At 64.0% G+C, this 41,799-nt stretch carries 38 protein-coding genes and 1 pseudogene; 16 read left to right on the top strand and 23 right to left on the bottom strand.

Annotated features, from left to right (window positions below; all coding sequences use genetic code 11):
* The 8 genes from QCE69_RS06995 to QCE69_RS06960 all read left to right on the top strand — a co-directional run.
* Positions 1–674 (top strand): ABC transporter permease subunit (locus QCE69_RS06995; protein ID WP_309930049.1); only part of this gene is annotated, 674 nt, incomplete at its 5' end.
* A 23-nt stretch (positions 675–697) separates the two neighbouring features.
* Entirely contained in the window at positions 698–1,390 is a 693-nt protein-coding gene (locus QCE69_RS06990) for an isochorismatase family cysteine hydrolase (protein ID WP_309916154.1), read from the top strand.
* A gap of 2 nt (positions 1,391–1,392) precedes the next feature.
* A complete protein-coding gene (locus tag QCE69_RS06985; protein WP_309930048.1) occupies positions 1,393–2,994 on the top strand; it encodes an ABC transporter ATP-binding protein in 1,602 nt (533 codons plus the stop codon).
* Between the two features lie 19 nt (positions 2,995–3,013).
* A complete protein-coding gene (locus QCE69_RS06980) occupies positions 3,014–4,012 on the top strand; it encodes a formamidase (RefSeq protein ID WP_309930047.1) in 999 nt (332 codons plus the stop codon).
* A 3-nt stretch (positions 4,013–4,015) separates the two neighbouring features.
* Positions 4,016–4,675, top strand: a complete 660-nt coding sequence (locus QCE69_RS06975) for a cysteine hydrolase (RefSeq protein WP_309930046.1) — start codon at positions 4,016–4,018, stop codon at positions 4,673–4,675.
* Positions 4,675–5,073: an oxalurate catabolism protein HpxZ gene (hpxZ, locus tag QCE69_RS06970; protein ID WP_309916143.1), complete on the top strand. Its 399-nt coding sequence runs from the start codon at positions 4,675–4,677 to the stop codon at positions 5,071–5,073. Before QCE69_RS06975 ends, hpxZ begins: the two co-directional genes overlap by 1 nt.
* 55 nt (positions 5,074–5,128) lie before the next feature.
* Positions 5,129–5,824, top strand: a complete 696-nt coding sequence (locus tag QCE69_RS06965; protein WP_309916140.1) for a GntR family transcriptional regulator — start codon at positions 5,129–5,131, stop codon at positions 5,822–5,824.
* Between the two features lie 68 nt (positions 5,825–5,892).
* Entirely contained in the window at positions 5,893–6,225 is a 333-nt protein-coding gene (locus QCE69_RS06960) for an FCD domain-containing protein (RefSeq protein ID WP_309930044.1), read from the top strand.
* A 197-nt stretch (positions 6,226–6,422) separates the two neighbouring features.
* Here the strand turns inward: QCE69_RS06960 and QCE69_RS06955 are convergent, their stop codons facing one another.
* The 8 genes and pseudogenes from QCE69_RS06955 to QCE69_RS06920 all read right to left on the bottom strand — a co-directional run bounded on the left by QCE69_RS06955 (position 6,423) and on the right by QCE69_RS06920 (position 13,231).
* Positions 6,423–7,166 carry an ABC transporter ATP-binding protein gene (locus QCE69_RS06955; RefSeq protein WP_309916135.1) on the bottom strand — a complete coding sequence of 248 codons (744 nt, stop codon included), beginning with the start codon at positions 7,164–7,166 and terminating at the stop codon, positions 6,423–6,425.
* A 76-nt stretch (positions 7,167–7,242) separates the two neighbouring features.
* Complete coding sequence (locus QCE69_RS06950) at positions 7,243–8,262, bottom strand: ABC transporter substrate-binding protein (RefSeq protein ID WP_309930042.1); 1,020 nt, start codon at positions 8,260–8,262, stop codon at positions 7,243–7,245.
* A gap of 27 nt (positions 8,263–8,289) precedes the next feature.
* Positions 8,290–9,222 (bottom strand): ABC transporter permease, encoded by a 933-nt coding sequence (locus QCE69_RS06945; RefSeq protein ID WP_309930041.1) that lies wholly within the window; start codon positions 9,220–9,222, stop codon positions 8,290–8,292.
* Between the two features lie 719 nt (positions 9,223–9,941).
* Positions 9,942–10,707: pseudogene (locus tag QCE69_RS06935) on the bottom strand (ISNCY family transposase); the annotation flags it as partial.
* Entirely contained in the window at positions 10,673–10,897 is a 225-nt protein-coding gene (locus QCE69_RS39505; protein WP_404987304.1) for a helix-turn-helix domain-containing protein, read from the bottom strand. The gene QCE69_RS39505 and the pseudogene QCE69_RS06935, both read right to left, overlap by 35 nt.
* A gap of 172 nt (positions 10,898–11,069) precedes the next feature.
* The gene (locus tag QCE69_RS06930; protein WP_309916126.1) at positions 11,070–12,368 is read right to left on the bottom strand and encodes an RNA polymerase sigma factor; all 1,299 of its coding nucleotides are present in this window, start codon (positions 12,366–12,368) and stop codon (positions 11,070–11,072) included.
* Positions 12,365–12,763: a VOC family protein gene (locus QCE69_RS06925; protein WP_309916123.1), complete on the bottom strand. Its 399-nt coding sequence runs from the start codon at positions 12,761–12,763 to the stop codon at positions 12,365–12,367. The genes QCE69_RS06930 and QCE69_RS06925 overlap by 4 nt, the downstream gene beginning before the upstream one ends.
* 114 nt (positions 12,764–12,877) lie before the next feature.
* A complete protein-coding gene (locus tag QCE69_RS06920; protein WP_309916120.1) occupies positions 12,878–13,231 on the bottom strand; it encodes a YciI family protein in 354 nt (117 codons plus the stop codon).
* Positions 13,232–13,720: 489 nt separating this feature from the next.
* On the opposite strand from QCE69_RS06920, the gene QCE69_RS06915 reads away from it, so the two are divergent.
* Together QCE69_RS06915 and QCE69_RS06910 are read left to right on the top strand one after the other, a co-directional pair.
* On the top strand, positions 13,721–15,718 hold the full coding sequence (locus tag QCE69_RS06915) for a hypothetical protein (protein ID WP_309916117.1): 1,998 nt from the start codon (positions 13,721–13,723) through the stop codon (positions 15,716–15,718).
* 311 nt (positions 15,719–16,029) lie between these two features.
* The gene (locus tag QCE69_RS06910) at positions 16,030–16,428 is read left to right on the top strand and encodes a DUF2917 domain-containing protein (protein WP_309916114.1); all 399 of its coding nucleotides are present in this window, start codon (positions 16,030–16,032) and stop codon (positions 16,426–16,428) included.
* 22 nt (positions 16,429–16,450) lie between these two features.
* Here QCE69_RS06910 and QCE69_RS06905 read toward each other — a convergent pair whose 3' ends face one another.
* Positions 16,451–18,043 carry a tannase/feruloyl esterase family alpha/beta hydrolase gene (locus tag QCE69_RS06905; protein WP_409021170.1) on the bottom strand — a complete coding sequence of 531 codons (1,593 nt, stop codon included), beginning with the start codon at positions 18,041–18,043 and terminating at the stop codon, positions 16,451–16,453.
* Between the two features lie 188 nt (positions 18,044–18,231).
* The gene (locus QCE69_RS06900; RefSeq protein ID WP_309808284.1) at positions 18,232–19,092 is read right to left on the bottom strand and encodes a LysR family transcriptional regulator; all 861 of its coding nucleotides are present in this window, start codon (positions 19,090–19,092) and stop codon (positions 18,232–18,234) included.
* A gap of 150 nt (positions 19,093–19,242) precedes the next feature.
* Between QCE69_RS06900 and QCE69_RS06895 the strand changes: the two genes are divergently transcribed.
* Positions 19,243–20,646: a DHA2 family efflux MFS transporter permease subunit gene (locus QCE69_RS06895; protein ID WP_309916108.1), complete on the top strand. Its 1,404-nt coding sequence runs from the start codon at positions 19,243–19,245 to the stop codon at positions 20,644–20,646.
* A 58-nt stretch (positions 20,647–20,704) separates the two neighbouring features.
* The gene (locus QCE69_RS06890) at positions 20,705–21,700 is read left to right on the top strand and encodes an aldo/keto reductase (protein WP_309930036.1); all 996 of its coding nucleotides are present in this window, start codon (positions 20,705–20,707) and stop codon (positions 21,698–21,700) included.
* Positions 21,701–21,718: 18 nt separating this feature from the next.
* Here the strand turns inward: QCE69_RS06890 and rarD are convergent, their stop codons facing one another.
* Entirely contained in the window at positions 21,719–22,594 is an 876-nt protein-coding gene (gene rarD / locus QCE69_RS06885; RefSeq protein WP_309916102.1) for an EamA family transporter RarD, read from the bottom strand.
* A 279-nt stretch (positions 22,595–22,873) separates the two neighbouring features.
* Between rarD and QCE69_RS06880 the strand changes: the two genes are divergently transcribed.
* Positions 22,874–23,926, top strand: coding sequence for an AI-2E family transporter (locus tag QCE69_RS06880; protein WP_309916097.1), 1,053 nt, complete (start codon positions 22,874–22,876; stop codon positions 23,924–23,926).
* Between the two features lie 7 nt (positions 23,927–23,933).
* Here QCE69_RS06880 and QCE69_RS06875 read toward each other — a convergent pair whose 3' ends face one another.
* The 12 genes from QCE69_RS06875 to QCE69_RS06820 all read right to left on the bottom strand — a co-directional run bounded on the left by QCE69_RS06875 (position 23,934) and on the right by QCE69_RS06820 (position 39,351).
* Positions 23,934–24,290: a lysozyme inhibitor LprI family protein gene (locus tag QCE69_RS06875; RefSeq protein ID WP_309916094.1), complete on the bottom strand. Its 357-nt coding sequence runs from the start codon at positions 24,288–24,290 to the stop codon at positions 23,934–23,936.
* Positions 24,291–24,448: 158 nt separating this feature from the next.
* Positions 24,449–25,972, bottom strand: a complete 1,524-nt coding sequence (locus tag QCE69_RS06870) for a SpoVR family protein (RefSeq protein ID WP_309916091.1) — start codon at positions 25,970–25,972, stop codon at positions 24,449–24,451.
* Positions 25,973–26,108: 136 nt separating this feature from the next.
* Positions 26,109–27,374, bottom strand: coding sequence for a YeaH/YhbH family protein (locus QCE69_RS06865; RefSeq protein ID WP_309808276.1), 1,266 nt, complete (start codon positions 27,372–27,374; stop codon positions 26,109–26,111).
* Positions 27,375–27,609: 235 nt separating this feature from the next.
* The gene (locus tag QCE69_RS06860; RefSeq protein WP_309808274.1) at positions 27,610–29,532 is read right to left on the bottom strand and encodes a PrkA family serine protein kinase; all 1,923 of its coding nucleotides are present in this window, start codon (positions 29,530–29,532) and stop codon (positions 27,610–27,612) included.
* A gap of 399 nt (positions 29,533–29,931) precedes the next feature.
* Positions 29,932–30,693, bottom strand: a complete 762-nt coding sequence (locus tag QCE69_RS06855; RefSeq protein WP_309930034.1) for a fumarylacetoacetate hydrolase family protein — start codon at positions 30,691–30,693, stop codon at positions 29,932–29,934.
* A gap of 117 nt (positions 30,694–30,810) precedes the next feature.
* Positions 30,811–32,508, bottom strand: a complete 1,698-nt coding sequence (locus QCE69_RS06850) for a methyl-accepting chemotaxis protein (protein ID WP_309930033.1) — start codon at positions 32,506–32,508, stop codon at positions 30,811–30,813.
* A 219-nt stretch (positions 32,509–32,727) separates the two neighbouring features.
* On the bottom strand, positions 32,728–33,678 hold the full coding sequence (gene rbsK / locus QCE69_RS06845) for a ribokinase (RefSeq protein ID WP_409021198.1): 951 nt from the start codon (positions 33,676–33,678) through the stop codon (positions 32,728–32,730).
* A gap of 35 nt (positions 33,679–33,713) precedes the next feature.
* Positions 33,714–34,736: a LacI family DNA-binding transcriptional regulator gene (locus QCE69_RS06840; RefSeq protein WP_309901097.1), complete on the bottom strand. Its 1,023-nt coding sequence runs from the start codon at positions 34,734–34,736 to the stop codon at positions 33,714–33,716.
* Between the two features lie 274 nt (positions 34,737–35,010).
* Positions 35,011–36,000 carry an ABC transporter permease gene (locus QCE69_RS06835; protein WP_309808271.1) on the bottom strand — a complete coding sequence of 330 codons (990 nt, stop codon included), beginning with the start codon at positions 35,998–36,000 and terminating at the stop codon, positions 35,011–35,013.
* Positions 36,001–37,593 (bottom strand): sugar ABC transporter ATP-binding protein, encoded by a 1,593-nt coding sequence (locus QCE69_RS06830; protein WP_309919696.1) that lies wholly within the window; start codon positions 37,591–37,593, stop codon positions 36,001–36,003.
* A gap of 229 nt (positions 37,594–37,822) precedes the next feature.
* The gene (locus tag QCE69_RS06825) at positions 37,823–38,785 is read right to left on the bottom strand and encodes a sugar ABC transporter substrate-binding protein (RefSeq protein WP_309916082.1); all 963 of its coding nucleotides are present in this window, start codon (positions 38,783–38,785) and stop codon (positions 37,823–37,825) included.
* Between the two features lie 284 nt (positions 38,786–39,069).
* Positions 39,070–39,351: a hypothetical protein gene (locus QCE69_RS06820; protein WP_309930027.1), complete on the bottom strand. Its 282-nt coding sequence runs from the start codon at positions 39,349–39,351 to the stop codon at positions 39,070–39,072.
* Positions 39,352–39,641: 290 nt separating this feature from the next.
* Here QCE69_RS06820 and QCE69_RS06815 point away from each other — a divergent pair, with 290 nt between their 5' ends.
* The 3 genes from QCE69_RS06815 to QCE69_RS06805 all read left to right on the top strand — a co-directional run bounded on the left by QCE69_RS06815 (position 39,642) and on the right by QCE69_RS06805 (position 41,678).
* Positions 39,642–39,947, top strand: coding sequence for a PsiF family protein (locus QCE69_RS06815; protein ID WP_309930025.1), 306 nt, complete (start codon positions 39,642–39,644; stop codon positions 39,945–39,947).
* 234 nt (positions 39,948–40,181) lie between these two features.
* Positions 40,182–40,688: a hypothetical protein gene (locus QCE69_RS06810; RefSeq protein ID WP_309931587.1), complete on the top strand. Its 507-nt coding sequence runs from the start codon at positions 40,182–40,184 to the stop codon at positions 40,686–40,688.
* A 399-nt stretch (positions 40,689–41,087) separates the two neighbouring features.
* Positions 41,088–41,678 (top strand): YSC84-related protein, encoded by a 591-nt coding sequence (locus QCE69_RS06805; protein WP_309811509.1) that lies wholly within the window; start codon positions 41,088–41,090, stop codon positions 41,676–41,678.
* Positions 41,679–41,799 lie beyond the last annotated feature (121 nt).

Genomic DNA, 41,799 nt, shown 5'->3' with positions numbered 1-41,799 from the left:
GACAGCTCGTGTGCTCGCTGCCGCGCGTGTCGGACATTGCCTTCGGCATCGCGCTGATGCTGGTCGGCACCGGCCTCGCGTTCTATCTCGGCAAGCCGTTCATCGAACCGCAGGCGCCGATGCTGCCGTCCATCGACCTCGGCGCGTGGACCGCTTCGCCGCAACTGCACAACGCGCTGCATATCAACCCGCTGTTCATCATCGGCGTGCTGCTAGCGTTCGCACTGCAATGGGGCTTGCGTCACACGCGCTGGGGCATGGCGCTGCGGCTGGTCGGCGAGAACGCGGAAAGCGCGCGCGCAATGGGCTATCCGATCACGCGCGTGCGCATTCTCGCGACGACCGTCGGCGGCTTCTTCGCGGGTGTCGGCGGTGCGTATCTGTCGCTCGTGTACCCGGGAAGCTGGAACGAAGGCCTGTCCAGCGGACAAGGCCTGATGGCGGTCGCGCTCGTCATCTTCGCCCGCTGGCAGCCCTTGCGCTGCCTGTGGGCCGCCTTGCTCTTCGGCGCAGCGGGCGCGCTCGGTCCCGCGTTGCAGGCGATCGGCGTGACGAGCGGCTACTACCTGTTCAACGCGGCGCCGTACGTGCTGACCCTCGCGATCATGATCGTCAACTGCCGGCCCGACCGCACGCTGGCCGGCGCCCCCGGCGAACTCAGTCTTACCCGTTGAATTCTCTGCATGGAGCCAAGCACATGACCCGGTTCATCGAAGCACGCCCCTATCCGTGGCCGTATGACGGCAATCTGCGCCCAGACAATACCGCGCTCGTCATCATCGACATGCAGACGGATTTCTGCGGCATCGGCGGTTACGTCGACAAGATGGGCTATGAGCTCTCTCTGACGCGCGCGCCGATCGGGCCGATCAGGAACGTTCTCGACCTGATGCGCGAGCAGGGCTTCACGATCATCCATACGCGCGAGGGGCATCGGCCCGATCTCTCGGACCTGCCCGCCAACAAGCGCTGGAGAAGCCGGCGCGCGGGGACGGACGGTATCGGCATCGGCGATGACGGACCGTGCGGCAAGATCCTCGTGCGCGGCGAGCCGGGCTGGGAGATCATCGATGAGCTGAAGCCCATGCCCGGTGAGATCATCATAGACAAGCCCGGCAAGGGCTCGTTCTGCGCCACCGATCTCGAACTGATCCTGCGCACGCGCGGCATCGTCAATCTGGTGCTGACCGGCATCACTACCGACGTATGCGTTCACACGACGATGCGCGAGGCCAACGACCGCGGCTTCGAATGCACGATTCTGGCGGACTGCTGCGGCGCCACTGATCAGGGCCATCACGACGCCGCCCTCAACATGGTGCTGATGCAGGGCGGCGTATTCGGCGCGGTCTCGCATTCGCGGGCGCTGCTGGCCGCACTCGGACGCTGATCATGAATCCTGTGACTGCCCAGACCCGGGCCATGGGCGTCGAAGTGCTGGGTGCGACCCGGCGTTTCGGCGCATTTACCGCGCTCGACGACGTGACGCTCCGGGTGCGCGCGAGCACCGTGCATGCCCTGCTCGGCGAGAACGGCGCGGGCAAGAGCACGCTCGTGAAGGGCCTGGTCGGCTACGGGCTGCTCGACGACGGCGAGATCATCGCGGATGCGCGGCAGGTGAAGATCGTATCGCCGCGCGATGCGCAGACGCTCGGCATCGGCATGGTGTACCAGCACTTCACGCTGGCGGCGGGCTTGTCGGTGGAGGAGAACCTGTTGCTCGCACGCGGACGCCTGCCATGGAGAGTCGACTGGCCGAAGGAGCGTGCCGCGCTCGCTGCCTTCATGCGCTCCATGCCGTTCCGCCTGCCGCTCGATGCTCCTGTGTCCGGTCTTGCCGCCGGCGAAAAGCAGAAGCTCGAGATTCTCAAGCAGCTTTATCTGCGGCAACGCTTCCTGATTCTCGACGAACCCACTTCGGTTCTCACGCCGCAAGAAGCCGATGAAGTGCTCGGTCTGATGCGCGATCTCGCCACGCGCGGCGAGCTGACCGTGCTGATGATCACGCACAAGTTTCGCGAGGTGATGGCGTACGCGGACGATGTCACCGTGTTGCGCAAAGGAAAACTCGTCGGCACGAGCGCGGTGGCGGACACGAGCCGCGATCAGCTTGCAGCGTGGATGATGGGCGGCGACGCCGCCGTCGACGATCCGGAGCTGGCCGCGATCCGTCCCACGCGCAAGCCTTGCGAAGACAATGCGCCCGTGCGCCTCGCACTGTCGACACTCAGTGTGGTGGACGACCGTGGGCACACGGCGGTGCGCGAGCTGTCGCTGGCGGTGAGGTCGGGCGAAATACTCGGGGTCGCTGGCGTGTCGGGCAACGGGCAGAAGGAACTGATCGAAGCGCTGGTCGGCCAGCGCCGCGTGCAGGCCGGCGAGATGCGCGTAAAGGGCGAGCCGTATCGCGCGACGCGCGCGGAGATGAGCCGTTTGCGCCTGTTCGCGCTGCCGGAAGAACCGCTGCGCAATGCGTGCGTCGCGAACATGAGCATCGCCGAGAACCTCGCGCTGCGCGACTTCGATCGCGCGCCGATGAAACGCCATGGCTGGGTGCTCGACCGGCGCGCCATGCGCGCGCGCGCCGAGCGCCTCATCGCGGATTTCAACGTGCGGCCGCCGGTCCCGGCGCGTGCCATCGGCACGCTGTCGGGCGGCAATGTCCAGCGCGCCGTGCTGGCGCGCGAACTCGGGCAGGCGGTCGATGTGCTGATCGTCGCGAATCCGGTGTTCGGGCTGGACTTCGCATCGGTCGCGGATATCCATGCGCGCATTCTCGCCGCGCGCGACGCGGGCGCCGCCGTGCTGCTCGTCAGCGAAGACCTGGACGAATTGCTGGAACTGGCGGATCGTATCGTGGTGATCGCGGAAGGGCGGCTCGTGCACGAAACGCCCGCGAGCGGCGCGGATCGCGTCGCACTGGGAAGACATATGGCGGGGCATGTCGAAAGCACGGGGCGCGATGTGTCCGAATCCATCGCCGTGCATGCATGACGGCATCAAGGAGTTTCCAATGAGTTCGAGCGGTCTCGGTGGATTGAACAAGTCGGCGCAGGGCATCGTGGTGGGTCTGGTCCAGTTGCAGAATCCCGATGTTGCGACGCCGGAACAACTGGCTGCGCAAACACGGCGCGTCGAGGCGCTGGTGGGCAAGGCGCGCCGCAACAACCCCGCGATGGATCTGGTCGTGTTCCCCGAATACATGCTGCATGGTCTGTCGATGCGCACCGACGACGCCATCATGTGTTCGCTGGACGGTCCGGAAGTGGCGGCCTTCAAGGCCGCCTGCGTCGAGCATCGCATCTGGGGATGCTTTTCCATCATGGAGCGCAATCCGGGCGGCAACCCGTATAACAGCGGCATCGTCATTGACGACAAGGGCGAGATCCAGCTCTATTACCGCAAGCTGCATCCTTGGGTGCCGGTGGAGCCGTGGGAACCGGGGAACGTCGGCGTGCCGGTGTGTGTCGGTCCGCGGGGCGCGAAGCTCTCGCTGATCATTTGCCATGACGGCATGTTTCCCGAGATGGCGCGCGAGGCGGCCTACAAAGGGGCGGAGATCATCCTGCGCACAGCGGGCTACACCGCGCCCATTCGCCATGCGTGGAAGATCACCAATCAGTCGAACGCATTCCAGAATCTCGCGCAGACGGCGAGCGTGTGTCTGTGCGGCAGCGACGGCACGTTCGATTCGATGGGCGAAGGCATGTTCTGCGATTTCGACGGCACCGTGATGGTGGAAGGCGGCAATCGTCCCGACGAGATCATCACCTGTGAACTGCGTCCCGACCTGGTGCGCGAAGCGCGCACGCAATGGGGCGTCGAGAACAATATCTATCAGCTCGGGCATCGCGGCTATGTGGCCGTGAAAGGCGGCGCGCGGGATTGCCCGTACACGTTCATGCAGGACATGGTGCGCGGCGAATATCGCCTGCCCTGGGAAGAGGAGGTCGTCGTGAAGGACGGTACGTCCTGCGGTTTCCCGGTGCCCGAACGGCATCACGGAGGCTGAACGATGCCCACCCTTGTCCATGCCCGGCCCGGATCCTTCACGTTCGATGCAGCGCATACGGCGCTGGTGGTCATCGACATGCAGCGCGATTTCATCGAGCCGGGCGGATTCGGCGAAGCGCTGGGCAACGATGTCTCCCTGCTTGCCTCGATCGTGCCGACGGTCGCGCGCCTTATCGATCACGCGCGGGACCACGGCTGGCTCGTCGTGCACACGCGCGAATCGCATGCGCCGGACCTGTCGGATTGTCCGCCCGCGAAACGCCTGCGCGGCGCGCCGCATGCGCGCATCGGCGATCTCGGGCCGATGGGCCGCATTCTCGTGCGCGGCGAGCCGGGCAATGCCATCGTCGACGCGGTCGCGCCGCTGGCGGGCGAGATCGTCATCGACAAGCCGGGGAAGGGCGCGTTTTATGCAACGCGGCTCGGCGAGGAACTGGCGCAACGCGGCATCACGCACCTCGTGTTCGCCGGCGTGACGACCGAGGTCTGCGTGCAGACGAGCATGCGCGAAGCGAACGATCGCGGCTACGAATGCGTATTGATCGAAGACGCGACGGCCAGCTACATTCCCGCGTTCAAGACCGCGACGATCGAGATGATCCGGTCGCAGGGCGGGATCGTCGGATGGACGGCGACGCTGGCCGATCTGCTGGAGGGCTGATGGAACTGAATCATCCGGACACCGTGGCGCAGGTCGAACGTGCGTTCGCCGCCTATGAGCGCGCGCTCGTCGACAACGACGTTGGCACGATGAACGCGCTGTTCTGGCATGCGCCGGAAACGGTACGATATGGCATTGCCGAAGTGCAGCATGGCGGCGACGAAATCCGCCGCTGGCGCGAGACGTGTGCACCCGTGCCGCGTTCGCGGCGGCTGCACCGGACCGTCGTGACGACGTTCGGCCCGGACCATGCCACGGTGAGCACCGAATTCACGAGCGATGCCACGCCATTGCTCGGGCGCCAGATGCAGACATGGGCGCGCATCGGCGACAGGGCGGGCACGTTCGCGGGATGGATCATCGTCGCGGCGCATGTGAGCCTGATCGAAGCGCCTTGAGAAGCCTTGCCGGAGACCTCGAATCAATTCGCCCAAACTGACGGACAGTGCTGTCGTGCGCGACATCCAGAGCGCCAATCCGCTCGCCGAACAGGTGTATCAGCAGTTGAAGCAGGACATCTTCAGCTTCCGCCTGTTTCCCGGCGACCGTTTCTCCGAAACGGACATCGCGCACTACTACGGCGTGTCGCGCACGCCGATGCGCGACGCGCTGTTTCGCCTGTTGCGCGAAGGTTATCTCCAGGTAGGCTTCCGGCGCGGCTGGAAAGTCTCGGAGATCAATTTTGCGCAGCTCGACCAGCTTTACGACTTGCGCATCGTGCTCGAGACCGCTTCACTCGACAAGCTGGCTAGCGCCACGCCGCCGCATCCCGGCATCGATACGCTCAAGTCAACCTGGTGCGTGGCCGTCGAGGCGCGCGAGAGCGATCCCGTGGCCATGTTCAGAATGGACGAGGAGTTCCATCGCGGCATCGTGCGCGCATCCGGCAACGACGAGATGGTGCGCGTGCATGGTGAAATCACCGAGCGTATCCGCATCGTGCGGCGGCTCGACTTCCTGAAGCCGCATCGCACCAGCGCGACGTATGACGAGCACGCGAAGATGCTGCGCTTCATCGAGCGGGGCAAGTGCGGAGAAGCGGCGATGCTGCTGCGTGCCCACATCACGCAGAGCAAGCTGGAGGTGCGCAAGATCACGGTGTCGATGCTGACCGAATCGCGCGACCTCAAACTGCCGTTCGTGAATTGAGGAGGCGTGGCGCGGGTTGCAGCGGCGCGCCCCCCGTCGACGGACATCACGCGACATGGCGGCGGAAATTGCCGCGCCTGCGCGTGACGATCGACGAGGGCGAGTTCCCGGCTGGCGCGCGTATTGACGAAAAGGAAGATTCCGCCGCCAATCCAGTGCTCGCGAATGGGTATTCGACGCTGATGGCGAAGGTGCATCGCGCGCGCGGCGCGGCCAACGCCGATAGCTTGCGCTGGGCGGACTTGGCCAGCGAACACGAGGTAATCCTTGCGGCGCTGCAGGACACGGCACATGCCGGCCTCGCGCGCATCTTGCGCGAGCATTCCGAGAACACCGCGCGTGAGGTGCTGGACGTGCTGATGCGCTCGCAGGACGACCCGGCGCCGGGTAAAACCGCGTGACGGGTGGATCGGCATAAGCCGTGACGCGGCAACATTGCTCGAACGAGCTTCGCCCCGCAGCCGGCAAGTCGCTCACCCACTGACGGCGGCGTCTCCCAGTCCAGGCGCATCCTGTCGAAGATGCGCATAGGGAGGGGGCAAACGGCAGTTTTCCGACAACCCGTAATCCATGCTGGATTCGGATTTCGGGCACCCCTTCAATGCGCCAGAATCCCCATCGCCTGCTTCTTCAACTCGAGAAAATGCGGATCGAAGGCACACTGCGGCGTGCGGGGCCGCTCGAGTTCGATCGGCACATCCAGCGCGACCCGCCCGGGTCGTGACGACAGCACGACGAGCCGCGTCCCGAGCAGGATTGCTTCATCGATATCATGCGTGATGAACACGATCGTGCAATGCAACTGGTCCCAAAGCGAAGTCAGAAACGTCTGCATGGCGCTGCGTGTCTGCGCATCCAGCGCGCCGAAGGGCTCGTCCATCAGCAGGACCTTGGGCTTCATGACGAGTGCGCGAGCGATCGCCACACGCTGCTGCATCCCGCCGGATAGTTCATAGGGTTTGTGCCGCGCGAAGTTTTCGAGGCCGATGGTGCGCAAGATGTCGGCGGAGGCCCTCTGCCGCTCGGCCTTGGAAACCGAGTGAAGCGAGAGGCCGAACTCGATATTTTCCTCGACGTTGAGCCACGGGAACAATCCGGCCTGCTGGAACACGACGACACGATCTTCGCCGGGCCGATCCTTGATTTCGCCGTCGATATGGATGCTGCCACGAGAGGGCGATGTCAGACCTGCCAGCAGATGCAGCAAGGTCGTCTTGCCGCAGCCGGAAGCCCCGAGCACGGTGACGAATTCGCCGCTCTGGAACTGCAGATTGATGTTCTCGAGGGCGGAGGTTCCGCCGAAGGTCTTGTAAAGCGAATCGATCAGGATAGTCAAGTCCATCTCCTGTTGGCGAGCAGGTGTTCAGCGCCTCAGCGGCACGATTCAGCGATCCGATGCGGCACGTCGATGCAGCACCTCAGTGAGCCAGCGATTGCGAATACTGCGGAGCGACATTGACCTCGAAGCTGGCCGGCACCGTCTGGATGCGTCCGATCGAGTTCAGCACCTTGGCGGTATTCACGAGCGTTTCATACGTGGCCGAGGTCTTCACGCCGGCGCCGGAGCCCATGACGTTCGGCGTGGTCTGATCGGTGCCGGAAAAAAGCTCGTAACCCGCCAGCTCGCTCTTCGCGACATCCACGGTGACGCCGGTCTGGCGAGCCATCTCGGCGATGGCCTTGTCCGGGTCCTTCTTCGTGATCTGATAGCCCTCGTCGAGCGCGGCGACGAAGCCGCGCACGAGATCCGGGTGCGCCTTCGCCCAGTCCGCGTTGGCAATACAGACGTTGTAGCTGGACGCGCTGCGCGGCAGATCGCCGTCGGTCTTGATCGCCTTGCCGCCGGCCGCGCGCAACGCGCTGAACACGGGATCCCAGACGATGGCGGCGTCGATCGAGCCCGTCACCCACGAGGTGCGCATCTGCGGCGGCGCCATGTTGATCTGGGTCACGGACGTGTAGGGAACGTGTGCCTCGGCGAGGAACGTCGCCAGTTCGAAGGAAGCCTGCGAGCCCGCGACGATCGCAATCTTCTTGCCCTGCAGGCCCGCGACGTCGCGGATGCCGCTGTCGGACTTGACCACGATGCCGGCAGCGTTCGTATACCGTTCCTGGTTGTACACGATCGTCATCGGCAAGCCCTGCGCGATCGCCGTGACGAGCGGCGGTACGCCGAGGCCGCACATGAACGACAGGCTGTTCGAGGCCAGCGCGCTCATGGCCGCCGGTCCCGAGCTGAAGAGCTTGTACTCGACATCCGCATTCATGTGACGTTCGAAGAGGTGCTCCGCCATCGACACCATGTAGGGGTCGGCGCCGTTGTCCTCGTAGCCGATGATGACCTGCGGCTTGCTCTGTGCCCCGGCGGCGCCGGCGTAGAGCACGGTGCCCATCAAGAGGGCGGCGGTCATGGCTTGCTTCGGGCGTCTCGTCTTCATGTCTGGTCTCCTTGGATGGTGTTGATGTCAGTCGTGGCCGCGCCAGGGCACGATCCAGTTTTCGAGTTGGCGAATCACGAGTTCCATGGCGTAGCCGATCACCCCGATCACGATGATGCCCACGATGACGACGGCCACCTGCAGCGCCTGCCCGGCGAACTGCACGAGCCAGCCGAGCCCGCTGCTGGCGGCGATCAGTTCGGCGGCGACGAGGCAGGTCCAGGCCACGCCGATCCCCACACGCATCGAGGTGAAGATCTCGGGCATCGCTGAAGGCAGTACGATCCTGCGGAAGATTTGAGCGTTGGTGGCGCCGAGGGTGCGAGCCACGGCGATACGCAGCGGCGGCGTGCTTTTGACGCCCGACATGGTCCCGATGATGATGACCGGGATGGTGCCGACGAGAATCAGAATGGCCTTCGGCAATTCGCCGATGCCGAACCACACCACCAGAAGCGGGATATAGGCGAGCGGCGGCACGGGACGGATGAACTGCAGCAGCGGGTCGATGATGTCGAAAACGATCTTGCTGCGGGACATCAAAAGACCGACGGGCACGCCGATCGCGATAGCGCCGACAAAGCCGACGATGATGCGAAAGCAACTGATCAGGATGTCGCCGATCAGCGACTGGCCGCCGTAGCCGTTGCGCGAAATGTCGGTGAAGGCCTGCCAGACGGCCACCGGCGAAGGCAGCGCGAACGCGGGGAAGACGCCGGCCATCGATATTGCCTGCCACAGCGCGATCGCAACGATCAGCACGGCGCCGGTCAACCAATAAGACTTCAGGCGTGGGCGCAAGTGACGACGTTGTTTGACCTCCGGCGTGCGCGGTGCCGTCGAAGGCTCGATCGTCTTGCCGTGGTCGGGTAGGGTTCTTACTCTCACTGCCGTCTCCTCAGTTTCAGATTCGAAGGTCCGGGACGCCGCGTGCGCCTCGACATGCCGTCCGTCGCGCACACCGGTAAATCACGCGGGCCGCCGGGGGCTCAGCCATCCCGCAAAAGGAAAACCATTCAAGAACAAAAACAGGGAGCGGGCTTGATTTTCGGAGGTACGCCAGGGCGTTGCCGGCCGAAAATAAACTCAGTGGCGGTTTGCACCTTTTTAAGGCTTTTTCGGGGCACTCGGTTGCAAATTCGCGGCTTTGATCAAGCATCTTCAAACAATAATCGAGCCGGTAGTGCCAGGCTGGAGGTTCTGATAGGTCCAGCCATGGTGGGGTGTCGAAGCCGCCTTTATGTGGCACGTCTGCCTTGTAATCAAGGCTCGAACCTGTTTGCCGCGATGCGTACGCGAAGGTGCATTGCAAGCACGACGACCATCACGTTTGATCTGCACCCGCCGAGACGCTTCGAGCGCCGGCGGAGATCTTTTTCGTCGCGCACCGGTCGATGCGCATCGTGCTCGCTTCTGGGTGGCCAGCCAGAGTGGCGATTGGAATCAGCGATGAAGGAGGGCGCATATGCATTGGCTTACTCTCATGTGCCGATGCCACATAGTCGAAGCGTCTTGAGCAGCCGGTCTTGTAATGTCCAGTCGGCGCGCTTCACGTGCCCCTTGGCCTGGCTCGTGTTGGCACAGAGCACGTCAATGCTTAGCTCGTACGAGGCCCATCTAAGACGCCGGCCTTGTCGCTATACGCTACACGCCTAAAAAGCGCTAACATTCTCCGGGACATCCGCCAGGAGATACAGCACGCGGTTGTACTGTATCGTCAACGCCTTGGCGACTTTGCGCGGCTCGCGCCAAGTCAACGCATGCACCGGATTCTCGTCGTCTCGTACCGGTCGGTGTGCATCAAAGTCGCTCCTGGGCAGCCTGGCAAAGCGCGCGTTGTAATCGGCCATGAAGCAGGGCGCATACGCATTGGCGCGAGCCACCGTGCTGATGCCACGTAGATGCAATTCCTTGACCAAGCCGATCCTGCAAGGTCAGATGCGCGCGCTCCACGCGTCCCTTGGCCGAACTCGAATTGGCGCAGAACGTGTCGATATTGAGCTCGAACATGGCCCGGCCGAATTGCGTCGTGCTGTGGCCAGTGCCGCCCGCCGTGGCATTGTGAAACACCATGAACTTGTCGCTGTAGAAGGCCCCAGGCTTGCCATAGCGCTCAACGTACGTGCGCGTGGCCTCGAAAAAGGCGAAAGTCGATTCTGTGACCGTGAAGTGCAATTGCATCAGACGACTGGTCGCATCGTCCACGTACACCAACAGCGTGCACTGCGGCGCACGGTCCTCGAACCAGCGATGCTCGCAGCCATCGATCTGGATCAACTCGCCCAGACCCGCGCGGCGCGCACACGGCTGATAGATCTTGGGAGACGGTTGGCGGTGCGGCACCCATAGTCCTGCGTCGATCATCAGATGCCGCACGGTCTGCTTGGCCAGCTTGATGCCGTGACACTCATCAAGCTTCTCGCGCGCCAAAGCCCGGCCGACCACGCCTGCCCGAGGCCACGCCAAGCGGCCCGTACTCGCGATACCGCGTCACCAGCCGCTCGATCCGCCGTACCGTCAGACCCAGTCGCTCAGCCGCACGGCCGGGCTTGAGTCCCGTCTGCACGACCGCCTCGATCACCTTCAGCCTGTCCCATTCGCGCATGGTCAAACTCACAGTTGGGTTCGGTGACATCGCTTGCTCCCGCTGGACGACCCAGCCACCAGCTTGCCGCTCGTTTAAAACCCGACATCTGTAAATAGCCAGAACACGACATTTGAACTTGGGACCTACACTCGAAAATGAGATATTTTGTCTTATGTTAAATTAAAAATTCGGCTCCAAGTTTGGCCCGAACCCACATCCATCACTCCATTTCCCGCGCTCGCCCCAACAGGAACGCCCGCTCCCGGGCGTTCTTCGCCAACGCCGCCGCGCGCTCGAACTCCAAACGTGCTTCCTCTCTGCGCCCAAGCCGCGCCAGCAAATCCGCCCGCACGCTGGGCAGCCACTGATAATGCTTCAACGCCGGCGCATCACACAACGCATCCACGAGCGGCAGCGCTTCGGCGGCGCCGTACGCCATGCTCACGGCCACCGCGCGATTCAGTTCGACGACCGGCGTCGGCGCCGTCTGCAACAGCACATCGTATAGCGCGACGATCATCGCCCAGTCCGTGTCCGCGGCTGTCGGTGCCCGCGCATGACATGCCGCCAACGCCGCCTGCAACGCATACACGCCCCGCGCGCCGCCCAGCGTTTCGGCGCGCTTCAAGGCAGCGAGCCCGCGCCGGATCAGCAACGGATCCCAGCGACTGCGGTCCTGTTCAGGCAACAACACGGGACGGCCCTGGCCATCGACGCGCGCCCGGATCCGCGACGCCTGGATCTCCATCAACGCGACCAGGCCGTGAACCTCACTCTCATCCGGCATCAGCCCGGCAAGTATCCGACCGAGCCGCAGCGCATCCTCGCACAGCGCCGGCCGCATCCAGTCGTCGCCAGCGGTCGCCGAGTAGCCTTCATTGAAGATCAGATAAAGCACTTCCAGTACCGAGCCAAGACGCGCCGCACGCGCATCCGCCTGCGGCACCTCGAACGGCACCCGCGCCGCCGACAACGTGCGCTTCGCCCGCACGATGCGCTGCGCGATCGTCGGCTCCGGGACCAGGAACGCCCGCGCGATCTCATCGGTCGTCAGGCCGCCGATCAGCCGCAAGGTCAAGGCCGCCCGGGCATCGACGGACAACACCGGATGACATGCCGTGAAAATGAGCCGCAGCAGGTCGTCGCCGATGTCGTCCTCGCGCGCGGCGCCGAGCGCATCGACGAAATCGGGCGTGACGTAGCCCTCGTGCGCCTCGAGATCGTGTCCATATTCCTCGTGCTTGCGTGCGTGCAACGCATGCTGCCGCAACCGGTCGAGCGCCTTGTTCTTTGCTGTCGTCATGAGCCATGCCCCCGGTTTCTCCGGCACGCCCGTCTCGCTCCAGTGCTCCAGCGCCGCGACGAACGCATCCTGCGCCAGTTCCTCGGCGAGCGCGACGTCGCGCACCACGCGCGCCACGCTCGCAATCACCTTCGCCGACTCGATGCGCCACACCGCGTCGATGGCGCGCCGGGCCGCATCGTCCGCGACCGCGCCGCGCTTGTCCGGCCCGCTCACGCGGCTTCCGGGTTCATGTGCACCAGTTCCCAGATGTGTCCGTCGAGATCCTCGAAGCCGTGGCCATACATGAAGCCGTGATCCTGCGGCTCGCGCGGCGCCCGACCGCCCGCGGCCAGCGCCTTCGCCACCAGTTCGTCCACCTCCGCCCGGCTTTCGCATGACAGGCACACCAGCACTTCGGTGCTCGTGCTCGCATCGACGATGGGCTTCTCCGTGAACGTCTTGAAGAAACTTTCCACGAGCAGCATGGCGTAGATGTTTTCGCCGATCACGAGACACGCGGCATCGTCGTTGGTGAAGGTCGCGTCGAAGCTCAAACCGAGCGCCTTGAAAAACGTCATCGATCGTTTGAGATCGCGGACCGGCAGGTTCACGAAAATCTGCTTGTGCATCGTGTGGGTCTCCAGATTGAAAGCGCGGCCGTTCAATCACCACGACGAACCGTGCGCGTCAGAATCGACATGGGTGCTATCGAAAAAATTGACTGGATGCGGGAAAACACCCGGTCAAAAATAGCAGGGCCCGGTTTTGCGAACTTCGACCGTGCACCACGCAGCAGCGGGACATTCGGCGGCAATGGCAACAGCCTCGTCTTGTGTTTCGCAGTCGAGCAGAAAGAAGCCGCCAATCATTTCCTTCGCTTCCGCGAACGGCCCGTCGACCACCCGCGTATCGCCATGCGCCGTCGACACGCGTGCCGCCTCCTTCTGCGAAGTCAGCGATTCCACTGCCCGCAACACGCCGCGGGCCTTGAGGTCGTCGGCGAACTCGACCATTTGCCGATAGGCTTCCCGCCCCTCCTCCTGGCTGCGCTGGCCACGCTGTTCAACGGGTTCGACGATGAGTAACAGGTATGCCACGACGTCCTCCTGAAAATTTTTTTAGTGGGGTCCAACTTAAACCGTCCGGCGCGCATCGGCAAGACAGACGGGGCCGCGCGTTTCTTGTGATGATTAACTTATTAATCATACGTTACAAGTCATTACTCGCTATTACTCACTGTAACGAGTCTTTCCTAGTAGGATTCGATCCGAAGCATGTCTTACCAATGTTCGCGCGCACTGTGTCCAGTGTGCGTTTCTGCCAGCGAACCTGCTGTACGCCTGGCAGCGCCCGGCGCATTCCCGGTGGTTTCGTCCGCATCATTCTTCGCCTGTCGTTCGACAAGCGAAGCGGACGTTTGCGTCCCGACTCCGGACGTCGGCGTTCGAACCGATTAGCGCGGTGCGCCGCTCCGCTCTGGCCGGATGGCTTCGTGCCTTTCCCTGCCTTTCCGTCAACAACTCCCGATGCCGCTGGCATCGCCGGGAGCGCACTGCTGCGCGTCCGGTTCCTGTGCGTATGACACGATGATCAAGAATCCTTTCCTGCTTTCGACGCTCGCGCTGGCGCTCGCTGCCTGTGGCGGCGGCGGTGACGGCAACTCGCCTGCTTCGACCAGCGCAGCCGGCACGGCCGGCGCGGCAAGCGCCAGTGCATCCGGCAGCGCGGCGGCCGGCGCTTCCGGCACCGCAGCGGCGAACGCCGCGCTCGCGAGCGATGCCGCCGTGACCGCGCAAGCCGTCGCCAACGCGGCCGCCAATCTGCGTCTCACGTGTGCTTCTCCTGCGGTTTCATCGGCATCGGGCGGCAGCGGCCAGATCACTGTCGACACACCGGGCTCCGACGGCTCGCGCATGTTCGCGATCAATACCAGGTTCAAGGTGGCGATCACCACGCGCCCCGGCTCGGCCGATACGCTCAAGTGGACCATCGCCGACGCGCTCGGCAAGACGGTCGCGAGCGGCAGCTTCGCGGCGCCCGCCGCGGCCACGACGACCACCCTCACCTGCAGCTCGAACCTCGCCGGTTACTTCGCCGTGTCGGCGACGCTCGCCAACGGCGGCGGCCAGGTGCAGACCTCGGGCACGCGGCCGAACGGCATCGCGACCTTCGGCGTGATCCCGGACGTCTCCGGCGCGATTCCCGCCGTCACGTATGCGAAGCAGGAGCAGCACCGCTTCGGGATGCAGGGCTTCAACGACAACGGCACGATGCTGTCGGCGCTCGGCATCACCTCGACCATCGACGACCGCCAGATGAACGTGATGGAGCCGAATGGCCGCTACACGTTCAAGCCGACCGCCAACAACCTCGACCCGTTCTACACGTCGGGCAAGGTCATGCGTCTCGTGCGTCTCGACGGCCTGCCGGGCTGGGCCAGCATGCACGGCCTGAATCCGGACTACGGCTATATCCCGAACGATCTCGGCTACTACCGTGACTACATGACACGCGTCGGCCAGGAAACCGAAGCGATCCGCGCGAAGTACTACCCGACGATGTCGGCGAACTACTACCAGGTCACGTGGGAGCCGTACATCCAGTGGAAGGACACGGACAAGAACTTCGTCGCGCTGTATCAGCGCACGTACGAAGGGCTGCATGCCGGCGATCCGCACGCGGTCGTGATGGGTCCGGCCGAGCCGTTCCCGTCGCTGACGACCGACCGCCTGAAACGTCTGGCGCCGCTCGGTCTGGCGCAGTATCTCGACGGCATCGCCACGCACGGTTACTACGACGCGGGCACGTCGCCCTCGCATCCGCCGGAGCGTCATCACACCGACCCGAATCCCGCCGACGCCGCCAACTCGCTGCTCAACGAAATGCGCAACCTGCGCGCGGAAATGGCGAAGGACTACAAGCCGAACATGAAGCTGTTCGTCACGGAAACGGGCATCAGTTATGACGTGGGTTCGAGCTACGGCCCGAACTACCCGACGCCGAACATCCTGTTCGCGCAGGGCGCCGTGGTTGCGCGCACGCATCTGATCCTGCTGGGCGAAGGCGCGGACCAGACCTACGTGTTCTTCGGCCCGGACTTCCCGGGCGAGGCGGGCTATGGCACGTTCTTCGACCTCGATCATCCGCAGGCCGAGTTCGGCACGACCAACATCAGCCCGAAGCCGGCCGCGATGGAAGTCGCCACGATGACCCGCGTGCTCGACGGCACCACGACCCTCGGTCCGGTGAACAGCCTGCCGTCCGGCGTGTATGCGTACTCGTTCCAGCAGCTGAACAACGGCCGCGTGATTACCGCATTGTGGACGCATAACAACTCGGTATGGCCCGCGTCCAACGGCAGCTTCAGCAGCACGTACAGCACGAGCTACAAGCTCAATGTCGATGCCGCCGGCTCCAGCGGCACGGTGCAGTTGATCGACGCGATGGGCAACGTATCGAGCGTGCCGTATTCGAACGGTGCAGTCACGCTGACGCTGACCGAGTCGCCGCAATATGTCGTCTCGACCAATGCGGATGTCGCGAAGCGCAACAGCACGCGACCGCAGGGCTACACCGGCATGTAAGTCAGCGGTGTCTCGAACCCGGAGCAGGCCTGGCCTGCTCCGGGTTCTTTGATGTGGCTGTCATCGCGACGGTTGACAAGTCAGCTTGCGCCACACGATACTGCAACTCATGCACGCCGCCCTCACGCTCCTCACCGCTGCGATTAAAAACCGTATGAACGCCATTCGTGGCGGGTCTACGGAACAGCGTGTGCGCTAGCGAAAGAGCAAGCACAAGGCAGCAATGAGTTCCGAAGGCCCCGCCGCAAGACGGGGCCTTCTTGTTTTTGCGTGCAAGGCTTCCGTCTCCGGCACACTCACTGGAGAGCAGCATGGAAGAGTTGTCGCAGGATTCCGCATGTCAGGGCGTCGGCCACGGTGTCGCGTCGGGCCGCATCGGCGCGGCCGGATCGTACGGGACGCGCATCGTGGTCTTCATCGAGGTTCATCCGCACCGGACGGTGTCATGGCGTCTGTCGCGCGACGCCGAATTGCGCGTCGCCTCTGCATCGGTGTGGCTCACGCGTCATCAGGATCCCTACGATTACTGGCTGAAGGCAGGCGATGTCGTGCGCCTGTCGCGTGGCGAGCGTGTCTGGCTATCAACGGAAAGCGCACACGCGGTCGAGGTATCGCTGACCTCGTATCGCGGCGTCATGCACGGACGCGCCGCGCGCTGGCTCGCGAAAATCTGGCCGCGCATCGCAACAGGCCCGGTGAACGCGTCATAAAGCGCATACTCGCCTGAGCCCTTCAAGGCTCGACGCAACGGAAGCTCGCCGCGCTGTTGATGCTGCCCTTCCCCATGTAACGCGGATAGTTCGGATAACGGCATATCGGGCGCGTCCGGCCATTGGTGGCCGGCGCGATGTCGCTGCCTACGAGCGTCTCCGTCGCTACGACTTTGCTCAACCATTCTTCCAGCGCGACGAGTTCGTACCATTCAGGAATGAACACGCCATTGCCGTGCTGAAAGCCCGGGACCATGTAGAGCCGCATGAAGGATTCGACGGTATCGCGGCCATAATGCTCGATCAGGTCGCGATAGAACGCGATGGTCTGGTTCGGGCTGATGACTTCGTCAGAAAGGCCGTGCATCGCAATCAGCTTGCCGCCGTGCGCGATGAACGCGGAGAAGTCCGGATTCATCGCGCCGACCGTGTAGGCGAGCGTCGTCAGACGCTGCTTGAAGCGGCCCGGATTGTCGAGATCGAACGCAAGCCCGCTGAAGGACAGATCGCGCGTGACGAAGTAACGGATATAGGCATCGCCTTGCGCGAACAGGTAGCCGTTCGCGGCGAAGGTCGGCGGACTGAGCAACGTAGGCGAATCGCCGAGGCCGAGCGCGCTCGTGAAATCGACGCCCTGGAACACGTTGTAGCCGGGATACCGGACCACGTTATAGGCCAGCGCATAGGGCAGCGTGAGTCCGTCGCGCAAGGTTTCGAGCGTGTCGATCTGCGCATCGGACAGACAGCTGTCGCGCAGGGACGGACGCTGCCCGTTCGTGCAGCGCAATGACGCAATGATCTGCGGCTCCAGTTTCCTGCATGCCTCGACATTGCTGACGATGCCATCCGCGGCGCCGTCGAGCTTGTCGCATTCGTGTACGACGGTCTCGAACACGCGCCGCTGCTGCGCCAGTCCGACGAAACCACCAGGCTTCGCATACGACGATTGTCCGACCTTCACGCCCATCAGCCGCACGCCCGAGAAGTTGATCGCGGGCGCGTTGGCGATGACGCCGTCATAGTCGTTCGGGAAGCGCTCGATCACCGTGAAGCCTTCGCGGCCGCCCGTCGAGCCTCCCGCGAAATAGGTTTTTTCCGGTGTGCGGCCATAGCCCATCTGGATCAGTGCGAGCGCCACGTCGCGGGTTTTCTTCAGATGCCCGAAGCCGAAATTGACGATCGCCTCATCGTTGATTGCGAAGTCCGCGCGCCCCGAGTTGCCCACGTGCCCCGAGTCCGAGCCGAAGGTCGCATAGCCGCGCGCCAGAGGCGTGGAATCGGGCGCGAACGGCATCGGCTCGGTGCCGGACACAATGGTCCCGTTGTAGCCGCCGCCGCCCATCTGCAATGCGCGGCCATTCCAGCGGCTCGGCAGGTTCACTTCGAAGCGGATGTCCGGTGTCGTGTCCTGCAGCGCCTTGATGAAACCGGTGATGCGGCAGTATTCGCCGTTGCGGTTGCCCGGCGCCGCCGCCTTCACGACCCACGCCGACACGATGGTCGCGCCGCGCGTCGGCAGACCGATGATGGATGCAGGGACGTGCTTGCCCTCGAGATCATCGCAATGCTTCGTCACATAGGCCGCGGCATGCGCGTGACCGAAGGCCGCGAGCATGATCGTCGCGAGGCAGGCGCGCAGGCGCCACGGAGCGGAACAAAGAGAGCGTATAAGGCGGAACACGTCGTGGAGGGCTACGTCAAACGCCGCACACTATATAAGAACAAATTGTCGCCGGCCATCCGGGACGGCGGGTCGTGACAAGGGCATCACCCACTTGCCGTTGCCTTGTGCTGGTCATCTGCTCATTCGCCATCCCATTTCCCGCGCAGGTCGCTGTCCTGCAGAAGCTGTAGCAAGGTTTCGGCCGGACGGCTCGGATGTTTCGAGCCGAACACGATGAATTCCACTTCCGGCAAAACGGGCAACTCCGTGCGGTTCACCGGCGGCGCCAGACCGCGCGCCGCCAGAAAGTGCGAGCGGACGGTCAGTCCGAGCCCGCCGCGCGCAGCCGCAATGCATCCCGCGTGACTGCTGCTGGTGCAGACCATCTGCCAGCTCGCGCCCGTCATGGCGAGCGTGTCGAGCACAAGTCCGCGCGTGACGCTCGGTTCCGCCACCAGGATCAGCGGCAGCGGCTGGCTCGTGTCCACGACCGTGCCGGTCTTCGCAAGCCATTCCAGGCGCCCGGAAAACAGCCGCGTGCCGCGCGGGTCGCCGAGGCGCCGCTTGCCGACCGCGAGATCCAGTTCTCCGGCATCGACCATTTGATAGAGCCTGCCCGTCATGCCGATGGTGATTTCCAGCTCGACATCAGGATGCGTATCCCGGAATGCGGCGAGCACGCTGGGCAGCGGCCCGAGCGCCAGATCGTCCGATGAACCCAGCCGCACCCGCCCGCGCAGCCGCGGCGAACTGAACTGCGACTGCGCGTGCGCCATCGCCTCGAGGATGACGCGGGCGTGGATCAGCATGGCTTCGCCGTCGGCGGTGAGCGCCAGCGAATGCGTGTCCCGCACGAACAGCCGGCGTCCGACACTTTCCTCCAGACGCCGGATGTGCTCCGAGACGCTCGACTGCCGCAGCCCGAGTTGCCGCCCGGCGTCGGTGAAGCTGTGCGACGCGGCCACTGTCGCGAAAGTTGTCAGCCAGACCGGATTGAGCATGCGCCATTGTGATCGCCAAATCCGATTGCAGTCAATGCGGCCAGCGGGCTTCCCGATGACGCCCCGATTCACTAACATGTCACAGTGCGCGCAGGAAGCGGCCTTTCGCCGCCCTTTCGATGACGCGCCGTTTCAGCCTCATCTCCCCACATGACCAGACAGTCTTCGCACACGGCGCTTTTATGGATCGTCGCCGTGGGCTTCTTCATGCAGACGCTCGACACGACCATCGTGAACACGGCGCTGCCGTCGATCGCCCGCAGTCTTCATGCCGCGCCGCTCGCGATGCAGGCGATCGTCGTCGCCTATACGCTGACGATGGCGCTCCTGACGCCCGCCTCCGGCTGGCTCGCGGACCGCTTTGGCACCCGTCTGGTCTATTCGGTATCGATTGCGCTGTTTGTGATCGGCTCGCTCACCTGCGCGAGCGCGCACACCCTCAATCAACTGGTCCTGGCGCGCGTGCTGCAGGGAATCGGCGGGTCGATGCTGCTGCCCATCGGACGCCTGGCCGTGCTGCGCGCGGTGTCGGGGGAAGCCTACGTCTCCGCGCTCGCGATGATTTCCGTCGCCGGCCAGATCGGCCCGATTCTCGGCCCGACGCTCGGCGGCTGGTTCGTCGAATCCTTCTCGTGGCACTGGATCTTCCTCATCAACGTGCCGATCGGCGCGCTCGGCATTTACGCCGTGCAGCGCTTTCTGCCGAACGACGCAGTTCACGACGTGCCGCCGTTCGACTTCGTCGGCTGCGGATTGCTGTCGCTGTGCATGGTGTCGTTCTCGCTGGCGCTGGATTCTCCTGTCGATACGCATCGCGGCGCCGTCTCGGCGGCCCTGTTCGCGCTCTCGGTCGTGTCGGCGCTGGCGTATATCCCATATGCACGGCGCAAGCGCAACCCGCTGTTTCATCTCGGGCTGTTCAGCGAGCGCAACTTCAGCGTCGGGCTGGTGGGCAACCTGGTCTGCCGGATCGGTTCCGCTGCCGTGCCGTTCCTGCTGCCGCTGCTGATGCAGCTCGAACTCGGCTACAGTCCGCTGCACTCGGGCCTGATGATGCTGCCCATCGCGATTGCCGGCACCATCAGCAAACGCTGGATCCCTGGGCTCGTGAAGCGCTACGGCTACGACACCTTCCTGCTCGTCAACACGGCGCTCGTCGGCGCGTCCATCATGGCGTGCGCGCTGTTCTCGCCTTCCCTGCCGCTCGCCGTCGAAATCGCGATTCTCGCGCTGTTCGGCGCATGCAATTCGATGCAGTTCGCCGCGATGAACAGCGTCACGCTCAAGGGCCTGTCGAGCAAGGACGCGGGCAGCGGCAACAGCCTGTTCTCGATGGTGCAGATGCTGGCGATCGGCCTGGGCGTGTCGATCGGCGGCTCGCTCGTGCAGGTGTTCCAGGGACCGTTCTCCACCTCGACCGGGTTCCGTCTGAGTTTCGCGTGCATGGGCATGGTCACGCTGCTGTCGTGCCTCGTGTTCCGCCGCCTCGAAGCGGCGCCGCGCGGCACGCCGCCCGCGACGCCTTCCCCCCGCGCCGGCGCCCGCAATGCCTGAGCGTCGGACGGGCTAAGCTGTCGGTCTGATCGGATCATCCATTTTCGGGAGCATCACCGTGCAATATGGCAAATTCGGCAACACCGGGCTCACCGTCTCGCGTCTTACGCTCGGCACGATGACCTTCGGCCTCCAGACCGGCGAGGACGTGTCGCGCAGCATCATGGACTGCGCCGCCGAGGCGGGCGTCAATGTCATCGACACGGCGAATGTCTATCCGCTCGGCAGCAGCCACGATCTCGCCGGCCGCACCGAGGAGATCGTCGGACGCTGGCTGAAGGGACGGCGTGACGACTTCATCCTCGCCACCAAGGCGGTTCACGAGATGGGGCCGCGCGCGTGGCAACAGGGCGCGTCGCGCAAGCATCTGCTCGATGCCATCGACGCGTCGCTCAAGCGCCTGAACACCGATTACGTCGATCTTTACCAGCTGCACAACGACGACCGCGATACCCCGCTCGACGAAATGCTCGAAGCGCTCGACACCATCGTGCGGCAAGGCAAGGCGCGCTATATCGGGGTGTCGAATTTTCTGGCTTATCGGCTGGCGCGTGCGCTGGGGCGCGCGGATGTCGGGCGGCGCGCGCGATTCGTGTCGGTGCAGCCGCGCTATAACCTGCTGTTTCGCCAGATCGAGCGGGAACTGCTGCCGCTCGCGACGGAGGAAGGTCTGGCCGTGATTCCGTACAACCCGCTCGCGGGCGGTCTGCTGACCGGCAAGCACAGTTTTGGCGCCGGGCCGGGCGAAGGTCGTTTCAGCGACACCGTCGGCAAGGCCGGCGCCATGTACACGCAGCGTTACTGGCACGAGCGCGAATTTCACACGATCGAGACGATCAACGGAATCGTCGCACCGACCGGACGCTCGCTCGCGAGCACGGCGCTCGCGTGGGTGCTGGCGAATCCGGCGGTGACGTCGGCGATCATCGGCGCGAGCCGGCCCGAGCAACTGACCGAAACGCTTGCCTCCGTCGATCAGCCTATCGATTCGGACATCAAGGCCAGACTCGATGAAGCGACGGCCGAGTATCGCTATGGCGATGCATTGCGCTGAAGCGCACGCGGCGCGCGTTCACAGGCGGGCTGCGCGCGCCCGGTAGAAGCCTTCCAGCGAGTACAACGCGAGCGCGGCCCAGATCGCGCCATAGCCGATCAGCTGGTCGCGGCCGAAAAACTCCTGATAGATGGCGACGCCGATCAGCAATTGCAGCGTCGGCGTGATGTACTGGATGAGGCCGAGCATCGACAGCGGAATGCGCCGCGCGCCGGCCGCGAACAGCAACAAGGGCACGGCGGTGACCGGGCCCGCCGCGGCAAGCAGAAGCTTCACGCCGGTCGATGCCTGCCCGAAGCCGCTGCCGCCATGCGTGTTCAGAAAGAACAAATACAACAGCGCCACGGGGCAGAGCAGCATGGTTTCGAGCGTCAAGCCCTCCAGCGCGCCGAGCGAAGCGGTCTTGCGCAGCAGCCCATAGCCGCCGAAGGTCAGCGCCAGCGCGAGGCTGATCCACGGCGGCGCGCCGTTCACCCAGGTGAGCCACACGACGCCCAGCGCGGCGACGGTCACGGCGACCCACTGCACGGGCCGCAGCCGCTCATGCAGGAAGGCCATGCCGAACAGCACGTTGACGAGCGGATTGATGAAGTAGCCGAGGCTCGCTTGCACGATGCGGCCGTCATTGACCGCCCAGATATAAATGCCCCAGTTCGCCGACAGCAATACGGCGCTGGCGGCGAAGCGCGCCAGCAGGCGCCTGTCGCGCAGCACCGGACCCAGCCATCGCCATTGACGGCGCAGGGTCATCACGACCAGCAGGAAGAGCATCGACCACGTCATCCGGTGCGCCAGCATCTCGACCGCGCCAATGGAATGCAGCGCCTTGAAGTAGATCGGAAACAGCCCCCAGATGGCGAAGGCCGAGAATGCGTAGATGACGCCTGGATTCATGATTCGATGCGTTGCGCGGAAGCGGAGCGAGCGGTTCTGTCGGCTTGCCGTCGGACGGAAAGCGATCCGCAAGGATTGGAAGCCGGATTTTAGTCGACAAGCAAGCTTGCGCTCCAGCAGCATTTGCCGGATTTAGTAAATCATTCCGAACGACTGGCGGTTCTGGCGCTCGAATCAGCGCAACCAGAAGCAAACCAGCCGCAACGCAGTGTGGCCCGTTTCTTGCTTACCGCATGCCTTTTGGCACAATCGCCCTGCCCTTCGGTCACACGCTCGCGAATGAACAATCACACGACTCACCAGAACTTCTTCCACATCCTGCTGTTCTTCGTCACGGTGGCGCTCGCCTGGGTGTTGTTGCCGTTTTTCGGCGCCATTTTCTGGGGGGCGATTCTCGCGATCCTGTTCCAGCCCATGCAGCGCTATCTCGCCGCCCGCTTCGGCAAGCGGCGCAACCTCGCCGCGCTCACGACGCTCGCCGCCGCCATTCTGATCGTGATCATTCCACTGGCGGTCGTGATGGTGACGCTGGTGCAGGAAATCGCGCTGGTCTATGGGCGCATCAAGAGCGGCGATCTCAATTTCGGGCTGTACTTCCAGCATGTGCTGCATGCACTGCCGGTGTCGGCGCAGCAACTGCTCGGGCGCTTCGGGCTGGACGATATCGTCGGCGTGCAGCGCAAGCTCATGGAAGGCGCGACCCAGATCAGCCAGTTCGCGGCGGCACAGGCGCTGTCGATCGGGCAGAACACGTTCCAGTTCGTCGTGAGCTTCGGCGTGATGCTGTACCTGGTGTTCTTCCTGCTGCGCGACGGCGGTGAGATCGCCCGGCGCATCCGTCGCGCCATTCCGCTCGATGCCGAGCCGAAGCAGCATCTGATCGCCAAGTTCACAACGGTTGTGCGCGCGACCGTGAAAGGCAATATCGCCGTGGCGGCGGTGCAGGGTTTGCTGGGTGGGCTGATCTTCTGGATCCTGGGCATCAGCGGCTCGCTGCTGTGGGGCGTGCTGATGGCGTTTCTCTCGCTGTTGCCGGCGGTCGGCGCGGCAATCGTGTGGGCGCCGGCGGCGATTTATTTCTTCATGACCGGACAGGTCGTCAAGGGATTGATCCTCGTGGTGTTCTGCGTCGTCGTGATCGGGCTCGTGGACAACGTGCTGCGGCCGATCCTGGTCGGCAAGGACACCAAGATGCCCGACTGGGTCGTGCTCATTTCCACGCTGGGCGGGATGGCGTTGTTCGGGATCAATGGCTTTGTCATCGGGCCGCTGGTCGCGGCGCTGTTCATGGCCGCCTGGGATCTGTTCTCGCAGGATGAGGCGGGGGCGTAGGCACCGATTAGCTCAGCGGCAGTCGGGAGATTGTGTGGCGAAGGTCATCGGCGCGTGCGGTGTTGAGGGACGCCACGCATGACAGTTGCCCGATGTCGTGAGCGTTGCCGGCTGCGCCGCCGCTGAGGGACGCGATCAGCCCGCATTGTGCCGTGCGATATTGCCTGAAGGCGCGGTTTGCCCGCGCGAGATTCTCCTGAGCGGTTCGAATGTAGCGATCGTCTTCATCCCATCGCGACAGAGCCCGGGCAGCATCACGCTCGGCGTTGGCCAGCTTCGACTCGCTTTCAGCGGCCTTGGCGGTGAGGCAGTCCTGCTTGCGGCAAGTTGAGTTCTCACACTGAACCGGATCGTCTTGAATCATCCCGGGCCGATATGCGCAGATTGTCGCTGCGGTGGCTGGCTGTGTTTATCCGTTTTTTCCGAATTTCACTGAAAAGAGGTTTTCCGCAACTCCCAAATAAAAAACCGGCCTTACCCAAGTAAGGCCGGCTGTCATCGAGATCGTGCCACCACCCTTTCTCAGCGCCCCTCCGGCGCCACATACCGGCACTCGAACCGCTTCCTCACCGTCCCGTTCTCATCGACGCTTTCCAGATACACGTCGAATTGCCACAAGCGCGCCATGTGCTTGAGCACTTCGTCGCTGTCGTTGGACAGATGGCGGTTATCGGTCATGAAATGCCGCAGCGTCAGACTCCGGTCGCCGCGCGTATTCACCGAATACACCTGGATGTTCGGCTCGCGGTGGTGAATGTCGTACTGCCTCGACAGCGCCTGCCGCACATAACGATAGCCGCTGCCATCGTGAATGGCGGACACTTCGAGCGCATCGCGCATGTCGTCATCGAGAATCGCGAACAGACGCATTTCGCGAATCAGATGCGGCGACAGATACTGCGCGATAAAGCTCTCGTCCTTGAAATTGCGCATCGCGTAGTGCAGCGATTCCAGCCAGTCGCTGCCGGCCAGTTCCGGGAACCACTCGCGGTCTTCGTCGGTGGGGTTTTCGCAGATGCGGCGAATGTCGCTCATCATCGAAAAACCCAGTGCGTACGGATTGATGCCGCTGTAATAAGGCTTCGTCACCGGCGGCTGATACACCACGTTCGAATGCGAATGCAGGAACTCCATCATGAAGCCGTCCTCGAGACGGCCTTCGTTGTAGAGCGTGTTGAGCAGCGTGTAGTGCCAGAACGTCGCCCAGCCCTCGTTCATGACCTGCGTCTGCCGCTGCGGATAAAAATACTGCCCCACCTTGCGAACGATGCGGATCACTTCCCGCTCCCACGGCTCCAGCAGCGGTGCGTTTTTCTCCGCGAAGTAGAGCAGGTTTTCCTGCGGCTCGGGCGGATAACGGCTCTCGCTTTCCTCGGCGGTCGGTTCTTTACCTTTCGGCAGCGTGCGCCAGAGTTCGTTGACCTGCGATTGCAAATACGCCTCGCGCTCGCGCCGCATCGCGGCTTCCTTCGCCAGCGAAAGCTTCTGCGGACGCTTGTAGCGGTCCACGCCGTAGTTCATCAGCGCATGACATGAATCCAGCAGTTCTTCCACCCGGTCCAGCCCGAAACGTTCCTCGCATTCCGCGATGTAATTCTTCGCGTACACGAGGTAGTCGATGATTGCGTGCGCGTCCGTCCACAGACGGAACAGGTAATTGCCCTTGAAGAAGGAGTTGTGCCCGTAGGCGGCATGCGCGATCACGAGCGCCTGCATCGTCATGGTGTTTTCTTCCATGAGATACGCGATGCAGGGATTCGAATTGATGACGATTTCGTACGCGAGGCCCATCTGCCCGCGCCGATAGCCTTTCTCGGTCGAGAGAAAGTGCTTGCCGAACGACCAGTGCCGATAGTTCACCGGCATGCCGACGGACGCATACGCGTCCATCATCTGCTCGGAGCTGATGATTTCCAGCTGGATGGGATAAGTGTCGAGCCCGTAGCGATTGGCGACGCGGGAGATTTCGGCGTCGTATTCCTCGATCAGCTCGACGCTCCAGTCAGACGGGCACGGCAGCGGCCGCCGTTTCTCTGCAACATTCATCCTGCTTTCCTCGTGCGTCGCCGCGGACGCGTTGCGTTGCCAGGCGCTGGGTCCGGCCGGAAAACGACACGATCGCAACACGATCGTCCGTGCCTTCCCGCCGAACCGCGCGACTCGATTCGCGTGCTGCCGCGGCTTACGCCGCGGCCTGCTGCTTCTCGAACAGTTCGCGGAACACCGGGTAGATATCCGCGGCCGAGTCCACCTTCTTCATGGCCAGTTCGGGCGCTCCGAGCGCGAGCTGGGCATATTCCAGCCAGAGATTCTGCTCCTCTGGCGCAACTTGAATATAGGCAAAATACCGTACCTTCGGCAGGATGTCTTCGGCCAGCAGCTTGCGGCACTTCGGCGAGTCGTCGGTCCAGTTGTCGCCGTCGGAGGCCTGCGCCCCGTAGATGTTCCATTCGGACGGCGAATAGCGTTCGTCCATGATCTTCTTCATGAGTTCGAGCGCACTCGACACCACGGTGCCGCCGCTTTCGGTGGAATGGAAGAAGGTGTCTTCGTCCACCTCCTCGGCGCGCGTATGGTGCCGGATGAACACGACCTCGATCTTCTCGTAGTTCCGCTGCAGGAACAGATACAGCAGGATGAAGAAGCGCTTCGACAGGTCCTTGCGCTGCTCGTCCATCGAGCCGGACACGTCCATCAGGCAGAACATGACGGCCTTGCTCGACGGCGTCGGCTGCTTCACGCGGTTGATGTAGCGCAGATCGAAGGGATCGATGAACGGAATGCGCGTGATCCGGCCCTGCAGGATCACGATCTCCGCTTCGAGCCGCGCGATCTCTTCCTTGTCGCCCTTCTCTTCCTTCAGTTGCTCCAGCTGGCGCTCCATCTCGCGCAACTGCGCCGAGAGCGGAAAGCCGAGCGCGATGCGACGGCCCAGCGCGCTGCGCAGCGAGCGCACCACGTCGATGTTGTTCGGCGTGCCTTCCGCCGCCCAGCCCGCGCGCACGTTTTTCCAGGTGGGCACGGCGAGCAACTGGGTCTTGACGAGGCGCGGCAGTTCGAGATCGTCGAAGAAGTACTGCATGAACTCTTCGCGCGAGAGCTCGAAAACGAAGTCGTCCTGCCCTTCGCCCTCGTTGCTGGCGCTCTTGCCGCCGCCGCCCGCGCCGCCCGGCGGACGGGGAATCTTGTCGCCGCGAATGTAGTCGGCGTTGCCCGGATGGACGTACTCGCGCTTGCCGCCCGGTCCATGACGGAACGACGGCTCGGAGATGTCCTTCTTGGGAATGGTGATGCTCTGGGTGCTTTGAATGTCTTTGATACTGCGATCGCGCACCGCGTCGGATACCGCGCGGCGAATGTAACTCTTGACGCGTCGCAGAAAGCGCTCGCGATTGGCGATGCTCTTGTTCTTGCCGGCTAACCTGCGGTCGATGATTTGGTGCAGCACATCCAGTCTCCCGCGTAATGGGCGAGATGGCGAGGCGCTGCGTGAGCCTTCCAACGGTCGCAGCGTCTCTGACTCGCAAACTGTCCACTGAGCGGCCGGCGCAAGCTTCACGCCCGTACGGCCAGTGACATCATAACTCCCGCGCTGCGCGGGACCGGAAGCGGACGCAGGCGCCCGTTCCGGCCAATCGGCGCGCCCCCGTCCACCTGACTGGCGCGCGCCTTCCTGCCTTACATCATGACGACTTGCGCACGCGCAGATACCAGTCGCACAAGAGGCGCACCTGCTTCGGCGTGTAACCCTTGGCGACCATGCGATTGACGAAGTCCTCGTGCTTGCGCTGCTCTTCGGCCGAGCCTTTCGCATTGAACGAGATGACCGGCAGCAGTTCCTCCGTGTTGGAGAACATCTTCTTCTCGATCACGACGCGCAGTTTCTCGTAGCTGATCCACGCGGGATTCTTGCCGCCATTCGCCGCACGCGCGCGCAGGACGAAGTTCACGATTTCGTTGCGGAAGTCCTTCGGGTTGCTGATGCCCGCCGGCTTTTCGATCTTCTCCAGTTCGGCATTCAGCGCCGCGCGGTCGAAGCTCTCGCCGGTGTCGTGATCGCGGAACTCCTGGTCCTGGATCCAGAAGTCGGCATAGGTCACATAGCGGTCGAAGATGTTCTGTCCATACTCCGAATACGATTCGAGATAAGCAGTCTGAATCTCCTTGCCGATGAACTCGGCGTAGCGTGACGCCAGCACGTCCTTGATGAACGACAGGTACTTCTGCTCCGTTTCCGGCGGGAACTGCTCGCGTTCGATCTGCTGCTCCAGCACGTACATCAGGTGCACCGGATTGGCCGCGACCTCGGACGAATCGAAGTTGAAGACGCGCGACAGGATCTTGAACGCGAACCGGGTGGAGACGCCGGTCATGCCTTCGTCGACGCCCGCATAGTCGCGATACTCCTGATACGACTTCGCCTTCGGATCCGTGTCCTTCAGATTCTCGCCGTCATAGACCTGCATCTTCGAGAACAGGCTCGAATTCTCCGGCTCGTGCAGACGCGTGAGCACGGCCATCTGCGACATCATCTTGAGCGTGCCCGGTGCGCAGACCGCCTCGGCGAGGGACGAATTGCGCAGCAGCTTCTCGTAGATCTTGATCTCTTCGCCGTAGCGCAGGCAGTACGGCACCTTGACGACGAAGATCCGGTCGAGCAGTGCTTCGTTGTTCTTGTTGTTGCGGAACGCCTTCCACTCCGACTCGTTCGAGTGAGCGAGGATGACGCCGTCGAACGGGATCGCACCGAAGCCTTCCGTGCCCTTGAAGTTGCCTTCCTGGGTGGCGGTCAGCAGCGGGTGCAGCACCTTGATCGGCGCCTTGAACATTTCGACGAATTCGAGCAGGCCCTGATTGGCGAGGCACAGGCCGCCCGAATAGCTGTATGCGTCGGCGTCGTCCTGCGAATAGGTCTCGAGCTTGCGGATATCCACCTTGCCGACGAGCGACGAGATGTCCTGATTGTTTTCATCGCCCGGCTCGGTCTTGGCGATGCCGATTTGGCGAAGGATGGACGGATAGCGGCGCACCACGCGGAACTTGCGGATGTCGCCGTTGTACTCGTGCAGGCGCTTGACGGCCCACGGCGACAGGATGCTCTTCAGGTAGCGGCGCGGGATGCCGTACTGCTCTTCGAGCACCGGGCCGTCTTCGTCGTAGTCGAACAGGCCCAGCGGCGATTCATTGACGGGCGAACCCTTGATGGAATAGAACGGGACCCGTTCCATGAGCTGCTTCAGTCGTTCGGCGATTGACGACTTGCCGCCGCCCACCGGACCCAGCAGATACAGGATCTGCTTCTTCTCTTCCAGACCCTGGGCCGCGTGCCGGAAATACGACACGACGTTCTCGATCACTTCTTCCATTCCGTAGAACTCGCGGAACGCCGGGTACACCTTGATGACCTTGTTTGCAAACACACGCGATAAACGCGGGTCGAGGCGAGTGTCGACCATTTCCGGTTCCCCGATGGCCGTCAACATGCGTTCGCCCGCTGTTGCATATGTGGCAGGATCATCTTTGCAGAGCGCGAGATATTCTTCGAGCGAGAACTCCTCCTCGCGTGTTTTTTCGAAGCGGGTCGCGAAACTGCTGTAGATATCCATGCTACCTCCTCGCCGAAGTCAGAAAGCTATGCCGTGCGCAACGCGCGTAATCGAAACGACATCGCTTGAAATCATCCTAAACCCTTTCGAATTTTTTTTCACGCACTTGCGTTGTTCATTTGCTTCGCAGAATTCCTAGCTTGGTGAGTCATTTTCGTTCACCTACAATCATCATCCCAATGTCGCGCATGTGCCTATCCTCTTGCTCGACATGCCCCCTGCCTGTTCGCTTCCCCGCGCTCTTTCGTACATCGTCACCGCGCTTCTCCGCCATCCTTTTTCAGCCGTGTCCTACGCATCTCCCATCACTTACGCAGCGTCGCTGCGCGCGGATGCAAAACCTGCAATGTTCGCGATAACCGTTCCGCTTGCAGGGTGATTGCCCGCTGTTGAAGCGCTTCATGCGAGCACCAGTTCGAGCTCGCCGATGCGGTCGATCGAGCCATGCAGCATCGCCGGTCCATCGACGCGATAGGCGCCCGTGTACGAGCCCGTCGTGATGGTCCAGAACGGCTCGACCGTCAAACCCATGCGCGAGCAATGGTTGACGAGCCAGAGCAGCAGTTCGCGCGGATCGCCCGCCGGATTGCCAAGTGCCGCGGGCGCAATCGACATGCCGTCGAGCGTGAGTTCGATGCGCGGTGCAAGAAAGTCGAAGCTGGGTGCGATGACGTCGTAAGGCTCCATTGCCGAGACCACGAGCGCGCCGTTGTTCTGCGAATCGGCGAGCTGCGCGAGCGGGTCGAGATTGGGCCACTGCGTGAAGCGGCTGTCGACGACTTCGAGCGCCACTGCGATCCCGCCGATGGCCGCCATGACTTCCTCACGCGTATAGGGTTCGCTGCGTGCCGGCAGCGAATAGGCGAAGCGAAACGCGATCTCGAGTTCGACCAGCACGCGGAAGAACGACTCGAACGGCAGCCGGGCCGGCGATGCGTGGACCAGCGCGGCATCGATGGGCGCGCCGTTGGCGAGCGCGTCCGGCGCACGCGCGCCGATCTTCCAGGCGCCGATGCGTGCTTCCGTCTCGCGCAGCATCTCGTGCTGGATGGCATAGGCGGTGGGCGCGTCGGCGGGAATGTCGGCGGGCTCCAGCACCTCGATCAGCCGATGCCGGCGGCGGGCTTCCGCAAGCTTCGCAGCGAGTGTCGATCCGGTCATGTCGGTATCCTCGTTATGGGCGGTCACGCATGCTCACCAGTGTACGGGTTACCGGTTCGACATGGCTGGCGCGTGACGCGATGTCCCGAGGCGCCGGCTCCGGCCAAGGTCGGAACGTCAGAACGTCTCCCAGTCGCCGGCCGTATCGGCCGTGATCTTTGCCTTGCGCACCGGGGCTGCCATCGGTACGGACTTCGCCGCAGGCTTCGACACGGGCGGCGTCACCATCCTGGTGCGCGGCGCGGCAAACGTCGGATGAGCAGCAAGCGGCGCGCCTTCCGCCAACTGAAAGACCGCCACGGCCTGTCGCAGGCGCGCGGCCTGATCTTCCAGCGACTGCGCCGCGGCCGCCGCTTCCTCGACGAGCGCGGCATTCTGCTGCGTCACCTCGTCCATCTGGGTAACCGCGCGCGACACCTGCTCGATCCCGCTCGACTGCTCCTGCGACGCCGCCGCGATCTCGCCCATGATGTCGGTCACGCGCTGCACCGCGCCGCTGATCTCGGCCATCGTGCGGCCGGCTTCGTCGACGAGCGCGGAGCCGGTCTCGACCCGCGCGACGGAGGTGTCGATGAGTTCCTTGATTTCCTTCGCGGCCGCCGACGAGCGCTGCGCCAGATTGCGAACCTCGCCCGCGACCACCGCGAAGCCGCGGCCTTCCTCGCCGGCGCGCGCCGCTTCGACCGCAGCGTTCAGGGCCAGGATGTTGGTCTGGAACGCGATGCCTTCGATGATCGTGATGATGTCCGCGATCTTCGACGAGCTGCCGTTGATCTCGCGCATCGTGTCGACCACCTGGGTCACGACCGCGCTGCCCTTGCCCGCGATCGCCGACGCGTTCGCCGCGAGCGCGCTTGCCTGGCGTGCGTTGTCGGCGTTCTGGCGTACCGTTCCGGTGAGCTCTTCCATGCTGGACGCGGTTTCCTGCAGCGCGGACGCCTGTTCCTCGGTGCGCGAGGACAGATCCGTATTGCCCGCCGCGATTTGCTGCGTGGCGGAGGCGATCGACTCGCTGCCCGAGCGCACGCTGCGCACCGTGTCGAGCAGGCTGGCGCGCATTCTGGCGAGCCCTTCGAGCAACTGGCCCATTTCATCGCGCGACGTCACGACGACCTCGCGCCGCAAATCGCCGGCGGCGATGGCGTCGAAATGGCCGAGCGCGGCTTCCAGCGGCCGCGCGATCGCGCGTCGCAGCGATACCCACGCGAACCCGGCCGCCGCGACGCCGAGCGCAAGCGCGCTCAGGCTCAGCGCGCGGAACCACAGGAAGCGGTTCTGCGCGGCTTCGTAACTCAGCTTCGAGGATTCGGTGAGGAATGCGCGCAGGGCTTCGTTGGCTGTGGCGAGTTCGTTGTAGGTGGCCTGCATCGCCTTGGCGCTGGCGATGATGGCGTCGTGATCGTTCGCCATGACGGCCGCCACGCCGCGATCGACGATGCCTTGCAGCGCCAGACGCTTGTCCTGCGCGGCGTCGGCGAGACGTTTTTCTCCCGGTGAGAGCGGCAGCGAGGTGTATTGCATCCAGTAGGCGTCGGCACGGTCGCGCATCAGGCGCGATCGTTCGACGGTGGACGCCACTTCCGGTGTGCCTGCGAGCAGCGCGGCGCGGTCGAACACGAGACGTTCGCGCGCCGCGTACATTTCCGCATTGCCGACGGCGATAGCGGCAGGCATCTGCACCGAGTAGGTGGCGAGGAACGCGCCGTTCGAGTGGCTCATGCCGATGAGCCCCAGCGCGCCGATCGCGATCAGCAAAGCGCCCAGAAACGCCATCGCGATGCCGAGGCGCGCCTTGATCGTCAAACCCTGTTTCATTGAGTGATCCCCGTGCCGCTCGAGAGCGGTTTGCCCGGCCGCTTGACGGCGGGTGCGTGCGGGGTGGCCGCTGCGCCCGGGAAGCGCGCGCGGCCGATGCGCGCCCTCTTGACCGTTCCAGACGTAAACGGCGTCAACGCGCGACCACTTGAGGAGATTGTTTCGTCAAAAAACAAAATGGCGCGTCAAACGCGCCATTTTTCAGCGGATACTGAAGAATTATGCGGAAATTTCGCTGCGATGCGGTATCGATGGCTGCGCGCCCTCGCGCGTTACCGCAATCGCCGCGGCGCGCTGACCGAAGGCGACCGCGTCGCGCACCGCTGTGCCGCGCGCCAGTTCGGCTGCAAAACCGCCGATGAAGGTATCGCCGGCGGCGGTGGTGTCGATCGCCTCGACGCGCGGCGAAGCGAGATGGACACCCGCTTCGTCCTCGCCGTCCAGCAGCGCGAGCACGCCTTCCGAACCGAGCGTCACGATCACGTTGCGCGCGCCCTTCGCCTTCAGCGTCTGGGCGGCGCGGCGCGCGTCTTCCGGCGAGTTGACCGCGACGCCCGAGAGCGTGGCGGCCTCGTGTTCGTTCGGAATCAGATAGTCGATCAGCGGAAACCAGTCGGGCGGCAGCTTGCGGGCGGCGGGCGCCGGATTGAGGATGGTCGTGCGGCCAAGACGACGGCCGGCGGCCAGCGCGGCGCGCACGGTCTCGAGCGGCGTTTCGAGCTGGCACACGATCAGGTCCGCCCCGGCAATCAGCTGCTCCTGCGCCTCGATGCTCGCCGGCGTCACGAGCGCGTTGCTGCCGGCCACGATGACGATGGCGTTCTGGCTGGCATCGTCGACGACGATCAGCGCCACGCCCGTCGATGCCTCGGCGCTCGTCGCGAGCGCGCTGCAATCGATGCCTTCCGCCTCGAGGCTCTGTTTCAGGATCGCGCCGTTCGGATCATCGCCGACGCAGCCGATCATCGCGACCTGCGCACCCAGGCGCGCCGCGGCGACCGCCTGATTGCCGCCCTTGCCGCCGGCCACCTGCGCGAACGCGTGGCCGGCGAGCGTCTCGCCGGGCTTCGGCAGACGCGGCGCGCGCGCCACGAGATCCATGTTGAGACTGCCGACCACGGTCACGCGCCCGGTCTTGTTCGTATCGCCTGCGTTGGCGCTTTCGCCCATCATGCTTCCCTGGTTGACCGGCGTGGCCGGCTGGATCAGGCCCGGACGCTGCGCGATTCCGGCACCACGGCCGTCGATTCGCGGCGCACCAGGCGCGGCGGCACCACGCGGCGGCGCGTCGTACCGGTGAGCTTGCCCGTGATGCGTTCGATCAGCGTCTGCGCGGCCATCTCGCCGAGCGCGCGGACCGATTGCCCGACCGTCGACAGCGCCGGGTACGTGTAGCGCGACAGCTCGACATCGTCGAAGCCGATGATCGAGCAGTCCGTCGGCACGTTGATGTGACGTTCGGCCGCCGCCCGCAGCGCGCCGATGCCCATCATGTCGTTGCACGCGAAGATCGCCGTCGGCTTCATGCGGTCGAACAACTGCGATGCGGCAGCATAACCGCCGGTCGCCGAAAAGTCGCTCTGCTGGATGGCGTGCGGCTCGATTTCGATGCCGCGTTCGGCCATCGCGCGGATGAAGCCGTGCAGGCGCATGGCGGACACGGCGGTCTGCACGGGCCCGGTAATGCAGCCGATTTCCGAATGCCCGAGCTGCAGCAGATGCCGGGTCGCGATATACGCGCCTTTTTCGTGATCGATCTGGACGAGGTCCGCCTGCACCCCCTCGATGTTGCGATCGACGATCACGAGCGGCTCGCGCGCGCCCGCCAGACATTGCGCCAGCACCGAATCCTCGCCCGCCGAAGCGATCACCAGGCCGTCGATGCGCTTTTCCTGCAGGACGCGCAGATAGCTGCGCTGCTTCGCGGGGTCGTCGTCGGAATTGCAGAAGAACACGCAATAGCCGTTCTTCGCGCAGCCGTCCTCGACGCCGCGCGCGAGTTCCGCGAAATACGGATTCGTCGCGTTCGGCACGAGCAGGCCGATGGTCGCCGTCGAACGCGCCTTCAGCGAGCGCGCCACCGCCGACGGCACGTAATCCAGCTCACGGATCGCCCGCTCCACCTTCGCCCGCACGTCGGCCGAAACCGGCCGTGAATTGTTCACTACGTGGGATACCGTCGTGAACGACACCCCGGCAATGGCTGCCACGTCTTTGATCGTCGCCATACATCGTCCTTCGCTTTGCTTTGGTCCAACTGCTCTCTTATTGGTCGTAAGGCGGGCGGCGCCGGCTGTTTCCAAGACTGCTTCTGCTGCCTGCGCCGCACTGCTTCCCCGCGCCCTGCCTGCTTTCCGTCACTTCGCCGGCGCCGCGTGCCTGACTACGCGCACGTTTGCTCGCGCCGGTGCTGCCGTTTCCGGCCAGGGCCGCTTCTCCACCCCGTGCGGAGCGCGCGCCGTCGCCGTCCTGCTGCCTGACTTTACCTGCCTTTGCCTTGCTTCAAACGCGCTTGCGGCGGCTGCGATAGGTGTCGAGCACCACCGCCACCACGATCACCGCGCCCGTAATGATGCGCTTGGTCGGCTCGTTCGCGCCGATTTGCGCCAGTCCCGCCGCGAGCACCGAGATGATCAACACGCCGAAAAAGGTGCTGATGACCGAGCCGCGCCCGCCCATCAGGCTCGTGCCGCCGATCACCACCGCCGCGATCACCTGCAGTTCCACACCGGCGCCCGCGTTCGGATCGGCGGCTTCCAGACGCGAGATCTGGAACAGCGCCGCCAGGCCCGACAAGGCGCCCATCAGCGCGAACACGATCACCTTGTAAGGCCGTGGATTGACGCCGGCGAGCCGCACGGCCTCTTCATTCGTGCCTATCCCTACGAGATATCGGCCAAAAACCGTCCGGGTCAAGACCAGATGCGCAATTATCATCACGGCGACCGCAATCAGGAACGCCGGCGAGATGCCGAAGGCGATCGGATTCGACAGGAAATCGAACGCATCGCCAATGTACGCCGTGCGCGAGTTCGTCATCTGATAGGCCAGTCCGCGCGCGCCTTCCAGCACGCCGAGCGACACGATGAACGACGGAATCCGCCATGCCACGGTCACGAGTCCGGTCACCGCGCCCGTCAGCGCGGCGGCCGCGAGCCCGATCAGCGCAGCCGGAATCGCCGGCCAGTGCCATTTGAGCGCGGCCACGCTGACCACCGACGCGCCCAGCGCCAGCACCGAGCCCACCGAAAGGTCGATGCTCGCGATGATCAGCACGAAGGTCATGCCCACCGACATCACGACCAGATCCGGAATCTGGTTGGCAATCGTGCTGAACGTGTCGTAGGTCAGGAAATGCGAACTCAGCACCGAAAACAGCGCGATCATCGCGGCGAGCGCACCCGCCAGACCCAGGTAATTCGACAGCCCCAGCCGCGTGCCGACGCCTTTCGTGCTCTTCGGTGCATCGGCTGGAAGGTTCGCTTCGCTCATTCAATGCTCCACGTTGTCTTCGGGCGCCTTCGCGTCGGGCGCGATCGGCTCCTGCAGCAGCGCCTCGCGCCGCGCGTAGCCGGAGAACGCCGCCGCCAGCAGCGCGTCCTGCGACCAGGTCGCGCGTTCGAACACGCCCGTCATGCGTCCCGCCGACATGACGCCGATCCGGTCGCAGATCAGCATCAGTTCGCGCAGGTCGCTCGACACCACGACCAGCGTCCGGCCTTCGCGCGTCAGCGCACCCATCAGGCCGTAGATGTCGAACTTGGCGCCAACGTCGATGCCGCGGGTCGGTTCGTCGAACAGCAGCACCGGGCAGTCGCGCGCCAGCCAGCGGCCGATCACGACCTTCTGCTGATTGCCGCCCGACAGCTCCGACACCGCCTGGGCCGGACCCGACGTGCGGATGCGCATCGCCTCGATCTGGCGTTGCGCGAGGGCCGCTTCCCGGCGCGTGTCGACCACGCCGTGACGCGCCACCGCGCCGAGATTGCCCAGTGAAACGTTCGCGGCGATGGGCAGGCTCAGCAGCAGCCCCTCGCCCTTGCGGTCCTCCGTGATCAGCGCGATGCCCGCCTTCACCGCATCCGACGGCGACTGCACGTTCACGCGCCGCAGCGGCTGCCCGGCCCGCGCCACCGACACCTGGCCCGCGTCCGCGCGATCCGCGCCGTAGATGAGGCGCATCAGTTCCGTCCGCCCCGCGCCGATCAGACCGCTCACGCCGAAAATTTCGCCGGCGCGCACTTGGAACGACACGTCGCGCACCACGGTCCCGCGCGACATGCCTTCCACTTTCAGCGCGACGTCGCCGATGCGCCGCTCGCCCAGATCGATGCGCTCGCCGATCTCGCGTCCGACCATCAGCGTGACGAGCCGGTCGCTGGTCAGCTCGGCCATCGGGCCAAGGTGCACGAGACGGCCGTCGCGCAGCACGGCGGCGCGCTCGGCAATGCGCCGCAATTCTTCCAGCCGGTGCGAGATATACACGAGCGCGACGCCGCGCGCCTTGAGCCGCTCGACCTGCTCGAACAGCAGATCGACTTCGCGCGCGGTAAGCATCGCGGTGGGTTCGTCGAGGATCAGCACGCGGCAATCGCCGATCAGATTGCGCGCGATCTCCACCATCTGCTGATGACCGATGCCCAGGCTCCCGACCAGCGTGTCCGGATCGATGGCATCGAGCCCGACCTGCGCCATCGCGTGCCGCGCGTCCTGCGCGAGCGTGCGCCGGTCGATCCAGCCGAAGCCGCCCTTGCGCGGCAAGCGGTTCAGGAACAGGTTCTCGGCAACCGACAAAGTGGGCAGCAGGTTCAGCTCCTGCATCACCATGCGCACGCCGAGCGCTTCGGCGTCGGAGCGGCTGCGCGGCGCGTAGGGCTGGCCCGCGAGGGTCATGGTGCCGGTGGTCGGATCGGTGAGTCCGCCGATGATCTTCGACAGCGTGCTCTTGCCCGCACCGTTCTCGCCGGTCAGCGCGAGCACCTCGCCCGCGTTGAGCGACAGCGAGACGTCCGCCAGCACCGGCTCGACATAGGTCTTGCCGATGCCCGTCACCGTCAGCACGTTCGCGTCGCTTGTGCCGCTCATGCCGCTTGCGTCGTTGGATGGGCTCATGACTGCTTCCAGGCTTCGCTGTGCATCTTCGCTCGACGTTCCGCGCGGTTCGCGTGTCGCTCCTCAGGCACGCCGCGCGCAGTCTGAAGGCACGTTCGCCTGACACATATCGGCACCGCGGCGGCAAACTTGAGGCCGATGTTGGATCCAACTGAACGCGAAACGGCGCTGCCGCAGCCGTTTCGCCGCCGACGAAATCGCGTCACTTCGTCACGAGATCGACGGGCGTCTCCACCACCTGCGACAGTTCCGACTGCTTCTTGTGCTCGGCGATCGCCTTCAGCGCGACGTCGATGCCGAACACCGCCTGCTTCGCCGCGTACTGGTCGGCGGTGGCGAGCACGCGGCCGTCCTTGAGCATCGGCTTGATCGCGCCGATGTTGTCGAAGCCCACCACCTGCACCTTGCCGGCCTTGCCCGCCGCGCGGATCGCGGAGACTGCGCCGATCGCCATGTTGTCGTTGTCGGCGAGCAGCGCCTTGACGTTGGGGTTCGCATTCAGGATCTGCCCGGCGACGGCATTGCCCTTGTCGATTTCCCACTCACCCGATTGCAGCGCGACGATCTTCATGCCGCCCGCGTCCATCGCGTCCTTGAAGCCGGCGCTGCGCATCTGCGAGTTCGTCGTGGTGGTCACGCCTTCGATGATCGCCACTTCATCGCCCTTCTTGAGGCGTTGCGCCAGATAGTCGCCGACCTTGCGCGCGCCCTTGCGGTTGTCCGGGCCGACGAACGGCACGTTCAGGTCCTTCGACTTGAGCACGTCGGGGTCGAGCCGGTTGTCGATGTTGACCACGATGATGCCCGCATCCGTCGCCTTCTTGATGACCGGCACGAGCGCCTTCGAATCCGCCGGCGCGACGACGATCGCGTTCACCTTGGAGACGATCATCTGCTCGATGATGCGGATCTGCGCGGCGGTGTCGGTCTCGTCCTTGATGCCGTTGGTGATGAGATCGAACTTGGCGGGGTTGTGGGCCTGATAGTCCTTCGCGCCGTTTTCCATGGTCAGGAAGAACTCGTTGGCGAGCGACTTCATGACGAGCGCGACCTTCGGCTTGGCCGCCGCCTGCGCGAACGCTGAAGTGGATGCAAACGGCAGGACGGAACAGACAGCGAGCGCGACGGCAGCCGACAGGACACGCCGGCGAAGGGTTCGGTTCATGCGGATCTCCAGTGCTTTGTTCTGGTTTGTCTGGTTTGAGCGTGAAGCGGCGAACGCAGCAGCGAACGCGAGCATGACGTCATGAACCGCGCGCAGGACGTGAAAGGAGAATGTACGCACAGGCCCGATTCAACGCGCTCGGCGACGGTTGCAACGTTTGCTCGCCGTCGATTCTCGTTGCAGAGGCGCGTGAGGTCAATCGGGCTTACGTGTAGAACGTGCGTTCGCGCGCCGACGCGCCATTGCGCCGGCCTTGTGTGAAGCGTCAGGCTGGAGACCCGTCTTCAGAGATCCTTGACCGACTGGCCCTCGACCTTGTCGTCGATGATGTCGCGCGCGTAGTCGATGCCCGCGCGGGTGGCATCGATCGGGCTCTCGAACGGCTCCTGGTCCGGCACGCCGAAGATGACCGAGCGCCCGCTGTCGCCATGCGCGCTGCGCGCGATCGTCACCACGATGTCGAAGTGACGCGGGCCGTCGTCCGGTTCATCACGGTCCTTCGCGCGGCGCAACGCCTGCACCTTGATCTCGAAGCCCTTGTAATGGTCGGAAAGCGGCGTGGACATGATTCGTCTCCTGGATGAGTGCGGTCGGCACGATCATACGTCGGCTGTTTTTCAGGTGCGCCGCGATTGAACAAGATCGGACACTTTGCGACTGATTGCCTTTGCTGCGCTTGATGAAAGTCATCTGCAAGGTGGCAAGCCGCATGCCCGTCGGTTCGCCGCGCGCGTCTCCTGATTTCACCTTATGCCATACACGGTTCAAATTCGGTTTGCCATAATGCGCGGGCTGGACACCGTGTCAGAGAACGAGTCGTCGAAGAATAACCGTCAATCAGATCAGGGAGCATCTCATGACTATTCGAACCACCGCCGTCGCCGCCGTCCTTGCCGCGCTGAGCCTTGCCTTCGGCGCCAACGCGGCCTTCGCTGCGAACAGCCAGCAGACCAAGATGGGCGACTGCAACAAGCAGGCAGGCGACAAGAAAGGCGACGACCGCAAGGCCTTCATGAAGAGCTGTCTGTCCGCCGCGCCCGCCGCCGCTTCCGCGCCGATGACGCAGCAGCAGAAGATGACCGCGTGCAACCAGCAGGCGTCCGGCAAGAAAGGCGACGACCGCAAGACGTTCATGAAGAGCTGTCTCAGCAACAAGGGCTGATCAGGACAACACCGTCCACCGAGCCGCGCTTCCCGCGCGGCCATTTCGCTTCCCGCCGGCGCCTCACCTATTTACGCTCGATACGCGCCGTTATTGCACTGCACCCAAGCTCGTGATTCGCACCGTCGTCTTTTTCTCATAAGATGGCGCGAGGCGGCCCCCTCACCCATACAAGCAGAAGCCATCGGCCGCCGCCGTTTCGAGCGGAGCGCAAGCCCCGCATGGAGGCTTTGGATGGCATGGAGACACAAGAACCGCTGGTTCCGGCGCTGGCTCGTGGCAATCACGTTCTGGTTCGTGCCGGTGCTGATCGTCGCGGTCAATGAAGTGCACGAAGAGATGGCCTACAACAGCGTCGATCTTCAAAAGGCCCTCTCCACCTGGGAACTGACCGACGCGCAGCGCGCGGCCGGCGCCGCGGCCCGCTGCCACGGCGCGCCCGACGAGGCGCGCGCGGCCGGCTGTCCCGCCGACATCCTCGCCGCCAATGCCGGCAAGCACCAGGAAGCGCTCGATGAGTACGCGCATCGCAAGGCCACGCTGGCCGACTATCTCTGGCATGCTTTCGTCGGCTACTGGATCGTTCCGGCAGCCTTTCTTCTTGTCCTCGGAGTGCTGATTGGCGGCATCAGGCGCGCGTTGCGGCGGCCGCCGAGCGCGTCGGCAAAACCTTCGGACACTTCCCCGGCAGCGCCAGCAAGCGTTGCTTCCACAAAAGTAAAAACGACGACTACTTCCTGAATACAGGTCGGGTACGGTCGTTGCTACTGCTTGATGCGGTCTTGTCGCACCATCGCGCGGCGGCATCGCGAAATTAATGCTCGCTTGCAAGGCATCATTCGGGCGAAAGCTCCGCCTTGCATTCCGCTGGTCGAAACATCGTCCAGCGCGAGCTTACAGTCGCGATACGACGGGCGATGTGCGTGATTTGCGACGCTGGAACGGGGACAGGAAAGCGAATTCGGAGCGAGCAAGGCCTTCGGGAAAGCTTTAACCCAATTTTGCAAAACCTGAAAACCCGCGTCCGACAAGGTTTCGGCCTGTGCACGGAGAACCGTGCCGGTTTGCGGCCGTGCTATAACTTGTGTGCTTCACCCTCCCGCTCTATGGGGTTTCCACATTTCACGATGGAGAACAATGATGCAAAGACGAAACTTCATGCTCAAGTCCACCGCTGTTCTGGCGCTGGGAGGCCTTGCGCTTGCCGGCTGCACGACCAACACCAACTCGGGCGCTGAACAGTCCGCAGGCGCGGCGGACGCGCGCCGCTCCATCGACTCCGATGTCGATGCCACCATCCAGCGCCTGTATGCCACCGTCGGCGGCTCGCGTGAGCTGGTTGCGAAGGCGCGCGGCGTTCTCGTGTTCCCGCAAGTCCTGCAGGCAGGTTTCATCGTCGGCGCCCAGTACGGCAAGGGTGCGCTGCGCGTGGGCGGCAGCAGCGTCGGCTACTACAGCACGACGTCCGGCTCGTTCGGCCTGCAGGCCGGCGCGCAGTCGAAGGCGCTGATCTTCCTGTTCATGACGCAGGATGCGCTCGACAAATTCCGCAACTCGGACGGCTGGTCGGCAGGCGCGGACGCCTCCGTCGCACTCGTGAAGATGGGCGCGAACGGCGTGATCGACACCACCACGGCCACCAAGCCGGTCGAAGCCATCGTGCTGACGAACGCCGGCCTGATGGCAGACGTGTCGCTGCAAGGCACGAAGATCTCGCGCCTCAAGTTCTGATCCCCTTCCATCGCGGCCCGTCGCTTGGGCCGCATGGCAAAACCGCCGTGGGGGGGGACGAGCGGGGGGGGCCACACCGCGGGTTTGTAGGGCGCCGTAGAAAAGTATCAACGGGGGGTGG

Source organism: Caballeronia sp. LZ032, assembly GCF_031451315.1.
GTDB lineage: Bacteria > Pseudomonadota > Gammaproteobacteria > Burkholderiales > Burkholderiaceae > Caballeronia.
Note: the sequence above shows the minus strand (reverse complement) of the source record. Positions and strands in the feature narration are given on the sequence as shown.

Bases quoted from the DNA above. Each gene is read 5' to 3' on its own strand.
- QCE69_RS06990 (WP_309916154.1), top strand. From the start codon at position 698: ATGACCCGGTTCATCGAAGCACGCCCCTATCCGTGGCCGTATGACGGC.
- QCE69_RS06985 (WP_309930048.1), top strand. From the start codon at position 1,393: ATGAATCCTGTGACTGCCCAGACCCGGGCCATGGGCGTCGAAGTGCTG.
- QCE69_RS06980 (WP_309930047.1), top strand. From the start codon at position 3,014: ATGAGTTCGAGCGGTCTCGGTGGATTGAACAAGTCGGCGCAGGGCATC.
- QCE69_RS06975 (WP_309930046.1), top strand. From the start codon at position 4,016: ATGCCCACCCTTGTCCATGCCCGGCCCGGATCCTTCACGTTCGATGCA.
- hpxZ (WP_309916143.1), top strand. From the start codon at position 4,675: ATGGAACTGAATCATCCGGACACCGTGGCGCAGGTCGAACGTGCGTTC.
- QCE69_RS06955 (WP_309916135.1), bottom strand. From the start codon at position 7,166: ATGGACTTGACTATCCTGATCGATTCGCTTTACAAGACCTTCGGCGGA.
- QCE69_RS06950 (WP_309930042.1), bottom strand. From the start codon at position 8,262: ATGAAGACGAGACGCCCGAAGCAAGCCATGACCGCCGCCCTCTTGATG.
- QCE69_RS39505 (WP_404987304.1), bottom strand. From the start codon at position 10,897: ATGTCACCGAACCCAACTGTGAGTTTGACCATGCGCGAATGGGACAGG.
- QCE69_RS06925 (WP_309916123.1), bottom strand. From the start codon at position 12,763: ATGCACAAGCAGATTTTCGTGAACCTGCCGGTCCGCGATCTCAAACGA.
- QCE69_RS06915 (WP_309916117.1), top strand. From the start codon at position 13,721: ATGATCAAGAATCCTTTCCTGCTTTCGACGCTCGCGCTGGCGCTCGCT.
- QCE69_RS06910 (WP_309916114.1), top strand. From the start codon at position 16,030: ATGGAAGAGTTGTCGCAGGATTCCGCATGTCAGGGCGTCGGCCACGGT.
- QCE69_RS06905 (WP_409021170.1), bottom strand. From the start codon at position 18,043: ATGCTCGCGGCCTTCGGTCACGCGCATGCCGCGGCCTATGTGACGAAG.
- QCE69_RS06900 (WP_309808284.1), bottom strand. From the start codon at position 19,092: ATGCTCAATCCGGTCTGGCTGACAACTTTCGCGACAGTGGCCGCGTCG.
- QCE69_RS06895 (WP_309916108.1), top strand. From the start codon at position 19,243: ATGACCAGACAGTCTTCGCACACGGCGCTTTTATGGATCGTCGCCGTG.
- rarD (WP_309916102.1), bottom strand. From the start codon at position 22,594: ATGAATCCAGGCGTCATCTACGCATTCTCGGCCTTCGCCATCTGGGGG.
- QCE69_RS06880 (WP_309916097.1), top strand. From the start codon at position 22,874: ATGAACAATCACACGACTCACCAGAACTTCTTCCACATCCTGCTGTTC.
- QCE69_RS06875 (WP_309916094.1), bottom strand. From the start codon at position 24,290: ATGATTCAAGACGATCCGGTTCAGTGTGAGAACTCAACTTGCCGCAAG.
- QCE69_RS06870 (WP_309916091.1), bottom strand. From the start codon at position 25,972: ATGAATGTTGCAGAGAAACGGCGGCCGCTGCCGTGCCCGTCTGACTGG.
- QCE69_RS06860 (WP_309808274.1), bottom strand. From the start codon at position 29,532: ATGGATATCTACAGCAGTTTCGCGACCCGCTTCGAAAAAACACGCGAG.
- QCE69_RS06855 (WP_309930034.1), bottom strand. From the start codon at position 30,693: ATGACCGGATCGACACTCGCTGCGAAGCTTGCGGAAGCCCGCCGCCGG.
- QCE69_RS06850 (WP_309930033.1), bottom strand. From the start codon at position 32,508: ATGAAACAGGGTTTGACGATCAAGGCGCGCCTCGGCATCGCGATGGCG.
- rbsK (WP_409021198.1), bottom strand. From the start codon at position 33,678: ATGGGCGAAAGCGCCAACGCAGGCGATACGAACAAGACCGGGCGCGTG.
- QCE69_RS06840 (WP_309901097.1), bottom strand. From the start codon at position 34,736: ATGGCGACGATCAAAGACGTGGCAGCCATTGCCGGGGTGTCGTTCACG.
- QCE69_RS06835 (WP_309808271.1), bottom strand. From the start codon at position 36,000: ATGAGCGAAGCGAACCTTCCAGCCGATGCACCGAAGAGCACGAAAGGC.
- QCE69_RS06830 (WP_309919696.1), bottom strand. From the start codon at position 37,593: ATGAGCGGCACAAGCGACGCGAACGTGCTGACGGTGACGGGCATCGGC.
- QCE69_RS06825 (WP_309916082.1), bottom strand. From the start codon at position 38,785: ATGAACCGAACCCTTCGCCGGCGTGTCCTGTCGGCTGCCGTCGCGCTC.
- QCE69_RS06820 (WP_309930027.1), bottom strand. From the start codon at position 39,351: ATGTCCACGCCGCTTTCCGACCATTACAAGGGCTTCGAGATCAAGGTG.
- QCE69_RS06815 (WP_309930025.1), top strand. From the start codon at position 39,642: ATGACTATTCGAACCACCGCCGTCGCCGCCGTCCTTGCCGCGCTGAGC.
- QCE69_RS06810 (WP_309931587.1), top strand. From the start codon at position 40,182: ATGGCATGGAGACACAAGAACCGCTGGTTCCGGCGCTGGCTCGTGGCA.
- QCE69_RS06805 (WP_309811509.1), top strand. From the start codon at position 41,088: ATGCAAAGACGAAACTTCATGCTCAAGTCCACCGCTGTTCTGGCGCTG.